Raw genomic sequence first — 57,671 nt, forward strand, 5'->3', positions numbered from 1 at the left:
GCTTCGTGCGGCCCGCCCGGCGCTTCGAGGACGGAGAGACCGGGGCCCGCTCAGCCCTGGTACGGCTTGGCGGCCAGGATCTTCACCGAGGCCTTCTTGCCGTTCGGCATCTCGTACTCCGCGTTCTCGCCGACCTTCTTGCCGTTCACACCCGTGCCGAGCGGCGACTGCGGTGAGTACGTCTCGATGTCGCTGCTCGCGTACTCGCGGGAGGCCATGAGGAACGTGAGGGTGTCGTCCTCGTCGCCGTCGAACGCGATCGTCACGACCATGCCCGGCTCGACGATCCCGTTGTCGGCCGGAGCCTCGCCCACCTTGGCGTTCTGCAGGAGCTGGGTCAGCTGGCGCACCCGCAGCTCCTGCTTGCCCTGCTCCTCCTTGGCCGCGTGGTACCCGCCGTTCTCCTTCAGGTCCCCCTCCTCGCGGGCAGCCTCGATCTTCTGGGCGATCTCGACGCGCGCGGCACCAGACAGGTAGTCCAGCTCGGCCTTGAGCTGGTTGTACGACGCCTGGGTGAGCCAGGTGACGTTCTCGCTGGTCTGGGTCACAGGTGCTCCTCGTAGGTACTGGGAATACAAAGCAACGCCCTACTCAGAAGGATGTGCCTTCTCGGGTGGGCGAAACCACGAGCCTAACAATTCCGTGGCGTCAGGGCAGGACGAAAGGCATCAGAATTACATCGCCGCAGGTCAGCGACGTGAACCAGGAGGGAAGCCGGGGAGGGTCAGACCCGGATCAGGCGTGGATCGAGATGGACCACGCTTGTCAGCTGTCGTCGGCCGTACAGCCGACCAGCTCCGCGCTCGTCGCGCTCGCGGTCGTACGGACGGTGACGACCCGGTCGATCCGCGTCTCGGGCCCCTCGAAGCGGACGTCCTTGCGGCCCACCTCGGCGCCGTCCTCGGAGCGCGAACGGAGCGTGCACGTGCCGGCCGCTTCCTTGTCCTTGCGGACCTCGAGATGGACCTCGACGGCGGTGGCCGATACCCGCTTGAATTTGATGAGCTCGCCCGAGACACTCTGGCCTGCCACATAGTCGTAACCGAACCAGCCGACGAGCGCGAGCAGGCCGACGCCGAGCACCGAGCCGACGATCTTGAGCTTGCGGTCCGCACGCTCGTCCGACGAGCGGCCGTAGCGGCCCTCGGGCAGGACCGGTGGGTGTACCGCCGTCATGATCATTCCTCTCCGGAATTTTCCGTCCCTCGATTCCGTCACTATAGAAGCCGCCCGATGCGACAAATCACTGAGGACCGAGTCTTGACTGACCAGCTGCGTTTGATGGCCGTGCACGCCCACCCCGACGACGAGTCGAGCAAGGGCGCGGCCACCATGGCCAAGTACGTATCCGAGGGGGTGGACGTGCTGGTCGTGACCTGCACAGGAGGCGAGCGCGGCTCCATCCTCAACCCCAAGCTCCAGGGGGACACCTATATCGAGGAGCACATCCACGAGGTGCGCAAGAAGGAGATGGACGAGGCTCGGGAGATCCTCGGCATCCGGCAGGCGTGGCTCGGTTACGTGGACTCCGGGCTGCCCGAGGGCGACCCGCTGCCGCCGCTCCCCGAGGGCTGCTTCGCCCTTGAGGACATCGACGAGGCGGCCGGCCGGCTCGTGCGGATGATCCGCGAGCAGCGCCCGCAGGTGATCACGACGTACGACGAGAACGGCGGCTATCCGCACCCCGACCACATCATGACCCACAAGATCTCGATGGTGGCCTTCGAGTCGGCGGCCGACGCCGTGAAGTACCCCGAGGCCGAGTTCGGGCCGGTGTGGCAGCCGCAGAAGCTCTACTTCAACCAGGGCTTCAACCGTCCCCGTACGGTCGCGCTGCACGAGGCCCTGCTGGCGCGCGGTCTGGAGTCCCCGTACGCGGAGTGGCTGGAGCGCTGGAAGGAGTTCGGGCGCGAGGAGCGGACGCTGACCACGCATGTGCCGTGCGCCGACTTCTACGAGATCCGTGACAAGGCGCTCGTGGCGCACGCCACGCAGATCGACCCCGACGGCGGCTGGTTCCGCGTTCCGATGGACATTCAGCGGGAGGTCTGGCCGACGGAGGAGTACGAGCTGGTGAAGTCGCTCGTCGATACCTCCCTCCCCGAGGACGACCTCTTCGCGGGCATCCGCGACAATGCCTGATATGTATGCGACCCAGGCAGTGACGCAGCTCGTCCCGCTCGCGAAGGAGCTGGACGAGAACAAGGTGACGCCCGGCGTGCTCGGCTTCATCGTCTTCGCCGTGATGGCGGGCGCCGTGTGGCTCTTGATGAAGTCGATGAACCGCCACATGGGCAAGGTCGACTTCGAGGAGAAGCCGGCGGACGAGGCGCAGACGCCGGCGGCGTCGGTGGGCGACCGGCAGACGACGTAACCGGCGCGACGTAAGGCGTACGCGCTTCCGCGGCGACACCCGCCTTCGTGCTCCCGCCGGCCGCCCTTCGGGGCGTGTGGTCAGCGGGAGTTTTCGGCTTCCCTGACGAGGGTGGTCCCGGGGGCGGCCACCGGTCGCGCCGGGCGGGCGCGGCGCAGGAGATCCGGCACCAGTGTGAGGATGCCGAGCGCCGCCAGGACCGCGCCGAGCCACAGCGGGCCGCGCAGCCCGTACGCGTCGATGACCGGGCCCCCGGCGGACGTGGCGATGACGATGCCCAGCGTGATGAAGGACGAGTGGACGGTGTTCACCAGCGGCCTGGCATTGCCGGCGCGCTGCACCCGCGTGATCATCGCCGGGTTCATGGTGACGCCGACGAGGCCGATGCCGAGCATGAACAGCACGGCGGCCACGGGCAGTTGGGCCAGCAGCGCGAAGCCGCCGAGGAACGCCAGGTTCAGGGCGAGCCCGGTGAGCAGGACGGTGACCGTGTGCCGGTCGGCGAGCCGCCCCACGACCGTGTTGCCGATGACGGTGGCGGCGCCGTACGCGACGAGCAGCAGCGGTACGGTCCCGGTGCCGAAGCCCGTGATCTCGGTGAGGATCGGGTTGAGATAGCTGAACGCCGCGAAGGTGGCACCGATGATCAGGGTGCTGGTGGCGAAGGCCAGCCACAGCCTGCCGCTGCGGAAGGCGCCCAGTTCCTGACGGAGCCCGGCGGTCTCGGCGCGCTCCAGGCGCGGTATCCCGACGAGTGAGGCGAGCGCGGCGAGCACGGTCAGGACGGTGATGGCCCAGAACGCCGCGCGCCAGCCCAGACGTTCGCCGATGAAGGTGGACAGCGGCAGGCCGAGGAGTGTGCCGAGCATCAGGCCGTTCATGGCGACGGCGATGGCACGGCCGCGGATCTCCGGGCGGGCGAGCTGGACGCAGAGTGAGACGGCGACGCCGAAGAAGGCCTGCGAGGCGATGCCCGTCCCGATGCGGGCGGCCAGCATGACGGCGTACGAGGTGGCGGTGGCGGCCAGTACGTTGCCGGCCAGGAAGATGCCGAACAGCACGAGCAGCGCGGCTTTCTGACGCATCCTCAGCACGGCGACGGTGAGGAAGGGGCCGCCGATCGCCATGCCCGCGGCGAAGGCGGTGATGAGGTAGCCGATCTGCGGGATGGTCGCGTCGAGGCCGTCGGCCATCTGGGGCATCAGTCCGGCGACGACGAATTCGCTGGTGACCATGGCGAAGATGCCCAGGGCCAGGAGGTACACGGTACGAGGCATGAGCCGTCCGTTTCTTGTTTTGGATCGTACGGTACAAAACTTGGGCATGGCTCGGCCCGACGGCCAGGCGGCCGGGCCGGAGCAGTGGGTGGTGGGTCAGTACGTGAGCGCGTCCATCGCGGTGCCGGCGATCGACTCCAGCGTCGGTCGGTCGGCGCCGCCCTGTGCCGACACCCGCATCCCGCCGATCACGGCCACCAGGAAACGGGCGAGCGAGCCCGCGTCCCGCGTGGAGGTGATGTCGCCGGCGCGCTGTCCGTCCTCGATCGTGGCCCGCAGCGAGGCCAGCCGGCGCCCGGTGTCCCGCTCCAGCATCCGGTCCGACTCCTCGTCGCGCCCGGCGAGTTCGACGGTCGTGTTGACGGTGAGGCAGCCCAGGCTGCGGCCGTCCCCGCGGTTCTCGAACTCGGCGTCGACGATCGATGCGAACAACGCGCGCAGACGCTCCGCGGCCGGCCGCTCCGGGTTTTCCAGGATGGCGAGCTGATTCGACGTCGTGGTCTCGATGTAGCGGGCCAGGGCCCGCCGGAACAGGTCCTGTTTGCTGCTGAAGGTGTTGTAGATGCTGCTGCGGCCCAGGCCGGTGACATCGCAGAGGTCCTGGGTCGAGGTGGCCTCGTAGCCGTTCGCCCAGAAGGCGCGCATCGCCGCGTCCAGGGCCCGTTCCTCGTCGAAAGTCCTCGGTCGGGCCATGGTCATGGACCGTAGCATGTTGTGTAACGTACGGTCCATAACCATGGCCATGCCCCCGGCCCGGCCGCGAGGTTCAGGCCCCGACCGCCTCCACCGGTACGCCCATCACCTCGCGCGCGTGCCGGCTCGGCACCATCCCGAGACGCCACGCCTGCCAGCCGTCCTCCAGCGTGACGCCGCGCTCCAGCATCACCGCGAACGTCTCCGCGCACTCCTCCACCTTGCCGTCGCGCGACGGGTGCCGCGCGGCCATCAGCTCGGCCAGCTCCTGCTCCGCCACCACGGACCCGACCTCGACGCCGCCCGCCGAGCCGTACGGCAGCAGCGTGCAGCGCAGGAAGCGGGCCCAGTCGGCGCCGCGCTCGTCGCCGTACGAGGTGAACAGCGCCGTCGCCTCGTCGCACAGGGCCAGCGCCTGGGCCGCCTTGCTGTTGCCCGCGTCGATGATCGCCAGCTCCAGGCAGGTCCAGGCCTCGCCGTGCGCGACGCCGATCCGGCGGAAGTCCGCGCGGGCGTCGACGAGCAACTGCCGCGCGAAGCCCGAGTTGCGGAGATTGCCGGTCTGGGCGGCCCGCTGGTCGCGGGTGACCCGGCCCGAGTGGTGCCGGGCGCAGGCCAGTCCGTACACGTCGCGCATCCGGGAGAACATCGAGCGCGCCCGCTCCAGTTCGCGTACGGCCTGAGCGGCGTCCCCGCACTCCTCCAGCGCCTGGCCCAGGTAGTACAGGGTCCACGCCTCGCCGCGCGCGTCCTCGTTGTCCCGGTGCCGGGCCAGGGCCTGGCGGAACTGGTCGGCCGCCGACTCCGGTTCACCGTCCACCAGCCGGGCGCGGGCCAGCTGGGTCAGCGCCCAGGCCTCCCCACGGCCGTCCCGGGTGCGGCCGTACAGATCCATCGCCTGGCCCAACTCCCGCTCGGCGCGCGGGACATCGCCCAGCCGCAGACAGACCTGGCCGAGCTGGAAGTGCGTCCACGCCTCGCCGTGCAGCGACTCGCCCTCACGGTGCAGGACGAGCGCCGTCGACAGCAGCGCGACCGCCTCGGTGAGATTCGCCCGGTCGCGCTCGACGGCCGCCAGCGCGTGCAGCGTCCAGGCGCGGTCGGCGCCGAGTTCGGCCGGGGCCTGGAGATCGAGCGCCTCGCGCAGCTTCGCCGAGGCCTCGGTGAGATTGCCCTGGTGGTGCAGCGTGATGCCCAGTGAGCAGAGCGCGCGGCCGACGCCCGCGTCGTGGTGCGCCTCGCGGTAGAGGTCGACCACGGACGTCAGGGTCGTCTTGGCCTTGTCCAGCTCGCCGAGCTGCCGGGCCGCGATACCCGTACGCCACTGCACCGAGCGGGCCAGCAGCCCCTGGTCGACCGCCTGCGTCAACTCGCTGATCTCACCGAGCCGGTAGAGGTCCCCGCGCAGCAGGCAGTAGTCGCAGAGCGCGCCCAGCAGGCTCAGCACGGCCGCCTGGTCGACACCCTCCGCGTGCCGCAGTGCGGCGGTGATGAAGCTCGACTCGTCGTCCAGCCAGCGCAGCGCGGCGTCCAGCGAGGAGAAACCGTGCCCGCCGAACTGGTCGGCCCGCGTGGACGTCTTGCCGTCGACCAGCCGGATCACGGAGTCGGCCAGCTCCGAGTAGTTCTGGATCAGCCGCTCCTGCGCGGCCGTACGGTCGGCGGCCTCCTCCTCGTCCAGCAGCCGGGCGAGCGCGAAGTTCCGTACGACGTCGTGGAGCCGGTAGCGGCTCGCGCGTACGTGGTCGATCAGGCCCGCGCGCGACAGCACGGTCAGCAGCCGCCCCGCCTCCTGCTCGTCCGTGGCCAGCAGCGAGGCGGCGGCAGCGGCGCCGAGCGAGGCGCGCCCGGCCAGCGCGAGACGCCGCAGCAGCCTGCGCGCCTGGTCGCTCTGGTCGGTGTAGCGCAGCCACATCGCGCGCTCGGCCGGGTCGACCGGGCCGTACGCCTCCAGGTCCGTGGCCAGTTGCAGCGACGTACGTGAACCGAGCGACGAGCCCGCGATCCGCAGCGCCAGCGGCAGACCGCCGCACAACTCGCCTATCCTGTCGATGGTCTGGGCGTCGTACGGCCCGCCCACCGGCTCCTCGCCGGCGGCCCGCAGCAGCTCCTCGCAGCCGGCGCCGTCCAGCGCCTCCACCGGCAGCTGGTGCACCCACGCCGGGGTGTCGGGCGCCAGCTCGACAGGCTGACGCGTCGTCACCAGCACCAGGCTGTCGGAGCGTTCGGGGATCAGGGTGCGGATCTGCTCCGCGTCGGAGGCGTCGTCGAGCACGATCGTGACCGGCAGACCGGTCAGATGCTGGTGGTACAGCTCGCTCAGCCGCCGTACCTGCTGCTCGGCCGACGACCGCTCACGGAACAGCAGTTGCTCGCGGGGCGCACCGAGCCGGTTCAGCAGATGCAGCAGCGCGTCCCTGGTCGACAGCGGCGCCTCGCCCGCGTCGCCGCCCCGCAGGTCCACGACGCACGCCCCGCGGAACTGGTCCCTGAGCTGGTGCGCCGCCCGCACGGCCAGCGTCGTCCGGCCGGAGCCCGGCGCGCCGTACAGCACGACGACCGTCGGTTTGGTCTCCGTCGACGCGCGGGCCGCGTGCACCCAGCGCGCGATCTGCCCGATCGCCTCGCGGCGGCCCGCGAACGGGCCCTCGGACGACGGGAGATGACCGAAGGACTGCTCAAGGACGCTGCGCCTGCGCGCGGCGGCGCTGCGGTCGGATCCGCGCAACTGCGGTACGACGGTGGGTTTCTTGGTCGTACGCCGGGTCGCCTGCGTCAGGACGCGCTGCTGGTCCAGATACGGGCGGATGCCGCGTACCTCCAGCGCCGTCAGCCACTGAAGCCGCAACTGCTCGACGTCACGCGCCTGCCCCGCCGCCCCGGCACGGCCGGCCGGGCGCCCCGCCGATGCCACCTTGGCGACGCCCGTCGCCGTACCGACGACCGCGACGATCACGCCCGTGCCGACGGCCGTGCCGGTACCGGTGCCGAGTCCGACATCGGCGGCGACGGCGGAGGCGGCGGCAACGCCCGCCACCAGCAGGGGCGTTCGCAGCGCGCCCCCGCCCAACCGCTCGGCCAGGGTCCGCCGTTCGGCGTCGGCCTGGTCGAGCGCCGCCTCGTACAGCGCGTACTCGTCCTTGGCGGACTCCGCGACGGCCTCCAACGCGCCCCGCCCGCGCGCCAGAAGGACATTCCCGTCGATCCGCCCGCCCGAACGCCGCACCTCTTCCTCGACGGCGCGTACCAACAACCTCTCGGCCTCGCCCCGATGGCTGTCCCGCATATGCATCCCCCTCCGAGAGCATCCGGTGCTTCGGCGTGCCCCGCGCCAGTGTGCTGCGTGGGGCGCGCGAGCGCGAGGCGGCCTGCCGGGCCCGCGGCGGCCGATGTCGCCGCTCCGCGCCGGGTGCCTACGCGCGAAACTGATGCGTACGTGTGCCCGTACGTCTTGCCCGCGTGGGGCCTCCGTTACGCCCGCGGCGGAAAGAGCCAGGTCGGGGGTCCGCCGCGTGGCCCGGGGGAGGGGCCGCGGCTTACGCTCGGGACGGCGGGTGCCGGTGCCGTTCCACAGCTACGGAGGAATCATGGGTGAAGGCGTTCTGCGTGCCGTTCCCGGTCCGGGCCCCGGCCGGGACAGCAAGGCCGACGAGCCGCTGATGCGGGATCTCGTGGGGGCCGCGCTGCGGCGGGCGCGGCTGCGGCAGGGGCGGACGCTGCGGGACGTCGCCGACCGGGCGCAGGTCTCGCTGCCGTATCTGTCGGAGATCGAGCGCGGGCGCAAGGAGCCGTCGTCCGAGGTGCTGGCGGCCGTCTGCCGGGCGCTCGGGCTGCAACTCGTGGACCTGGTGGGCGCGTTGCACGTCGACCTCACGTCGAAGACGACGGTGACGGTCTCCGTCACGGCCAGGGCCGCGGCCACGGCGAACTGGGGTCAGCCGCGCCGCGACGCCGGGCGCCGGGGCGGACAGGCCACGCTGACGCTGCTCGCCGCCTGAGACTGCGCGTATGCGTATGCGTATGCGCGTACGCCTACGGTGCGGGGCCCGCACCCCCGTGCCGGGCCCCGCACCGTACGCCGACTTGTCGACCCGCTGGCTCAGCGCCCGCGTTCCGCCAGTTCGCGGGTCGTGATCACGCCGTCCACCAGGCCGTACTCCTTCGCCTGCGCCGCCGTGAAGTACTTGTCCCGGTCGGTGTCCTCCCGCAGCCGCTCCACGCTCTGACCCGTGTGCTGCGCCAGAATGTCCTCGATCTCGGCCCGCGTCCGCAGCACCTCCGCCGCCTGGATCTCCAGGTCCGCCGCCTCGCCCTGCCCCTGGGTGGACGGCTGGTGCAGCAGCACCCGTGAGTGCTGGAGCGCCGTCCGCTTGCCGGGCGCACCCGCCGCGAGGAGTACGGCGGCGGCCGAGCCCGCCTGGCCGAGACAGACGGTCGCGACGTCCGCCCGCACGAACTGCATCGTGTCGTAGATCGCGGTCAGCCCGGTGGCCGCGCCGCCGGGGGAGTTGATGTAGAGGTGGATGTCCATCTCGCTGCTCTCGTGGTCGAGATGGAGCATCTGCGCCATGATCACGTTCGCGACGCCGTCGTCGATCGACGTGCCGAGGAAGATGATCCGCTCGGAGAGCAGCCGGCTGAAGACGTCGTAGGAGCGTTCGCCGTTGGGAGTCCGCTCGACGACCACGGGGACGGTGTACTGCCCGCTCATGCCGCCGCCCCCTTGTCGGTGGCGCCGAAACCGAACCCGAACCCGAAGCCGCCGGCCGCGTCGCCGCCCAGCTCGCCCGCGCTCCGTACGACGCGGTCCACGAACCCGTACTCCTTCGCCTGCTCCGCCGTGAACCACCGGTCCCGCCGCTGGTCGGCCGCGACCGTCTCCAGGCTCTGCCCGCAGTGCTCCGCGATCAGCTTCTGCATGGTCAGCTTGGTGTACGCGAGATTCTCGGCCTGTACGGCGATGTCGGCCGCCGTCCCGCCGATCCCGCCGGACGGCTGGTGCATCATGATCCGCGCGTTCGGCAGGGCGTAGCGCTTGCCGGCCGTCCCCGCGCAGAGCAGGAACTGGCCCATGCTGGCCGCGAAGCCCATCGCCAGCGTGGCGACGTCGTTCGGGATGAACCGCATGGTGTCGTAGATGGCCATCCCGGCGAGGACGGAGCCACCCGGGCTGTTCACGATCAGGACGATGTCGCTCTTGGGGTCCTCCTGCGACAGGAGCAGCAGTTGGGCGCAGATCCGGTTGGCGATCGCGTCGTCCACCTGTTCACCGAGCACCAGGATCCTGCCGTGCTGCAGGCGCCCGGCGATCTGGTCGTCGAACGGCGCCGCGCCGGCCTCCGCCGCCGCGCCCCGTGGAACGGTCGAGAGCATGTCTTCCTCCATCACCCGGCCCCCGACGGCGAGCACTCACCCACCTCGGCCGGTCCCTCCACCCTGCGGACCGGGCGCCGGCGGAAGCGAGGAATTCTGCCGTGCGGAGATCTCCTGCCGGCAGAGCGCCGCTACTCCCAGCCGTCCGGCCGCGGACCGCCGCGGTCCGCCGACGTCGACAGGACCTCGCAGCCCATGCGCCGCGCCGCGTCGAACAGCGCATCCCGTGCACGCCTCCCGTCGCCGGGCGGGTACGCGACCCGGATCTGGTGCCCGTACGCGGTCTCGTAGGTCAGCCGCCAGTCGAGATCCGTCGCGGCGAAGTGATCCTGCCGCGCCTCGTCCCCGTCCTCGTCCCCGTCCTCGTGCCCGTCCTCCTCTTTGTACGAGCCGCGGTCGGCCGTCGGCGCGAGCGCGTCGCGCAGGACGCGCAGCCGCTCGGTGTACGGCAACTCCCCCTCGGACAGCCGGACATGGACATGGACGCGTTCCCGGAACGGATCGAACCAGGGCGTGGGCTCCATCGGCCCGCCGAAGACCGGGGTGTGGATCCGGCCGGTCAGCCACCCGTGCAGGAACGCCACCGCGCCCTGCTCGTGGGCGGAGTGGTACCAGCCCCGGGGATTCCACGCGACCACCGTCCAGCTGTCCGGCTCCCCGGCCGTCAGCCAGCCCAGCCTGTCCCCGTTGTCCGTCCCGGCCCACGGCAGCAGCCCGCCGGGCTCGGGGTAGAAGGAGTACGGGCACCGCTCGGGGTACGCGTCACGGAACGGGCCCTCCTGCTCCAGCAGCCGCCGAGCCATGGGTATCAGCAGGTCGTGCGTGCCGAAGGGGTGCAGGGGCGAGATGAAGTCGGCGAACTGGCCAAGGCCGTAGCGCCCGACAAGAGCCTTGAAGTCGGCGGGCAGTTCACGCTCCAGCGCGGCCTCGACCCGTCCCCAGTCCCCGGCCGCGTCCACGGGCTCGATGGGCGGTGGTATGAGGCGGACCAGGTCGTCGATCGTTGTCATGATCGCGAGTGTAGGGAGAGCCAGGTGTACTTGCCGCTCCGTCTTACGCATCGCGCGTAGATGTGCAATCTTGTCTGCGTGACCGACGGTGCCATCCGCACGAACCTCAATTGACGCCCTGTCAGGGCGAGTTGAGACCTTCGTGCGAATGCGCCCAACCGGCCGTGCTACGCGCGTAGTTGACCTCCCCGTCCCCCACCGAAGAGGAAATTACAGTGAACAAGGCCCTCAGAAGCACCGCGATCGGCGCCGCCGCCCTCGCCCTGGCGTTCTTCTCGTCCCCCGCACTCGCCCAGGCCGCCCCCGCCCCCGCCGACACCAAGGCTCCCGTCGGCGCGCTCGCCAAGCTCAGCCACGGCACCGCCGCGGCCCAGCTCAGCAACGCCGGCATCGGCATCCGCTCCAGCGGCGGCTGTTCGGACCGCAACAACCCGACCTGTACGTCCCTCGACCAGGTCAACTCCGCGACCATCCAGGGCGCGATCACCCTCAAGGGCGCCACCGGCTGCGCGATGACCGTCACGGGCGGCACGGAGACGGGCCACGCCTCGGGCACCTACAGCCACTGGAACGGCTACAAGCTCGACTTCGCCATGTCGAGCTGCCTGACCAACTACATCACCGGCACGTTCACGTCCATCGGCGGCAGCAAGTGGCAGTCGGGCTCCGGGAACGTGTACTACAACGAGGTCAACCACTGGGACGTGACCTACCACAACTGCGGCGGCTGCTGACCACTCCCGCCCCTGACGCACGAAAACCCGCAGGGCGCTCCCTCGCACACGGGGGCGAGGGCGTGCCCTGCGAGGCCCGCGCGGGCGGTGCCCGCGTGGAAGCGTCACTTCTCGGGGCGCTGGACGGGCCGACCGAGCTGCCAGACCTCCCAGCCCGCAGCAACCCAGGCCTCCGGGTCGACGGCACTACGGACATCGACAAGGACCTTGCACCGAACGGCTTCTCCCGCGGACGAGGGGAACTTGGTGTCCTTGGTGAACTGCGGCCACTCGGTGGCCAGTACGACAATGTCGGCTCCCTCAAGGGCCGTCGCCGCGTCATCCGCGTACGTGTAACGCGGCCGCAGGTTCCGGGCGGCATCAGTGGACTCGGGATCGTAGATCACGGCGCGAGCACCGGCATCGTGCAGTCGTCCCGCCAGTCGGAGCGCCGGTGAGTTACGCACATCGCTCGTGCCCGCTTTGAACGATGCCCCCAGGACAGCGATGCGGGCACCGTCGACCGGGCTCCCGAGCGCGCGCTCGACGAGGGCGGTGGCCGCGTCCATTCGGGAGTGATTGACTCCCTCGACAGCCTGGAGCAGGGCGTGGGCGTGCGTGGCACCCAGATCCCCCACTCGCCAGGTGAACGCGCCGGTGTCCTTCGGCAGGCAGCCCCCGCCGTAGCCGATACCGGGCCGCATTCCGCCATGCCCGATCCGGGGGTCGATGCCGAGACCGTATGCGACCGTGCTTACGTCCGCGCCGACGATCTCACATACCTCAGCCATGGCGTTGATGTAGGAGATCTTCGTGGCGAGAAACGCGTTGGCGGCGGACTTCAGTACCTCTGCGGTCGGCGGGTCGGTGACGATCAGTGTCACGTCGTTCCGGGCCAGGATCGGTGCGTAGACCTCCTCGATGGCCTTCTGCGCCCCGGGTGAGGTGAGACCGGCGACGATGCGGTCCGGGTACAGGGTGTCCTCGACGGCGTGACCCTCGCGCAGAAACTCCGGATTCCACACCAGCTCGACACCGTCAGGGGCCTGGGCCGAGACGATCTCTTGGAGCCGGGCGACGGTACCGACCGTGACCGTGGACTTCCCCACGATCGTGCACGGTCGCTTCAGGAGAGATGTCAGCGAACTGACCGAGCGGACAACCTGATCCACGTCGTAGCCGCGCCCGTCCTCGCGAAGCGGCGTACCCACAGCGAGGAAGTGGAGGTCCGCCCACTCGGCGGCTTCCGCCAAATCGCTCGTGAAGCGGAGCCGACCGGTGGGAACGTGCTTGGCCAGCAGTTCGTCGAGCCCCTTCTCGTAGAAGGCGCCACGTCCGCTCTGCAGTACCCGGCAAGTCTCCGGGTTCAGTTCGACTCCGACAACTTCGTGCCCGAGCTCCGCCATGGCAGCGGCGTGAGGAGCGCCGAGATGGCCGCAGCCGATCACCGAAACGCGCATTGCTGTTCTGTCCTTTGATTCGTGGGGCACACCTGTCCGTGCGCGCCACGACGCTACAGCGCCCCGAACTCCGCCTCATCCAGGCGCTGTTACTCGCTCAGACGTTCAAGAGTTCGCGCAGACGCTTAAGGGCCGGAATCGCCTCCTGGCGAACCACGACATCGCCCTCCCGCGCGCCTTCGATGGGGTACTCCTTGAAGACCCCGTTCTCCAGCAGCCCTTCGGGGTCCACGAAGAAGATCTTCATGCCTCTCGCCCGTGCCCGGGCCTGCACTGCTCGCCGGTCGGCATGCAGACCCACGACCAGCAGTGCCTTCGCCTCGCTGAGCAGAGGCACCGGAGGAATCTTCTGGTCGTAGCGGCGGACGAACGCTTCCTCCAGACCTGCCCGTGCCGAGAGTGTGTCGAAGTTGTGCGTGATGACGGGCCCGACCAGGTGCCCGGCGTCGTGCAAAGCCTTCAGCGCCTCGTGTGCGGCAGTGGGCTGGGCTGAGAAGCACGCCGCGAACATCCGCGTCAGTTCCTCCGCCTTGCCGAACGCGTCGAGCAGCATCTCACGCATGAGGGTGTCCGCCCGTGGGCTCAGGGTGAACGCGTGTGACTGCGTAAGGGAGTTGTCGTTCCTCGCGGTCACCCGGTAGACCTCATGGAGGAAATGCAGGGGTGGGATGCCGGCCTCGATCGAGGTTCCGCATCCGACCTCGACCTGGAAGGGGAGGAAGTCGAGCAGTCCCGACAGGTCGTCCGCGATGGTCGGCTCGCCGCGTTTCTCCTTGACCCGCATTCCTCCCGCCAACACGTCCCAGGGCAGGTTCCGCAGGGAGCGGTGTGCCGTGAAGCCCTCCGACGTGATGCACACGTCGAGGGAACGGAACCCCTCCGGAGTGTCCCGGTTCGCGCGTTCATCCTGCGGGTGAACCTCATGCCGCGCGACGGCGACCACCAGGTCGCCCCGGTGCCACACGTCGTACTTCTTGCGCCAGCGTCCCTCGGCGAGCCACCTGTTGATGTCCTCGGTGTACGCGTCGATCTCGGCGACCGGGGCGAGGTGTGAGCAGAAGAGGTAGAGCTCGGACAGCACCAACCGCGGAACCGGGTGGGTGTAGTCCAGGTCGTACGTGTATCGGAAGTGAACGACCCGGCGGCGGCCGGTGCTGTCTTCCTTCCAGCCCGACTGCTCCGCGTTGGAAGGGTCCTGGGTGCGGCGCCAGATGCCTTCCTCGATGGAGCGGGGGCGCTCATGGCGGCTTCCGGCGAAGTGTTCCACCCAGGTGGCCACCTGTTGCTGCGAGAGTTGTTCGATCACGGGGTGGGGCAGGAACACGGTTTCTCCTCAGATCATGGCGTTGCCGAGCAGGGGATTCTGCAAGGAGCCGGCACGCGGTCGAGCGCACGCGGCGGGTCGGGTATCAGGCGTTGCGCGCGTGCTCGTCCCCGATCGGGGCGGGTGTGAGGGAAAGCTCCGCCCAGACGGTCTTGCCGGGCCCGTGCCGGTCCTTGACCCCCCAGCTGTCGGCCAGAGCCTCTACGAGTACGAGCCCCCTGCCCCCGGACTCCTCCCACCCCGGCTCCCGCCTCTCCGGCCGCTCCACAGCCGCGTCGTGCACCTCGATCCGCAGACTGTCCGCCATCCGCACATACCGGGTCTCGATCTCCCGCCCCGGCGAAACACGGGCATGCCGACCGGCGTTCGTCAGCAACTCGGAGAGAACCAGCACGGCGGACTCCTCCAGCCGGGACAGTCCCCACCGCGCGAGCGCCTTCCGCAACTCCCACCGGGCCAGGCCCACACAACGCGGATGCCGACTCCACCGAAGCGTCACCGCGTCACCCCGGTCGATATCCATCAGGCCATCTCCATCAGCAGACGGGCCAGTGCAGGGCCCTGAGCCGCCCCTTGATGAGGTTCCAGCTGCTCCGCCCGCATCACTCTGTGGTGCGTAACCATGGGGGACTTCCCTATCTGCCGTCCGTTTTGTGCGTGCCCCCAGACAAGCCGCACCGGTTAATCCGAACCAGAGCGAACGCAGCGCATTCATCAGGCATACTCGGAGCAATGGCCGCTCTGGCCTGGGAACTTCTCTCCGAACAGAGCCAAGGGGCAGGTATGGGACCGCGTCACGACCTGAAGCGGCGCCGAAAGGCGCTCGGCTACAGTCAGGAAGAGTTCGCCTTGGCCGTTGGCGTTGCCACATCAACCATTGGCCGCTGGGAGCGAGGAGAGATCGCTCCCCGCGACTACATCCGCCCGAGACTGTCCAGGCTGCTGCAAGTGACTCTGGCTGAGCTGGACACCTTCTTGACTGTGAACAGACTCGTCTACGCCGCAGGGCCGGCCCGGCGAGGCTCTCATGGGGCCGCAGTCAGTTACGCGGCATCCGACGACTACTTAGGTACCGGTGATCTCGACGCGATGATTCGGCGTGATTTTCTGCGAGTGTTGACCATCATCGGGACGTTCTTGACGCTTCCTGTTGGGAACGACGCTGTCGCCGCAGACCACCCCGGAGAAGCACCCGCCACTGACAACCTCGCCACCTATGGCGCGATGAACTCGCGTCTGTGGCAGCTTTTCTCGCTCTCGAATTCCAAGCAGGCCGCCCTGCCGCTCGTTCGAGATCAGCTGAACAGCGTGGCAGAAAGCCTAAATCAGGTACGAAGCGGCCGAGAGCGTCAACAGCTCTGCTCGGCTGCCGGTGACCTCTTCCAGTTGGCGGGAGAAGTCTTCTTCGATGCCAACAAGTACATGGACGCAGCCCAGTGTTACACCCTTGCGGGCAGTGCCAGCCGCGAGGCAAGAAGCCCGGATCTCTGGGCATGCGCGCTTACCAGGCACGCCTTTGTGAGCATCTACGAGCGTCGGTTCCAGGACGCGGTCCCACTGCTCACAGCGGCGGCACGGCTCGCCGAACACGGTGACAGCCAACTGTCCACTCGCTACTGGGTAGCGGCCGTACAGGCCGAAGCGTTCGCGGGACTTGGCGAGTTGAACGCGTGCCAGCACGCTCTGGATCGGGCCGAGGAGGTCCACGCCCTCACTGGCACTGTGCACAACGGGGGTTGGCTACGCTTCGACGGCTCGCGACTCGCTGAAGAGAGGGGGACGTGCTACGTGGTGCTCGGCCGACCGGACTTGGCGGAACGAGCCCTGACCAATGCCCTCGGTCAGTCATTGTCCCCCCGCCGTCAGAGCGGTGTACTTACCGACCTCGCAGCCCTCGGCGTCCAGAAGCGAGACGTTGACCAGCTTCTGAGCTATGCGTCCAGGGCGCTGAACCTCGCCTCACAGACAAAGTCGGGCTACATGGTGCGCAAGCTGGACGGTCTCCAGGGACAACTGTCACCTATGCGTTCCGACAAGCGCGTCTCGGATCTGAGCGACCAGATCTCGGCACTTACGTCCGTCAACTGGCCGACTAGCTGAAATGGAAAGTACCTTGACCGAAGAACAGGGACGCATCTTTCGTGAAGCCTGGATCACGGGCGTGAAGACGCACTTCCTCGGTGAGCCCAAGCCCGGCTACATCACTCCCTGGGACGACACTCCCCAGTGGGAACGGCAGGCGGCGGCAGCCGTGTGCGCTCAGGTGCGGGAGTTCGTCAGGGTCAGCGACGGCAGCACGGCGAAGCTCACCCGCGAGCAGAAGAGCCGGTTCGTCGCCACCTGCTGGATCGCTCAGATCCACAAGCACATCGAAACGCCCAAGCCCGGCTACGTGGCCGACTGGTCGGACCTTCCCGCCTGGCAGCAGGAGACGGACGCCGACATCTTCGAAGCCATCGAGGCCACCTGACCGGCTCCGCACCCGGAAGACGTCCCGACGCGCCAATGGGCGAGGGCCGGGGTGTGCGCGCCGGGGCTTGGCTCGTGTGCGTCAGGATGGGGGGATGGCGAACCGACTGTCCCATGAGACGTCCCCCTACCTCCTCCAGCACGCCGACAATCCGGTCGACTGGTGGCCCTGGTCGGCCGAGGCGTTCGAGGAGGCGCGTAGGCGCGATGTGCCCGTGCTGCTCAGCGTCGGGTACAGCAGTTGCCACTGGTGCCATGTCATGGCCCACGAGTCCTTCGAGAACGAGGCGACCGCGGCGTACCTCAACGAGCACTTCGTCAGCGTCAAGGTCGACCGCGAGGAGCGGCCGGACGTCGATGCCGTCTATATGGAGGCCGTGCAGGCGGCGACGGGGCAGGGCGGGTGGCCGATGACCGTCTTTCTCAACGCCGACGGGGAGCCGTTCTACTTCGGTACGTACTTCCCGCCCGCGCCCCGCAACGGCATGCCGTCCTTCCGGCAGGTGCTCGAAGGCGTCAACTCCGCCTGGACCGAACGGCGTGAGGAGGTCGGCGAGGTCGCCGGGCGGATCGTGGCGGAGTTGGCGGGGCGGTCGCTCGCGCACGGGGGCGAGGGCACTCCCGGTGAGGAGGAGCTGGCCCAGGCGCTGCTCGGGCTGACGCGGGACTACGACGAGAAGTACGGCGGGTTCGGCGGCGCGCCCAAGTTCCCGGCGAGCATGGTCGTGGAGTTCCTGCTGCGCCACCACGCCCGTACGGGGTCCGAGGGCGCGCTCCAGATGGCGTCCGACACGTGCGAGGCGATGGCGCGCGGCGGGATCTACGACCAGCTCGGCGGCGGGTTCGCCCGTTACTCGGTGGACCGCGAGTGGGTGGTCCCGCACTTCGAGAAGATGCTCTACGACAACGCGTTGCTGTGCCGTACGTACGCGCGGCTGTGGCGCGCCACCGGGTCCGACCTGGCGCGCCGCGTGGCGCTGGAGACCGCCGACTTCATGGTGCGTGAACTGCGCACCGCCGAGGGCGGGTTCGCCTCGGCGCTGGACGCGGACAGCGACGACGGGTCGGGCAAGCACGTCGAGGGCGCGTACTACGCGTGGACGCCCGCGCAGCTCACCGACGTACTCGGCGAGGCCGACGCGGAGTTCGCCGCCCGGTACTACGGCGTGACCGAGGAAGGCACCTTCGAGAAGGGCGCCTCCGTCCTTCAACTCCCGCAGGGCGAGGGCGTGGTGGACGCCGCCCGGGTCGAGTCCGTGCGGCAGCGGCTGTTCGCGGCCCGGGACACCCGGCCGCGCCCGGAGCGGGACGACAAGGTCGTCGCCGCCTGGAACGGTCTCGCGATCGCCGCGCTCGCCGAGACCGGCGCGTACTTCGAACGGCCGGATCTCGTCGAACGCGCGACCGAGGCCGCGGACCTGCTGGTGCGGGTGCACATGGATGAGACGGTGCGCCTGGCCCGTACCTCCAAGGACGGCCGCGTCGGCGCCAACGCCGGTGTGCTGGAGGACTACGGCGACGTCGCCGAGGGCTTCCTCGCGCTGGCCTCGGTGACCGGCGAGGGCGTGTGGCTGGACTTCGCCGGCTTCCTCCTCGACACCGTCCTGACTCAGTTCGTCGGCGAGGGCGGGGCGCTGTACGACACGGCGCACGACGCCGAGCCGCTGATCCGCAGGCCCCAGGACCCGACCGACAACGCCACGCCGTCCGGCTGGACTTCGGCGGCCGGCGCGCTCCTGAGTTACGCCGCCCACACCGGCTCGGAGTCCCACCGCACCGCCGCCGAGGGCGCTCTCGGCGTCGTCAAGGCGCTCGGACCGCGGGCGCCGCGCTTCATCGGCTGGGGGCTCGCCGTCGCCGAGGCGCTGCTCGACGGGCCGCGCGAGGTCGCCGTGGTGGGGCCACGCGGCGACGCGGCGACCGCCGAGCTGCACCGTACGGCGCTGCTGGGCACCGCGCCCGGAGCCGTCGTCGCGGTGGGAGAAGGTCAACTCCCGGACGACGAAGCCGAGTTCCCCCTGCTCGCCGGGCGCCCGCTGGTCGACGGGCGGGCCGCCGCCTACGTCTGCCGTGCCTTCGTCTGCTCCGCCCCCACGACCGAAGTCGACGCCCTGAAGCAGCAGTTGACCGTACGTACGTAGCAACCGCCGCCCCCGCAAGCACAGTTCCGGCCGCCTGTGAAGCATGCAAAATCGGACTTAAATAGAGAGTTCATCGAATTGGGCCCTCTGTCGTCACACTTCCCCCCTATCTTCATCACGAAGGACACGCAACAAGTGCGCATGGGGGGCATGCGTACAGGGTGAAACCGGGGGGACCGGCGGCCAGGGGGGCCTTGCCGCGGTTCACCCTTGGCCGAGGGGGGCCATGTGGTCACGTCCGTATTCATCGCTGCCATTTCGCTGGCGCTGTTCTGGATGGCAGCGTTCACGTTGTGGTGGCAGATGCACGCCTGGCGTACGCCGGAGACGCTGGCGGCGACACGATTCGACCGGCCCGACGGGGGGCCGGCACGCTCGTTCTCGCTGCTCCTGCCCGCCCGTCATGAACAGGCGGTTCTTGAGCACACGATCGAGCGGCTGCTGCAGTCCAGCCACACCCGTTTCGAGATCATCGTCATCGTCGGGCACGACGACCCCGAGACCGCGGAGGTCGCCGAACGGGCCGCCGCCCGCGATCCCGCCCGGGTCCGTGTCGTCGTCGACACCCACCTCTCGAAGAACAAGCCCAAGGCGCTGAACACGGCGCTGCCCTACTGCACCGGCGAGGTGGTCGGGGTCTTCGACGCCGAGGACCAGGTCCACCCGGAACTGCTCACCCATGTCGACCACGCCTTCCGCTCCACCGGCGCGGACGTCGTGCAGGGCGGCGTCCAGCTGATCAACTTCCACTCCAGCTGGTACAGCTTGCGCAACTGCCTGGAGTACTTCTTCTGGTTCCGCAGCCGGCTGCACCTGCACGCCCAGAAGGGCTTCATCCCGCTGGGCGGCAACACCGTCTTCGTGCGGACCGACGTGCTGCGCGACGCGGGCGGCTGGGACCCGGACTGCCTCGCCGAGGACTGCGACCTGGGCGTACGGCTCTCCAGCATCGGCAAGAAGGTCGTCGTCGCGTACGACTCCGACATGGTCACCCGCGAGGAGACGCCCGGCTCACTGGTGTCGCTGCTGAAGCAGCGCACCCGCTGGAACCAGGGCTTCCTCCAGGTATACCGGAAGAACGACTGGCGCCAACTGGCCACGCGAGGCCAGCGGTTGCTCGCCCGCTACACGCTGATGACACCCTTCTTCCAGGCCATCACCGGCGTCGTCATCCCACTCAACGTGGCCATCGCGCTCTTCCTCGACGTGCCCGTCGGGATCGCCTTCATCACCTTCCTGCCGGCCGTCACCGCGCTGGTCACCTTCGTGTTCGAGCTGGTCGGACTGCACGACTTCGGCAGGCAGTACGGACTCAAGGTCCGCTTCACGCACTACCTCAAGCTCGTCGTCGGCGGCCCCTTCTACCAGGTGCTCCTCGCCGGCGCGGCCGTCCGTGCCGTGTGGCGCGAGCAGCGTGGGCGCCGTGACTGGGAGCTGACCAGTCATGTCGGCGCGCATCTCACCGGAGAGAGCCGCGAGGCCCACGAGGCCCGCGAGGCCCACGAGACCCGAGAGACCCGAGAGACCCGAGAGGACGTCCACGCGTGACCTCGACCCTCCCCGTGGAGGCGACGGAGACGGCCACCGGCCGGACCACCGACATCGCCCCCGCGAAGCTCAGTCCTGCCCCGGAGCCGCCAAGTCCTCCGACGTCCCCGAGTCTCCCGAGGCCGGTCGCCGGTGATGTCCAACGGCGGCTCGACAAGCGGCAGTTGCTGATACGACCCGTCGTACGCTTCCGCACCTCACGCGCCGATCTGCTCCTCTGCGCGGCCCTGCTCCTGGTGATCATGGCCGTCCAGGGCTGGAACATCCAGCACTACCCGACCCTCAGCGACGACGAGGGCACCTATCTCGCCCAGGCATGGGCCGTCCAGCAGGGCGACGGACTCGCCCACTACACCTACTGGTACGACCACCCGCCGCTCGGCTGGATCCAGATAGCCGCGCTCACCTGGCTGCCGTCGCTGATCGCGCCCGAATCGATGACCGTCGGCGCGATGCGCTTCGCGATGCTGCTGGTCAGCGCGGCCAGCGCCGTACTGCTCTACGTACTCGCCCGGCGGCTTTGGCTGCCGCGCTGGGCCGCCGGACTCGCGATGGGGCTGTTCGGGCTCTCCCCGCTCTCGGTCGTGCTGCAACGGGAGATCTTCCTCGACAACATCGCCGTGATGTGGATGCTCCTCGCCTTCTGCCTCGCGGCGTCGCCCAACCGGCATCTGTGGCACCACTTCGCCGCCGGACTCGCCGCCGCCGTCGGAGTGCTGACCAAAGAGACGATGCTCATCGTGCTGCCCGCCGTACTGGTGACGATGTGGCGCAACGGGCACCCCGACACCCGTAAGTTCGCGGTCACCGGAGCCATCACCGCCTGCGCGGTCATCGGCCTCTCGTATCCCCTCTTCGCCCTGCTGAAGGGCGAGTTGCTGCCCGGCGGCGGGCATGTGTCGCTGTGGGACGGCGTCACGTACCAGATGAGCAGGCCCGGCTCCGGCTTCATACTCGATGCCGGGTCCGGCTCGCACGGCGTGCTCCAGTCCTGGCTCTACTACGACAAGGTCCTGCTGCTCGGGGGCATGGCCGGTGCGCTCTGGCTGCTCCTGACCATCCGCTGGTCCGTCACCGCACGGGCACTCGCCGGGCCGGCGCTGGCCGTCGCGATCCTGACCGCCATGGCGCTGCGGCCCTCCGGCTACCTCCCGGCGATGTACGTCATCCAGGGGCTGCCGTTCCTGGCCCTGATGCTGGCGGGCGGCGCGGCCAGCGTCGCGCACGCGCTGCTGCGCAGAGGACGCCGGCCGGACGAACCACGGGGGCTGACCGTCGTACGGTGGACGGCGGTGGTCGCGCTGGTGGCGGCCTCCGCCGCGTACGTCGCACCCCGCTGGTACGACGGCAACCGCACCGCCCTGACCGCCGACGCCAACGCCCCTTACCGGGCGGCCACTTCATGGATGAAGACCGAGGTGCCCGACCCGGCCGGCACCCGCGTCCTCGTGGACGACGCCATGTGGCTCGACCTGGTGCACGCCGGATATCAGCCGGGGCTCGGCGCCATCTGGTTCTACAAGGTCGACCTCGACCCCGCCGTGACGAAGACGCTGCCCGGCGGCTGGCGCGACATCGACTACGTCGTGGCGTCCCCGACCGTCCGCCGCGACGCCGCTGACCTGCCGAGAGTGCGCGACGCGCTCAACCATTCCAAGGCCGTGGCCGTCTTCGGGGACGGCGAGGACCGGATCGAGATCCGGCGGATCGTGAACAGCGCGGGAGCGGCGGAAACCGCAGGAGCAACGGAAATCGCTGATGCCAAGGAAACCACGGGAGGCGAACGATGAGCATTCTTCCTGTCCCTCCCCGAGGGACCGGCGAACTCGGCGACGCGGAGCTGGAGTCGACGGCCGTGGCCGAGCCCGGCGCCGTCACCGTCATCATCCCGACCTTCAACGAGGCGGCGAACGTAAGGGAGTTGCTGCGTCAGCTGACGGAGTCCGTACCGTCCAGGCTGCCGTGCGAGGTCCTGTTCGTGGACGACTCCACGGACGGCACCCCGGAGGCGATCGCCGAGGCGGCGCAGGACTGCCCGTTCCCCGTCGCCGTCATCCACCGGGACGAACCGGTCGGCGGCCTCGGCGGCGCGGTCGTCGAAGGACTGCGTGCCGCGGGGTCCGAATGGATCGTCGTCATGGACGCCGACCTCCAGCATCCCCCGTCCCTGGTACCGGAGTTGGTCGCCGCCGGTGAGCGGTCGACCGCCGATCTCGTCGTCGCCAGCCGGTACGTCGACGGCGGCAGCAGGGCCGGACTCGCCGGCGGCTACCGCGTCGCCGTCTCCCGCTCAGCCACGTGGCTGACCAAGGGCCTGTTCCCACGTCGGCTGCGCGGTATCAGCGACCCGATGAGCGGCTTCTTCGCCATCCGGCGCAGCGCGGTCACGGCGGACGCGCTGCGCCCGCTGGGCTACAAGATCCTGCTGGAGCTGGCCGTACGGTGCCGGCCGCAGCAGGTCGCGGAGGTGCCGTTCGTCTTCCGCGACCGGTTCGCGGGCGAGTCCAAGTCGACGGCCAGGGAAGGGATGCGGTTCCTGCGGCATCTCGTCGAGCTGCGTACGGCGTCGCCGCTGGCCCGGATGGTGGCCTTCGGGCTGATCGGGCTCACCGGCTTCGTACCGAATCTGCTGGCGCTGTACGGGCTGACGGGCGCCGGGATGCACTATCTGCCGGCCGAAATCGTCGCCAACCAGTTCGGGGTGGCGTGGAACTTCGTCCTCATCGAGCTGCTGCTGTTCCGCGGCCGGCGGGCCCACCGGCACTGGGCGGACCGGGTGGGGCGCTTCGTGGTGCTCGCCAACGCCGATCTGCTGCTGCGGATACCGCTGATCGCGCTGTTCGTGGGGGAGTTCGGGATGGGGGTCATGCCCGCGACGGTGCTGGCGATGCTCGCGACGTTCGTGCTGCGGTTCGCGGGGACCGAGACGCTGGTGTATCTGCCGAAGGGGAGATGGGGGCGGGCACAGGGCCGCGCCGCCGAATCCCCGGTCGCTGCAGCGACCCCTTCGGCACGGAGCGGGAGGACGAGCCGGTGACCCCGTTCCGCAGACCACCGGCCCGGCGCAGCCGTCGTACCAGCCCTCGTACCAGTCGCCGTACCGCGCTGCTCGCCGTCACGGCGCTCACCGCCGGGCTGCTGCTCAGCGTCGGCGTCCAGCAACCCGCCACCGCCGGCCCCAACCTCGTCAAGAACCCCGGCTTCGAGACCCCCGGCGCCGGGGGCGGCGCCGCGATGCCGGACTGCTGGTCGCAGTCCGGCTGGGGCGACAACGACTTCACCTTCACCACCGTCGCCGACACGCACAGCGGCACCAAGGCGCTCAAGGTCGAGCTGACCCGGCGGGTCGACGGCGACCGCAAGGCGCTGGTCACCGAGTCGGCGGCGTGCGCCCCCGCCGTACAGCCGACGAAGCAGTACGACCTCTCCCTCTGGTACAAGTCGACGACCCCGGACGCGGCGATCACCCTCTTCCGGCACGACACGACGGCCGGCTGGCAGTACTGGACCGACCTCAAGTCCCTTGATCTGAGCGCCGGTTACCAGCGCGCGGAGGTCCGTACCCCCGTCGTACCGCCCGGCACCGACCGGATCAGCTGGGGCGTCTCCGTCTTCGGTACCGGCAGCGCCACCACCGACGACTACGGCATGGAGGAGGTCGCCGTCCCGCCGCCCGACCCGGAGTGCACGGGCACCGCCGCCGACTGCGCCGACGGCCGCTGGGAGGTGCTGGAGACGGAGAACCCGGTGCGTTCCATGCACTCGGTGGTCCTCAACAACGGCAAGGTGCTGCTGATCGCCGGGTCCGGCAACGACCCGGAGCAGTTCGAGGCCGGGACCTTCACCTCGGCGGTGTACGACCCCGAGGACGGGACGTACGAGACGATCCCCACGCCCGACGACATGTTCTGCTCGGGGCATGTCCAACTGTCCGACGGCCGCGTGCTGGTGATGAGCGGCAACAAGGGCTATCCGTCGGCGGACGGCACCGTCGGGTACCAGGGTTACAAGGACTCGTACATCTTCGACCCGGCCACCGAGACGTACAGCAGGACCAACGACATGAACGACGGGCACTGGTATCCGTCCGCCACGATCATGGGCAACGGCGACGTGCTGTCCTTCGGCGGGCTGCGCGAGGACTCGTCGGGCTCGGTGACCGCCGACCGGTGGTCTGCCGCCGAGGAGAAGTGGCTGCCGCTCGGACAGGTCAACCAGACCTGGTCGTACTGGGGCCTGTACCCGGCGATGGTGCTGATGCAGGACGGCCGCCTCTTCTACACGGGCAGCCACACCTTCGGCAACGGCACGCCCGGCACCGGCGCCTCGATCTACGACTACGACGCCAACACGATCACGGACGTGCCCGGCCTGCGGAACAAGGACGAGCGCGACCAGTCGGCGAGCGTGCTGCTGCCCCCCGCCCAGGACCAGAAGGTGCTGACCATCGGCGGCGGGAACATCAACTCCAACCCGGACGCGAACCGGCTCACCGACATCATCGACCTCAAGGAGCCGAACCCCCAGTACCGGGCCGGACCACCGCTGCCGCAGGGCACCGTGGACCTGGGCGCCCCCGGCGGGCCACAGCCGCAGACCGGCGGCCAGGGCAAGATGTACGGCTCCGCGGTGCTGCTGCCGGACGGCAAGGTGCTGGAGACCGGCGGCGGGCTGCACAACCGGGCCAACCCGGTCTTCTCGACCTCGGTCTTCGACCCGGTGACGGAGACGTACGACAAGGTGGCCACCGACCCGGAGGCGCGCGGCTACCACTCGTCGGCGTTCCTGCTCCCCGACGGCCGGGTGATGACGACGGGCGACAACCCGGGCAACGGCTCCTGGAACCACCAGGTGTCGCTCTACACACCGCCGTATCTCTTCAAGGGGCCGCGGCCGGAGATCACTTCGCTGATCGACCCGGAGTGGAACTACGGCGACACGCAGCGGATCACGGTCGACCGGCCCATCGCCAAGGCCGAGTTGATCCGGCCGGCGGCGGTGACGCACTCGTCGGACCCCAACCAGCGTTTCGTGGACCTGCCGTTGACGGTCGACGGGAACACCGTCGACCTGAATGTGACGGGCAATCCGAACATCGCGCCGCCGGGGTGGTACATGCTCTTCGCGGTCGACGCGAACGGGGTGCCGTCGGTGGCCGAGTGGGTGAAGCTGGGCGGCCCGGCGGCGCTGGCGGACAAGTCGGCCGACACGCACGGCGCCCATGTCCAGGACTTCGCGGGCGAGTTGGGGAAGCCGGCCAAGAAGCCCGCGAAGAAGCGGAGTTCGGCGCCGGTGAGCCCGCAGATCTCGGGCTGTGACCGGCACTACGGCTCGGCGAACGTGTGCGTGCCGACGGTCTTCCCGGAGACGGTGAAGGCGACGAAGCAGAAGACGGTGACGCGGGCGCGCTGCGACTGGCTCGCGGCCAACGGCTACGGGGCGTTGAAGGTCAACGGGAAGGACGATCCGCTGCGGCTGGACCCGGACGGGGACGGAAGGGCCTGTTAGACGCGAGGGCCTGTCAGGGGATGTCCGGGCGGGGAGGCAGGGAGTGTCCGGGCGGGGAGGCAGGGAGTGTCCGGGCGGGGAGGCAGGGAGTGTCCGGGCAGGCCCTACAGCGCGAGACCGCCCTTGAGCGTGTCGAGCGCGCGGTCGATGAGCACGGCCAGATCGTCCTTCTGGTCGTGCTCGGCCCAGTAGATCGTCACCTCGCGCAGCGCCGCGATCACCGAGGCGGTGAAGACCCGCACCTCCAGGTCGCCCTCCTCGCGCCCCGTACGGTCCGCGACCGCGCGGGACAGCAGGAGTGAGGTCTCCGCCATCGTCTCGGTCATCCTGGCCCGTACGGCGGGGATCTCCAGCATCAGCCTGCTGCGCTGGGCCATCTCCGCGGGCTGATCGGCGAGGATCGCCGCGGCGGCCTGCGTCAGCACGGACCGCAGTGACTCCAGCGGCGGTTCGCCGGCCGGGCGGGCGCGGATCGCCGCATCCATGACGGGGTCGAACTCGTCGGTGAGGACGATGTCTTCCTTCGTCGGGAAGTAGCGGAAGACCGTGGACATGGAGACCTCGGCCGCCGCCGCGATCTGCTCGACCGTGGCCGCCTCGTAGCCCTGATCGGCGATGAGCCGGTACGTCGCTTCGCGGATCGCGACGCGGGTCTTGAGCTTCTTGCGCTCGCGCAGGCCCAGTCGGGGCGGCTGCTGCGCGTTGTCGTCGGCGTCCGCGTCGGCGCGGGCGTCGTCGGCGGAGGGGGGAGTTGCGGAGGCGGCCATACCGCTTATTGTCGGGCATCCGCGGGCGCGCTCAGTTGTGCTTGTACGCCACCAGTGAGATCCCGACGTAATGCACGACGAACGCGGCGAGCGTGAGCGAGTGGAAGACCTCGTGGAAGCCGAACCACCGCGGTGACGGGTTGGGGCGCTTGAGCCCGTAGATCACACCGCCCGCGCTGTAGAGCAGCCCGCCGACGACGATCAGGACGAGGACGACGATCCCGCCCGTACGCAGGAAGTCCGGCAGGAAGAAGACGGCGGCCCAGCCCATCGCGATGTAGCAGGGGGTGTAGAGCCAGCGCGGCGCGCCGACCCAGAAGACCCGGAACGCGATACCGCCCGCAGCCGCGATCCAGACCGCCCACAGCAGCGTCCGGCCGGTCGAGTCGGGCAGCAGCAGCACCGTCAGCGGGGTGTAGGTGCCCGCGATGATCAGGAAGATATTGGCGTGATCGAGCCGGCGCAGCACGGCCTCGCCCCGCGGGCCCCAATTGCCGCGGTGGTAGACGCCGCTGACGCCGAAGAGGAGACAGGCCGTGGCGACGAAGATCGCGCAGGCGACCCGCGCCTCGGTGGACTCGGCCAGTGCGATCAGCGCGACTCCCGCGATCACGACGGCCGGGAACATCCCCATGTGCAGCCAGCCGCGCATCATCGGCTTGGCCGGGGTCGGCAGCTGGATCTCGGTCGGTCCCCCTTCGGGTTGTCGAGGGTTCGCGAGCGAGTCGGACGCGGGAGAAGTCATGCGCTCATGCTACCTACGGGACCGTAGGTTCCGGATAGGTATGGCTGCTTAAGGCGGTCCGCGCACCGGCAGGGGACAGGTGGGAGTGGCGATGCTCACGTGTGCGGCCCTCTGGACAGATGGGCGCGGGGGTCGGATGATCAAATGAGTGCGGTCGGCACCGGATGAGCGATAACGAAGCGTCCGGGTCGCAGCCCCCACGGGGCATACACCTACAAACCCTCATCAAGGAGTAACCGTGGCGCGCGACGCAGAGGTTTCCAGCGGAGACCCCCTCAATCCCGTGGCTCCCACCGCCCCGACCGGCCACCAGGAGTTGGTGACCTGGGTCGACGAGATCGCGGCTCTCACGCAGCCGGACCGGGTGATCTGGTGCGACGGCTCGGAGGCCGAGTACGAGCGCCTGTGCGGGGAGCTCGTGGCGAAGGGCACGTTCACGAAGCTCGACCCGATCAAGCGCCCCAACTCGTACTACGCGGCCTCCGACCCCACCGACGTGGCGCGTGTCGAGGACCGTACGTTCATCTGCTCCGAGAAGGAGGAGGACGCGGGCCCCACGAACAAGTGGAAGGCCCCGGCGGAGATGCGCGACATCTTCACCGGCGAGCAGGGTGTCTTCCGCGGCTCGATGCGCGGCAGGACCATGTACGTCGTCCCGTTCTGCATGGGCCCGGTCGGCTCGCCGCTCTCCGCGATCGGCGTCGAGATCACCGACTCCGCGTACGTCGCGGCCTCCATGCGCACCATGACCCGCATGGGACAGCACGTCCTCGACGAACTCGGCGACGACGGCTTCTTCGTCAAGGCCGTCCACACGCTGGGCGCGCCGCTCGCCCCCGGCGAGGCCGACGTGCCGTGGCCGTGCAACACCACCAAGTACATCTCGCACTTCCCCGAGGACCGCGAGATCTGGTCGTACGGCTCCGGATACGGCGGCAACGCGCTGCTGGGCAAGAAGTGTTACGCGCTGCGCATCGCCTCCGTCATGGCGCGCGACGAGGGCTGGCTCGCCGAGCACATGCTGATCCTCAAGCTCACCCCGCCGCGCGGCGAGGCCGAGGCCCCGACGTATCTCGCCGCCGCCTTCCCTTCGGCCTGCGGCAAGACCAACCTCGCGATGCTGGAGCCCACCATCTCCGGCTGGACCGTCGAGACGATCGGCGACGACATCGCGTGGATGCGGTTCGGCGAGGACGGCAGGCTGTACGCGATCAACCCGGAGGCGGGCTTCTTCGGCGTCGCGCCCGGCACCGGTGAGCACACCAACGCCAATGCCATGAAGACGATGTGGGGCAACTCCGTCTTCACGAACGTCGCGCTCACCGACGACGGCGACGTGTGGTGGGAGGGCATGACCGAGGAGCCGCCCGCGCACCTCACGGACTGGAAGGGCAACGACTGGACCCCGGAGTCCGGGACCCCGGCCGCCCACCCCAACGCCCGCTTCACCGTGCCGGCCGGCCAGTGCCCGATCATCGCGCCCGAATGGGAGGACCCCAAGGGCGTCCCGATCTCGGCGATCCTCTTCGGCGGGCGGCGGGCCTCCGCCGTACCGCTGGTGACGGAGTCGTTCAACTGGCAGCACGGCGTCTTCCTCGGCGCGAACGTCGCCTCCGAGAAGACCGCGGCAGCCGAGGGCAAGGTGGGCGAGCTGCGCCGCGACCCCTTCGCGATGCTGCCGTTCTGCGGCTACAACATGGGCGACTACATGGCCCACTGGGTCAAGATCGGCGCCACGGCGGCGGCTCGTGGTGAGGAGTCCAAGCTCCCGAAGATCTACTACGTCAACTGGTTCCGCAAGAACGAGGCGGGCAAGTTCGTCTGGCCCGGCTTCGGCGAGAACGGCCGCGTACTGAAGTGGATCGTGGAGCGCCTGGAGGGCAAGGGCGAGGGCGTCGACTCCCCGATCGGCATCCTCCCGGCGAAGGGCGCCCTGGACACGACCGGCCTCGACCTCTCGGACGCGGACCTCGACTTCCTGCTCACGGTCGACAAGGAGGTCTGGCGCGAGGAGGCATCCCTGGTCCCGGCCCACCTGAACACCTTCGGCACGCACACGCCGCCGGAACTGTGGGCGGAGTACGAGGCGTTGGTGGCCCGCCTGTCCTGACCCTCCGCCCCCCTGACCACCCTCCGAGAACAGCCCCCGGAGCCCATCCCTCACGGCTCCGGGGGCCTCGGTGTGCGTGCCGCGCCCTACACTGACCGGCGTGGTGAACCTGATGATCTACGCGGGTGAGGCCGACCCCCGGTCGCCGTCACTCCGCACCGGCGGCCTCCCGCTCGTACCGGACGGATTCACCTGGCCGAAGTGCCGCGAGTGCGCGGGCGCCATGCGGTTCCTCGCCCATCTGCCGCTCGAAGCAGGCGTGGTGGCGGTCTTCATGTGCCAGAACGACCCGGGCATGTGCGACGACTGGAACGCGACGGCCGGCGCGAACCGCGCGTACCTCTTCGACACGGAGCCACTCGCCCTGACCCCGGCCTCGCCGCCGCCCGACAGCGAAACGCTCCTCGGCGCGGTCACCGCGATCAGCCCCAGACAACTGGACACCCCCGACTACGGCAAGGCGATCGGCACCTTCACGGCCACCACCGGCGGCTCGGGCCAGGAGATTCTGGGCCAGCTCGGCGGCGTACCGCTCTGGATCCAGAACGACGAGACACCCCACTGCCCCGCCTGCGCCACCCCGATGAACTTCGCGGCCCAACTCGAAGAGGGCTACGACCACAAGACCTCGGCCAACTTCGGCGGCGGCGGCGCGGGTTACGTCTTCACGTGCGCGCCCTGCCACGAGGCCGCGTTCCTGTGGCAGTGCTGATGCCCCGCCGGCCGGATCCGCCCTGCTGGAACCGCCTCATGAGCCCGACCGACGACCAAATCGCCGCAGCACAGCGCCACTTCGCACTCCGCTTCCCCCAGGACTACCTCGACTTCCTGGCCACGAGGGGAGCCATGAGCGAGTTCGTTCCCCCTGCCGACGACTTCCTGATGATCTACTCACCGGCGGAACTGATCGACATCAACGAGGCCGGGGAGTTCCAGAAGCGCTTCCCCGGTGCCGTCGTCATCGGCGGCGACGGCAGCCGCGAACTGCTCGCCTACGACTTCCGCCAGGACCCTCCCCTCCTCCGCTGATCACGCTCGACGTCTCCGCGGGGGACTGGTCGTCCGCGATCCACCAGGCGGCGTCCTTCTCCGCGCTGTTGGAGCAGTTCCCCGAGACCGGCTGGAAGTGGGACGACTCCGACGACGACGCCGACGACTCCGATGCCACGCCGGACCCTGGCTGACAACCTCACACTTCCCTCATCGGGTGCAGTTCGGCGAACTCGCCGGCCAGCATGCCCATCATGACGAGATCGTGGTGCCGACCGGCGAAGAACACGTGATCGCGGAGGCGACCCTCCTCTACGAAACCGAGCCGACGGTGCAAGGCCAGCGACGCCTCGTTGTGCGCGAAGACCCGCGCGCCGCACTTGTGAAAACGCCGCTCGGCGAACATGAAGCGCAGCAGCATCACCACCGCCTCCGCCGCGTAGCCCTTGCGCCGATGTCCGGCGCCCATCGTGACGCCGTACTCGAACCAGCCCGCACGCGGATCGGCCTGACGCGAACCGATCGCACCGACTGTCTCGCCCGTGTCGACGGCTTCGATCACCAACCCGAAGCAGTCGCCGTCGGACTTGGCGGCGGCCTGTTCCCTGGCCCAGGCACGGAAGCTCTCGGCGGACCGGGGCGGGTTCAGCAGGTCTCCCAGCCGCTCCTCGTCCTCTGCGAAGCGCATGAAAGCGGTCCAGTCGTCGGGCTCGACAGCGCGTAGACGTACCCGTTCACCGGTCCAGAAGGATGTCATCCCGTACTCGATCACGCCGCAACGCACCAGGAACAGGCTCTAGGTGCCCTTCGAGATGTTGATAGGGGCTCCGAATCCGGCATAACCTCACGAAATGCGGAGCGAGGCGAGCGATGTCGACGGCTACCTGACCGAGGTCCCTCAGGGACGCACGGTCGTGCTGGCCCAGGTGCGGCAGCTGTGCCGAGAGGAGTTGGTGGGCTTCGACGAGGTCATGGCGTACGGGATGCCCGCGTACGAGCGGGACGGCGCGTGCGAGATCGCGTTCGCCAGCCAGAAGCAGTACATCGCCTTCTACCTCATGCGCGGTGACGTTCGTGAGGCGTTCGAGGAACGGCTCGCCGGGCAGGACATGGGTAAGGGCTGCCTGCGGTTCCGTAGGCCGGAGAGCATCGACTTCGGCCTGTTGCGGGATCTGCTCAGGGCCACCGCGGCCCGGCGCGGCAAGATCTGCTGACGCCGATGGGGGCCGGGGTGCCGGGGTGCCGGGTGCCGCCCGAGATGAGCCCGCGACGCGGAACGCGGTCGCCGCCGACACCTGTTCGCGGCACAGTGACCCCATGAGCGGACGAGGGCTGGACCCCGACGGGACGATCGCACGCGAAGGCGCCCTGGACCGGGTCCAGCCGGCGTTCGTCCCCGTCGTCGACTCGGCCCGCGCCCGCATCGCCGAGACGTTCGGCGGCGCCCGCCTGCACAGTGCGTACCTCTACGGGAGCGTCCCGCGCGGCACCGCCACCCCCGGGGTCTCCGACCTCGACGTTCAGCTCGCCCTCCACGACGAGCCGACCGAGGCAGACCGCACCGACGCCGATGCGATCGAGGCCGCTCTCGACCGTGCGTTCCCCCAGATCGACGGCGTCGGGATCCTGCTCACCAGCGCAACTGGTCTGCTCAGCGACCTCGAACGTCACGATGCCGGGTTCTTCATCGCCTGCCTCTGCACCCCGCTGCTCGGCGACGACCTCGCGAAGCGACTGCCCCGCTACCGTCCCACCGCCCTGCTCGCCCGCGAGACGAACGGCGACCTCGCCCGCGTACTTCCACGCTGGCGTACGAAGTTCGCCGAAGCCGCCACGGACGCCGATCGCAGAACGCTCAGCCGACTCGTGGCCCGCCGCACCGTCCGCACCGGATTCACCCTGGTCATGCCCGGCTGGGGCGGCTGGACCAGTGACCTGGAGGAGTCGGCCGAACTCTTCGGCCGCTACTACCCCGAACGCGCCACCCAGATGCGCACCGCGGCCTCCACCGGCCGCGCGCCTTCGGCCGACCGGGCGGTACTCGGGATGCTCATCGACGACCTGGGCCCGTGGCTGGCGGCGGAGTACACAACGGTGCACGGAGAGAAGGCGCCGCGTCCCTGACGTCAGCGCGTGGCCGCTGCCAGCGGCTCGGCCGGCTCGTTCTCCGGGGTTCGGAGCGCCGCCGTGTGGGCGTCCATGCGTTCCGCCGCGAGGATTGCCGCCGCCGTGTCCGCTCGGGAGGCCGCGACCACCAGTGCTCGGCCCGCCAGGGCCAGCGCGCGGCGGTGCAGGGTTGCGGGGGAGTCGGGGGCCGGGGTGGAGCTACGGGCCGGTGGGGTGCCGCGTAGGCGGGTGACCTGGTGGGCGATCAGGGTCGCCGCCTGGTCGAGGCCGAGGTCGTCGGTGACGGCCAGCAGTGCCGCGAGGTGGCCGGCGAGCTGGATGTCCAGCTCCTCCTCGCGCGTGCGGTGGGGGAAGTCGGCGTCGGCCATCGAGTGGACCGACTTGGTGCGGATCGGCTCGTACATGGGGATGGTCTCCTGGCGTCGTCAGGAGACCACCCTACATTGGAATCAGTCTAAAGTTGAGTCGTGTCGAGCTTCTGGTTCTACGGCTGCGAGTAGCCGTCCAGGAAGTTCCCGATCCGGGTCACCGCGTCCGCCAGCTCCCGGGCCGCCGGGAGTGTCACGATGCGGAAGTGGTCGGGCTCCGGCCAGTTGAAGCCCGTCCCGTGCACGACCATGATCTTCTCGCGCTGGAGCAGGTCGAGGACCATCTGCCGGTCGTCCTTGATCTTGTAGACCTTCGGATCGAGCCGCGGGAAGAGATACAGCGCGCCCTTCGGCTTCACGCACGTGACGCCCGGGATCTGCGTCAGCAGGTCGTACGCCGTGTTCCGCTGCTCCAGGATGCGTCCGCCCGGCAGGACGAGGTCGTCGATCGACTGCCGGCCGCCCAGCGCCGTCGCCACCGCGTGCTGCGACGGCATGTTGGCGCACAGCCGCATGTTGGCCAGGATCGTCAGGCCCTCGATGTAGGACGTCGCGTGCTTCTTCGGGCCGCAGACCGCCAGCCAGCCGGAGCGGAAGCCGGCGACGCGGTAGTTCTTCGACAGGCCGTTGAAGGTGAGGGTCAGCAGGTCGGGCGCGATGGCGGCGGTCGGGGTGTGGGTCGCACCGTCGTAGAGGATCCGGTCGTAGATCTCGTCCGAGCAGACGATCAGGCTGTGCCTGCGGGCGATCTCCGTGAGGCCGCGCAGCATCTCGTCGCTGTAGACAGCGCCGGTCGGGTTGTTCGGGTTGATGATCACGATCGCCTTGGTGCGGTCGGTGATCTTGCGCTCGACGTCGGCCAGGTCCGGCATCCACTCCGCCTGCTCGTCGCAGCGGTAGTGCACGGCGGTCCCGCCGGCCAGGGACACGGACGCGGTCCAGAGCGGATAGTCCGGCGCCGGTACGAGGACCTCGTCGCCGTCGTCGAGCAGTGCCTGCATCGACATCTGGATCAGCTCGGACACGCCGTTGCCGAGGTAGATGTCCTCGACGTCCAGCTCGATGTCCTTGGTCTGGTAGTGCTGCATCACCGCGCGCCGTGCGGAGAGCAGACCCTTCGCGTCGCCGTAGCCGTGCGCGTCGCCGAGGTTGCGGAGGACGTCCTCCAGGATCTCGGGCGGGCATTCGAAGCCGAAGGCCGCCGGGTTCCCGGTGTTGAGCTTGAGGATGCGGTGGCCTGCTGCCTCCAGCCGCATCGCCTCGTCGAGGACGGGACCCCGGATCTCGTAACAGACATTGGCGAGCTTGGTTGACTGGATGACCTGCATGACGGCGAGCTTACGACCGGGTTTCGCGAGGCGCCTGGTGTTTTTGACCACGTCGGTCCGGAGTGTGAGACGGGGAGGGTGGGGGCACGCCCGATGGGACGCCCGGCGGGCCGCCCGGCAGGCCCGCATTTTGTTGAGGCAGTGTTCACCTGGGAGGCACGATCAGTTCACCCGGGCAGCGGGGGTTCACACAACGCTGGGCGCTCATGAAGAAGCGCAGCACACTCCTCGCCCTGGCCACCGTCACGGTCATGGCCGCCACCACCGCACTGCTGCCGTCGGCGCAGGCCACCGGCTCGCACGGCTCGCACGGAAAGCCCGGCCACGGCGACAGCCACGGCGGCACGCTCGACCTCACCCTCCTCGGCCGCTACGAGAGCGGCAAGTACGACGAGGGCGGCGCGGAGATCACCGCGTACGACGCCCGGACCCGCCGGGTCTTCACGATCAACGCGCAGGCCGGCACCGTCGACATCCTCGACATCCGGAACCCCGCCGAGCCCCGTAAGACCGGCCAGCTGGCCACGCCCGGCGCCAACAGCGTCAGCATCCACGACGGCCTGGTCGCCGTCGCCCAGCAGGCCGAGGCCAAGACCGACCGGGGCACCGTCTCGTTCTTCCGCGCCTCCGACGGCCGCAAGCTGAAAGAGGTACGCGTCGGCGCCCTGCCCGACATGGTGACGTTCACCCCGGAGGGTGACCGCGTCGTCGTCGCGAACGAGGGCGAGCCCGACTCGTACTGCCCGCCCGGCGGCGAGGAGCCCGCCGGCACCGACCCCGTCGGCTCGATCAGCGTGATCGACCTGGACCGGGGCCGCAGCGGCGACCTGCGCCGCGCCACCGCCCGTACCGCCGGTTTCGAGAAGTGGGACCGCAAGAAGAAGGAGCTGACCCGGGACGGCGTACTGATCTACGGCCCGAACGCCTCCGTCAGCCAGGACATCGAGCCCGAGTACGTGGCGGTGTCCGAGGACGGCCGCACCGCCTGGGTCACCCTCCAGGAGAACAACGCGCTCGCGCTCGTCGACCTGCGCCGCGCCGAGGTCGAGAAGATCGTCCCGCTCGGCGAGAAGGACCACTCCAGGCCCGGCAACGGCCTGGACGCCTCCGACAAGGACGGCGTGAACATCCGTACCTGGCCGGTCAAGGGCCTCTACAAGCCCGACGGGATCCACGCCTTCACCGCGCGCGGCGGCTCCTCGCGCGGCGAGTACACCGTCAGCGCCAACGAGGGCGACGCCCGCGACTGGGACTGCTTCGCCGAGGAGGTACGGGTCAAGGACGTCGAGCTGAACCCGAAGGCGTTCCCGGACGCCGCCGCGCTCCAGAAGGACGACGCGCTCGGCCGCCTCAACATCACCAGCACCTCACCGCGTGACAGCCAGGGCCGGGTCACCGAGCTGAACTCGCTGGGCGGTCGCTCCATCTCCGTACGCGACGAGCGCGGCCGGCTCGTCTGGGACTCCGGGGACGACCTGGAGCAGCTGACGGCGAAGGCGTTCCCGGAGAACTTCAACACCGACAACGCCGAGAACGACCCCGACAGCCGCAGCGACAGCAAGGGCCCCGAGCCGGAGGGCATCACCACGGGATCGGTGCGCGGTACGACGTACGCCTTCGTCGGCCTGGAGCGGCCCGGCGGCGTCGCGGCGTACGACCTGAGCGACCCGCGCCGCCCGAAGGCCGCCGGATACGTCAACTCCCGCGATTTCGACGGCGATCCGGAGGCCGGTACGGCGGGGGACCTGGGTCCGGAGGGCGTGCTGTTCGTCCCGGCGAAGGACAGCCCGACGGGTGAGGCGCTGCTGGTGGTCGGCAACGAGGTGAGCGGTACGACGTCGATCTACCGGGTCGGCAGGGCGTAAGGGATCACCCGGCGACCGCGCGCAGCGCGCCCGGCCTGCGGCCCGCGAGCGTGTCGAGCGCCGTGGCCGTGGCGTCGTCGGCCGGCAGGTGTACGACGAGGCGGCACCCCTGCCCGTCGGGCAGCTCCAGCGTCTCGTCCGCCAGCCGAAGCTCGCCCGCACCGGGGTGCGTCAGCCGATGCACCCCGGTGTGCTCGGGCGCCCGCAGGGGCAGCTCCCAGCGCTCGGTGAACTCGGGGCCCGCCAGCAGGGTCAGCTCCTCGACCAGCGCGAGCAGATGCGGGTCGTCGGGCAGGGAGTCGTTCCTGACGCGGGCGATCTGCTCGTCCGCGGCGCGCTCCCACTGCGGATACGCGGCGCGGGCCCGGGGATCGGTGAACAGGAACCGCGGCAGGCTCGGCACGGGCGCGTCGAGCAGACCGACGGGGCCGAAGAGGCGTTCGTAACCGCCGGTGCGGGCGACGACCTCGCCCAGCCGGTTCAGCAACACGGCCGGTGCGGGCTCCAGTTGGTCGAGCAGGGCGCGCAGCGTGGGCCGCACCTCCCGGTCCGGCGGACGGGTGGCGCCGAGGCAGAGTTTGATCGAGCCGTTTGTCATCTTGAAGGCGTGCATCAGCTCGCCGCGCGCCTCGACGGACAGCCGCAGCGCGTCGGCGAGCGCGGCCAGGATCTGCGGGGACGGGTGACGGTCCCGGCCCTGCTCCAGCCGGGCGAGGTATTCGACGCTGATCCCGGCGAGCATGGCCAGCTCGGACCTGCGCAGCCCGGGTGTACGCCGGCGGCTGCCGGCCGGGAGCCCCACATCGGCGGGGGTGACGCTCTCGCGTCGCGTCCGGAGGAACCGGCCAAGCTCGCTGTCACTCACACCAGGCAATGTACGCCCGCGCGCGAGGCGGATCGTAGCCCTCGCGGTACCAGCCTGGGCCCGGCCTTCCTCCGGGCGGCCGGCGCGCGCAGGGTGGGGCCGACCGGAACCAACCGGTCCCCTGTACGTCTTCCGAGAGGTCCCCGTGTTCATCGCCTATGCCGTCGTCGGCATCCTGCTCGCCGCCGCTCTCAGCGCCTCGGCGTTCTTCATGGCCAGCCGCAGCGAGGCGATCACCACCAACATGGCGAAGCTCGCCGTACCGGACTCCTGGCTGCCGCGGCTCGCCTCACTCAAGGCCGCGGGCGCGCTGGGGCTGCTGGTCGGTCTGTGGGTGCCGTTCCTCGGCGCGGCGGCGGCGGTCGGCGTCGTCCTGTACTTCGTCGGCGCCGTGATCTTCCACGTCAGGGCGAAGGACTACGCGTTCGCCCCGGCCGCGGTCTTCATCGTGCTGGCCGTCGCCGCGCTGATCCTGCGGATCGCGACCGCCTAAGCGCCTGGGCGCCTAGGCAGTACGTGGCGTACGGCGTACCGACCGCCCCGCCAGCACGTCCGTACGCCGCCCGTCCTCGATCACGAACCGGCCGTCGATCAGTACGTGCGGGATCCCCACCGGCAGGGTGCGCGGCGAGGCGAAGGTCGAGCCCGCCGCCACCGTCTCCGGGTCGAAGAGCACCAGGTCCGCGCGGTAACCCTCGCGGATCAGGCCCCGGTCCGCGAGGCGCAGGCGGGCCGCCGGGCGGGAGGTCAGATGGGCCACGCACTCCTCCAGTGACAGGACGCCCAACTCCCTTACGTACCGGCCGAGATACTGCGGGAACGTGCCGTACGCGCGCGGGTGCGGCTTCGCGCCCTGGAGAATGCCGTCGCTGCCGCCCGTGTGTACGGGGTGGCGCATGATCTCCCGCACGTTCTCCTCGTGCCCCACGTGCTGGAGGATCGTCGAGCCCAGCCGGTCGTCGATCAGCAGCCTGCGGGCGGTCAGCCAGCCGCTCTCGCCGCGCAGCCGCGCCGTCTCGGCGATCGTCCGGCCGACATGCGCCGTGAGCGCCGGGTCCGAGACGCCGGAGATCTCGATGGTGTCCCACTCGATGGGCACACCGTGGCAGCCGTCCGCGCCGATCTCCTCCATGTGGTGCCGGATCTTCTCCGCCGTCGCCGCGTCCCGCAGCCGCTCCAGGATCGCGTCCTGGCCGCCCGCGCTCGCCCAACTGGGCAGCATCGCCACGAGTGTTGTGCAGCCCGGGGTGTACGGATAGGTGTCGAGCGAGATGTCGGCCCCACCGTCCAGCGCCTTGTCCAACAGGGCGATCAGATCAGGTGCCTTGCCCTTGTTCACGCCGAAGTTCATGGTGGCGTGGGCGAGATGGAGCGCGCAGCCGGCCGTACGGGTGAGGTCGACCATCTCCTCGTACGCGCGCAGGGCGCCCGCGCCGTAACTGCGGTGGTGCGGGCAGTAGTAGCCGTCGTAGCGGGCCACCACCCGGCACAGCTCGGTGAGTTCGGCGTCGTCCGCGTACATGCCCGGGGTGTACGTCAGCCCCGACGACATCCCGACGGCGCCCTGCTCCAGGGACTGGGCGACCAACTGCCGCATCCGGTCCAGCTCGGCGGCGGTCGCCGGACGGTCGTCCTGGCCGACCGCGTACATCCGGACCGTGCCCTGCGGGACGAGATAGGCCGCGTTGACGGCGATGCCCCGGCCGTCGAAGCCGTGGTCGAGCCGGTCCAGATACTCACCGACCGTCCGCCAGTCGAAGTCGACGGAGGTGTCGCCGGGCGCACCGCCGTTCCAGCCGGTGATGGCCCTGCGGACCTCGGCGAGCGTGGCGTCGTCGACAGGGGCGTACGACAGCCCGTCCTGGCCGATCACCTCCAGGGTCACGCCCTGTGCGGCCTTCGCCGAGTGGTCGGGGTCGCGCAGCAGGGCGAGGTCGCTGTGCGCGTGCATGTCGATGAAGCCGGGGGCGAGGGCGAGGCCCGCGGCGTCCAGGACACGCGCGGCGGACAGCGGTGCGCCCGCGCCCGACCCGTGCCGCCGGATCTCGGCGATACGGCCGTCGGTGACGCCGACGTCCGCCCGGTAGGAGTCCTGACCCGTGCCGTCGACGACACGCACGTCCCGTATGACGAGATCCATGGCCCAGCAGCTCCCAAGCTCCTAGAAGAACGTACGGACGAAGTCGGTGACCGTGCCGTCCGCGTCGGCCAGCGGGATCAGCTGCCACTTGTCGAACGACGTGCACGGATGCGACAGACCGAAGCCCACCCAGTCGCCGACCTCGATCACCGCGTCGGGCGACGTGTGCAGCTTGCCGTGCTGGTCGGACAGGCCGGTGACCGTGATGCCGCGCGCCGGGCGGATCTCGCCGGTGCGCGCGTCACGCACCACCTGCGCCTCCGGCAGGTCGAGGTCGTACGCCGCGTCCCGCTTGCCCGCGTTGACGAACGCCTGCTCGGGCGACGGGCGCGAGATCACCTGCGCCCAGAGCCGGAAGGCCGGCTGGAGCGCGCCCTCGGCCGGGACCCGGTTGAAGGGGGTCAGCCGCTTGTAGTGGCCGTCGTCGTGGGAGACGTAAGCCCCGGAGCGCAACAGCTTCAGTACGGGGCGGGACAGCACCGGGATGTCGGCGAAGACCTCCGCGACCGCGTCGAACCACGCGCTGCCGCCCGCGCTCACCACGATCTCGTCCACGGTCCCGGAGAACCGGCCCGCCGCGTCGAACTCGGCGGCCAGCGCGGTCAGCCGGCGCAGCCAGGCGCGTACGGTCTCGTTGTCGGCGTGCGGCACCTCGCCCTCGTAACCGGCGACGCCGACCAGCCGCAGCGTGCCGGTGGCGGCCACGGCATCGGCGACCAGCGCGCACTCCGCCTCCTTACGGACGCCGGTCCGCGCGCCCTCGCCCGCGCCCAGCTCCACGACGACGTCCACGGGGCGCGAGGCGCCCGCCGCGCGCAGCGCCTCGTCCATCAGCTCGACGCCGCGCACGGAGTCGACGTAACAGATGAAGCGGAAGCCCGGGTCGCTGTCCAGCTCGGCGGAGAGCCAGCGCAGCGCGACCGCGTCCACGACCTCGTTGGCGAGGAAGATCCGCTGGATGCCGAACGCCCGGTACACGCGCACCTGGTGGGGGAGCGCGGCGGTGATCCCCCAGGCGCCGTAGTCGAGCTGGCGCGCGAAGAGCTGCGGGGACATGGACGTCTTGCCGTGCGGGGCGAAGGCGAGGCCGTGGCGCTCGGAGTACGTCTCCAGGAGCGCGAGGTTGTGGGTGAGGGACTCGGCGGAGAGGGCGAGCACCGGGGTGGTGAAACCGCCGGTGAAGAGGGAGCGGCGCTGGGCGGCCAGCTCGGCGACCGTGAGCCCGTCGGCGTCCGGGGGCAGCCCCTTGAAACGGTGGTCGAGACGCTCGTCCCTCAGGTGCTCTTCGCCGAGTCGTCCGCCGACCGTCATAGGGTCTCCTCCATCTGTCGCGCATCCTGTCGCGCATCCTGTCGTGCAGGCATCTGTCGTGCGTCCATCTCGTTGCAACATGTGCAACGCCCATTGCGTATAACGCTTGACGCTGTCTAACATCCGAGCCGTCGCCGGGTCAATGATGAGCCCCGGCGCCCTCCGGCCGACAGACGAACGAGGAGCCCCGAGTGCCCGCACCGGTAGCAGCGGACCCGACAAGCCCCGGCGGGCCGCCCGAGGCCGCCGAGGCCGCCGAGGTCGTCTGCCTCGGCGAGTCGATGGTCACCTTCCTGCCCTCGCGCCCCGGCCGCCTCGCCGACGTCCCCGCCTTCACACGCACCATCGGCGGCGCCGAGTCCAACGTCGCCTGCGCGCTCGCCGCCGCCGGGCACACGGTGAAGTGGATCAGCCGCGTCGGCGCGGACGGCTTCGGCGACCATCTCGTGGAGGCGATCGGCGCGTACGGCGTCGACACCTCCGCCGTACGCCGCGACGCGGACGGCCGCCGGACCGGCATCTACTTCCGTACCGCCACGGACCGCTCCACCACCGCCCACGAGGTCGCCTACTACCGGGCGGGCTCGGCCGCCTCCGCGATGTCCCCGGAGACGATGGACCGCGCCGACCTGTGGTCCGGCCGCGTCCTGCACCTGTCCGGCATCACGGCCGCGCTGTCGGACGACTGCCTCGCCCTGATGCGCGAGCTGGCCGGGCGCCGGGCGGGCCGCCCGCTGCTGTCGTTCGACGTCAACCACCGGCCCGCGCTCTGGCGCGACGACTCCGGTCCGGACGTGCTGCTGGAGATCGCGCGCGGCGCCGACCTGGTCTTCGTCGGCGACGACGAGGCCGCGCAGGTCTGGGACCTGCACAGCCCGGAGGCGATCCGCGAGGCGCTGCCCGAGCCGGCGGTGCTGGTGGTGAAGGCGGGGGCGGACGGCGCGACCGCGTTCGTACGGGACGCCGACAGCGGGGCGGACACCGTCACGGCCGTGCCCGCCCTCGGCGTCGAGGTCGTCGCCGCCGTCGGCGCGGGCGACGCGTTCGCCGCCGGTTTCCTGTCCGCGACCCTCCGGGGCCTGCCGACCGAGGCCCGGCTGCGCCACGGGCACCTGATGGCAGCCGCCGTACTCACCGACGCGGGCGACGTCTGCGTCCCGGCCGCCCGCGCCCACGCGGACCGGCTCGCCGCACTGGACGACCAGGCGTGGGGCTCGCTGCGACTCGGCCCCGGCTGGACGTCCGGAGCCGCGGCCGACGCGACACTTCCCGAAGCGGTACAGGACGCGGTACAGGAAGCGGTACCCACCTCATGAGCCAGACCGTCGACCGCGCGCTGAGCATCCTGCCGCTCCTCGCCCAGGGCCCGGCCGACCTCGGACAGGTCGCCGCGCGGCTCGACGTACACAAGTCCACGGCGCTGCGGCTGCTCCGCACGCTGCACGAGCACGGGCTCGTCTACCGCCAGCAGGACCAGCGCTACCGCCTCGGCGCCCGCCTCTTCGCGCTCGCGCAGGAGGCCGTCGAGAGCCTGGACGTACGTGAGATCGCCCACCCGCACCTCCTGGCGCTGGGCGAGCAGTGCGGCCACACCGTCCATCTCGCCGTCATAGAGGACAGCGAGGTCCTCTACATCGACAAGGTCGAGAGCCGCTATCCGGTGCGGATGTACTCCCGGATCGGCAAGCCGGTCGCCGTCACCGTCGCCGCCGTCGCCAAGCTGCTCATCGCCGACCTGTCCGAAGCCGAGCGCCGCGCACTCGCCGAGCGGCTCGACTTCCCCATGTACACCCCCCGTTCGATCCCGAACGCCGCCGCCTTCCTCAAGGAGCTGGCGACCGTACGCGAACAGGGGTGGGCCACCGACCTCGGTGGCCACGAGGAGTCCATCAACTGCATCGGGGCCCCGATCCGCGGTGCGGACGGCCGGGTCGTCGCCGCCATGTCGGTGTCCGCACCGAATGTCGTCGTCACCGCCGACGAACTCCTCGCCCTGCTCCCGCTGTTGCGCCGCACCGCGGACGCGATCAGCCGTGAGTACTCGGGCAACGCGCACCAACCGGCACCCGTACCTTCTGTTCTTCAGAAAGAGATCTCATGAGCGACCAGAGCGCGAAGACCGCAGTCGTCCCCGCCACGCACGCCGCGCCGCCGGCCAAGTTCTCCCACGGCGTCCGCAAGGGCAACATTCTTCAGGTCGCCGGGCAGGTCGGCTTCCTCCCGGCCGTCCCGGGCGAGGCCCCGACCGTCGCGGGACCGACGCTGCGCGAGCAGACGCTCCAGACCCTCGCCAACGTCAAGTCGGTGCTGGAGGCGGGCGGCGCGAGCTGGGACGACGTGATGATGCTGCGCGTCTACCTCACGGACGTGGCGCACTTCGCCGAGATGAACGAGATCTACAACACCTACTTCGAGGAGCAGAACCTCAAGGACGCGCCGGCCGCCCGTACGACGGTGTACGTCGGCCTGCCCGCCGGGCTGCTCATCGAGATCGACGCGCTGGCCGTACTCGGCTGAACCCACCGTTCATCGCTCCACGTCGCCGGCACGGCGCCTCTTCCCCCTTACCCCACGGGCGCCCTGCCGCGATCCCCCCTGCTCCGAAACCCGCTCGACACGCACTGATGCACGGAACCAGAGGTCCCCCCTCATGCTGCTCGCCGCCGAAGCACCCCCCACCCCCGAGGCTCCGCCCCACACCGGTGGACTGCTCCTTCTCATAGACGGGACGGCCGGTCTGCTGACCGTCGCCGTCCTCGGAATCGTTCTCCTCCTCGTCCTGATCATCAAGGTCAGGCTCCAGCCGTTCGTCGCGCTCCTCGGTGTCTCCATAGCCGTCGGCCTCGCCGCCGGACTGTCCGTGACCGAACTCTTCGGTACGGTCCAGAAGTCCGCCGCCGTCTCGATGATCGAGTCCGGCATGGGCGGCATCCTCGGCCACGTCGCGATCATCATCGGACTCGGCACGATGCTCGGCGCGATCCTCGAAGTGTCGGGCGGCGCCGAGGTGTTGAGCACCCGACTGCTCAACCTCTTCGGTGAGAAGCGCGCCCCGCTCGCCATGGGCGTCACCGGTGTCGTCTTCGGTATCCCGGTCTTCTTCGACGTCGGCATCTTCGTCCTCGCGCCGATCGTGTACGCGGCGGCCAAGCGCTCCGGCAAGTCGATCCTGCTGTACGCGATGCCACTGCTCGCGGGCCTGTCCATGACCCACGCGTTCCTGCCCCCGCACCCGGGTCCCGTCGCCGCCGCCGGTCTGTTCAACGTCGACCTCGGCTGGGTCATCCTGATGGGCGTCGTCGTCGGCGTTCCGGCCGTCCTCGCCGCCTGGGTCTACGCGGCGTGGATCGGAAAGCGCCTCTTCGTCGACGTACCGCAGGACATGGTCGAGGCCGCGGCCGAGGCCAAGAACGCCGTCGCCGCCGAGCAGGAGGCCTCGGGCGTCACCCCGCCCGAGAAGCCGGTCGCCCTCGGCACGGTGCTCGCGATCATCGGCACCCCGCTGATCCTCATCCTGCTGGCGACGTTCTCCTCCATCGCCCTGGACCCGAGCACGCTCCGGTCGGTCGTCGAGTTCTTCGGCCACCCCTTCGTGGCGCTGACGATCGCGCTGGTGCTCGCGTACTACCTGCTCGGCATCCGGCGCGGCTGGTCCCGCAAGTCCCTGGAGACCGTTTCCACGGCCTCCCTCAAGCCGGTCGGCAACATCCTGCTGGTGGTCGGCGCGGGCGGTGTCTTCGGAGCCGTACTCAAGGGCAGCGGCATCGCCGACGCGCTCGCCGACACCTTCAACGACGTCGGTCTGCCGGTCATCGTGCTGGCGTGGCTGATCTCGGTCGTGCTGCGCGTCGCCCAGGGCTCGGCGACGGTCGCGATCGTCACCACGGCGGGCATCGTCGTACCGCTGGTCGAGGGCCAGGACATGTCGCAGGCCCATCTCGCGCTGATCATCATGGCGATCTCGGCGGGCTCGATCTTCGCCTCGCACGTCAACGACGGCGGCTTCTGGATGGTGGCCAAGTACTTCGGCATCTCCGAGCGCGACACCCTGAAGTCGTGGACGGTGCTGGAGACGGTCCTGTCGGTGGCCGGATTCGTGGTCGCGGCGCTGCTCAGCCTGGTGATTTAGGTACGGTACGGCTCCATGTACCCCGAGCCGAACGCGTACGCGAATCCGTACGCGAATCCGCAGCCGCCGCAGCAGCCGCCTCCGCACGTGAACCCGGAGTTCCTCGCCGCCGACAGCCGCAGCGGCATCGTCATCGACGAGACCGGCGTGACCTTCGACTTCGAGGGGCAGAGCGCCGAGTTCCCGTGGGCCGACATCCAGAGCATCCACTCGAAACCGGGCGTCGGCGGCCACCGGCTCATGGTGGCCGTCGTCCTGCCCGGCGGGAAGTTCTACGAGTGCGGGGTGAAGGCCCGTAACCGCGGGGCGCTGGACCAATGGTTCCGCGATCTCGGTCATGTCCTCCACGTCTATCTCGGCCGCCGGGACAATCCGGCCTCCTGGACCTCCTAGCGGCCGTACCGCCCGCCCGGAGGCCGTACTGCCCACCCGACGGAAACGGAACCGAGACCGCCGACCCTCTTGCGCGATCTTCGTCGTCCCGCTTTGGTGACCCAAGTCACTTACGGGGACGAGTGTGGAGGTCGACGCATGGCAGATATCACCGAAAGCGGTACGGCGGCGAGCAAGTCCGGTCCGCGCAAGTCGAGTTGGAGGTACATCGGTCCCGGCATCGTCGTGGCCGCGACCGGTGTGGGCGCCGGCGACCTGGTCGCCACCCTCATCGCGGGCAGCAAGTTCGGTTACACGCTGCTCTGGGCGGCCGTCATCGGCTGCGTCGTCAAGATCTCGCTCGCCGAGGCGGCCGGCCGCTGGCATCTCGCCACCGGCCGCACCCTGTTCGAGGGCTGGCGCAGCCTCGGCCAGTGGACCACCGTCTACTTCGCGGTCTACGTCGTGATCTGGGGCTTCGTCTACGGCGCGACCGCCATGTCGTCGAGCGCCCTGCCGATGGTCGCGCTTTTCCCCGACGGTCCCGGCCTCAAGACCTGGGCGGTCCTCTTCGGGCTGCTCGGCCTGCTGTTCGTCTGGTTCAACAGGTATCTGGTCTTCGAGAAGTTCATGACGGTCGTCATCGGCATGAAGTTCCTGATCGTCGTGTACGTCGCGATACGCGTCGCGCCCGACCTCGGGGCGGCCTTCGCGGGGCTCGCCCCCGTACTGCCGGACGGCTCGCTGCTCTACACCCTCGGCCTGATCGGCGGGGTCGGCGGCACGATCACCATGGCCGCGTACGGCTACTGGGTCAACGCCAAGGGCTGGACCAACACCAACTGGATGAAGGTGATGCGGATCGACAACCGCGTCGCCTACCTCACCACCGGCGTCTTCGTCGTCGCCATGCTGATCATCGGCGCCGAGCTGCTGCACTCCTCGCAGATCGCGCTCACCTCCGGCGACCGGGGCCTCATCGACCTCGGTGTGATCCTGGAGGACCGCTTCGGGGTGGTGACGGCGAAGCTCTTCCTGATCGGCTTCTTCGCCACGTCCTTCGGCGCGCTGGTGGGTGTGTGGCACGGCGTGAGCCTGATGTTCGCGGACTTCGTGGAGCGCTTCCAGCGCGAGCGCAAGACCGGCGCGGCGGTCGGCGAGGGGACGGTCGAGGAGGTCGCCTCGGGTGCGCGGGAGCGGTCGGTGCCGTTCCGGGCGTATCTGCTCTGGCTGACCTTCCCGCCGATCGGGCTGCTCTTCCTGGACCAGCCGTTCGGCCTGGTCGTGGTCTACGGCGTGCTGGGTGCCTTCTTCATGCCGTTCCTGGCGCTCACGCTGCTGTGGCTGCTCAACTCCTCGCGTACGCCTGCCGAATGGCGTAACGGCATGGTGAGCAACGTGATGCTGGCGGCGGGCGGGCTGCTGTTCGTCATCCTGTGCGTGCAGCAGGTACGGGACCTGCCCTGGTAAGGGCCCCGGGAACACACGGTGGCGCCGTCGGAGTCCGACGGCGCCACCGGTCTGTGGGGGGTGGTCCTTGTGGTGATGCGCTGTTGCTACGGCAGGGCGTGTACGTGCGGGCCGACCGCGTTCGACCAGGCGTTGCCGGCCGTCGCGTCCCAGTTGGTGGACCAGGTCATGGCGCCGCGCAGACCCGGGTAGGTCTTCGACGGCTTGAACGAACCGCAGTTGGTGCCCTTGGTCAGACAGTCCAGCGCGTTGTTCACGATGCCGGGCTCGACGTAGCCGCTGCCCGCCCCGCTCGGCGAGGCGGGGACGCCGATGCCGACCTGGGAGGGGTCGAGGCCGCCTTCGAGCTGGATGCAGGCGAGGGCGGTGAGGAAGTCGACGGAGCCCTGTGAGTAGACCTGGCCGTCGCAGCCGAGCATCGAACCGCTGTTGTAGTACTGCATGTTGACGACGGTGAGGATGTCCTTCACGGCCAGCGCCGTCTTGAAGTACTCGTTGGACGTCGACTGCATGTCGATGGTCTGCGGCGCCATCGTCAGGACGAAGCCGTCCCCCGCCTGACTGGCGATCGACTTCAACGCCTGGGTCATGTAGGTGGAGTTGAGGCCGTTCTCCAGGTCGATGTCGACGCCGTCGAAGCCGTACTCGTCGATCAGCCCGGACACGGAGTCCGCGAAGGCATTCGCCGAGGCGTCGTTGTTGACCGCGACGGTGCCCTTCTCGCCGCCGATGGAGATGACGACGGACTTGCCCGCGGCCTGCTTGGCGGCGACGTCGGCCTTGAACTGGTCGTCGGTGTAACCGCCGAGACCGGCCGAGTCGAGCGTGAAGTCGACCTGACCGGGTGTGGCGGTGGCGTCCGCGAACGCGACGGCGATGATGTCGTACTCGTCCTGGACCTCGGCCAGCGTCTGGACGGTCGCGCCGTTGTTGAAGTTCTGCCAGTAGCCGGTGACCGCGTGGGTGGGGACAGCGGCGGGCGCGGCGGTGGGGGCGGGCGCGGGGGCGGAAGCCGGCGCGGCGTTGGCCGCGGGTACGGCCAGTCCGGCGGCGAGCACGCCTGCCACGGCGAGGAACTTGAGCGTGTGCACTGCATGGCCTCCGTGGGGGGAGATGTGGGGGAGGTGCTTAACGGTGGCCACCGTTTGAACGTACAAACTGGTCCAGACCATTGGCCTTGTCAAGGGCCTGGACAGGATGGGCCGTTTTCGGCCGGGTGGGTGGGTGGCGAGGCGCCCGGGTGGGGCGGCCGGTGGCGTGGTGGCCGGGCCCGCAGCAGCGCCGCCGGGGGAGCGGCGGCGCTGCTGGTCTGTGCGTGGGGGTTGGGACCCTGCCCTACGGCAGGGCGTGGACGTGCGGGCCGACCGCGTTCGACCAGGCGTTGCCGGCCGTCGCGTCCCAGTTGGTGGACCAGGTCATCGCGCCGCGCAGACCCGGGTAGGTCTTCGACGGCTTGAAGTTGCCGCAATTGGTGCCGCGCGTGAGGCAGTTGAGGGCGTTGTTGACGATGGTCGGAGAGACGTAACCGCTGCCCGCGCCACGGGTGGAGGCCGGGACACCAATACCCACCTGGGAGGGGTCGAGGCCGCCTTCGAGCTGGATGCAGGCGAGGGCGGTGAGGAAGTCGACGGAGCCTTGTGAGTAGACCTGTCCGTCGCAGCCGAGCATCGAACCGCTGTTGTAGTACTGCATGTTGACGACGGTGAGGATGTCCTTCACGGCCAGCGCCGTCTTGAAGTACTCACTGCCGGTCGACTGCATGTCGATGGTCTGCGGCGCCATGGTGATCACGAGCCCGGAGCCGGCCTTCGCCGACAGCTGCCGCAACGCCTTCGTCAGATAGGTGGAGTTGATGCCGTGTTCGAGGTCGATGTCGACCCCGTTGAAGCCGTACTCCTGCATCAGGGCGTAGGTGCTGTTGGCGAACGCCGTCGCCGAGGCGTCACTGTTGATCGTGACGTTGCCCTTCTCGCCGCCCACCGAGATGATCACGGACTTGCCGGCGGCCTTCTTCGCGGCGACGTCCGACTTGAACTCGGCGACTCCCGAGTAGCCGACGGCCGGGTCGAGGTTGAAGACGATCTGGCCGGGGGTGGTCGTGGAGTCGGCGAACGACACGGCGATGATGTCGAACTGCGCCTGCACGTCCCGGAGTTTCTGGACGGCCGCGCCGTTGTTGAAGTTCTGCCAGTACCCGGTCAGCGCGTGCTTCGGTACGCCGGGCCCGCCCGGGGCACCGCCGCCCGGTGACGTCCGGCCGCTGACGGCCGCCGACTTCGCGGACTCGCCGACGGCGTTGGTCGCCGACACCTGGAACTGGTACGAGGTGGCTGCCGCCAGCCCGGTCACGGTCGCCGAAGTCCCGGTCGCCGTCTGGACCTTCGTACCGTCCCGGTAGATGTTGTACCCGGTCGCGCCGGTCACCGCGTTCCAGCTCAGCGCCACCGAGGACGCGGTCACGGCGCCGACACCGAGCCCGGCGGGAGTCCCGGGGGCCTGCGGGTCGGGATCCGGGTCGCTGCCCCCGCCGCCGTCCGGCCCGAAGACGGACAGGTCGTCGACGACGTACGCGCTCTGCCCGTACCAGCCGTGCGTGTACACGGTCACCGCACGCGTCGAAGCGCCGGTCCTGAAGGTCGTGGTGAGCTGCTTCCAGCCGCTCTCGCCGGGCGTCCAGGTCGACACGTCGGTCGTCCCGGTGCCGCTGGCCCCGAGGTACGCGTACCCGCCCTGCACCCAAGCGCTCAGCGTGTAGGTCGAGTTGGGCTGCACGGCGACGGACTGCGAGCACTTCGCGTTGTCCTGCCCGGCGGGCGTCCCCTTCAGCGCGCCGGCCCCACTCCGTACGGGAGACCCCACGACGGCCCCGCTCCCGCCGGTACAGCTCCAGTTGGCGAGCCCGGACTCGAAGCCGGCGTTCTTGGCGACATTGATGTCGGCGGCCTGCGCGACGCCACCCATCCCGCCCACACTCAGGGCCCCGGCGGCCACGACGGCCACCACCCCACCCAGCCAACTCCGCGCGCGCCTCCCGAGAGGGTGCCGTGCTCCGGATCGGACTCCGGATCGGGCGATGAGTCCGAGTCTGCGTCCGGGTCTGCGTCTGCCGTCGGATACGCGTTCCACTTGATGCCTCCGCTGGGGGGTCTGGGGATGGAGGTGCGAGTCGGGAACGGTGGCCACCGCTTGGCCGTAAAAATGGTCCAGACCATTCGAGTTGTCAATACCTCTGGCGCGAGATTCCGGCACCGGCGGAATCTGCCCGGCCGGGTCGGTTTCCGGCCATTGACGGGGACCTGATCAATTCACGTGATCAATTCTCGTGCGGCGGTGACCAGTTGTGTGTAACTTGTGACCGTCCGCATGGGGAGTGTGGGCATTGTGAGTCCCTTGTGGACTCGGTGTGTTGCTCTGGGGAGGGCGCTGTGAGGCGAGTCCTGGCACGAATACGGCTGCTGACGGTCGGGGCGTTGGCCCTGGCGATGGCGGCGGGCGCGGTGTCGGCCGAGGCCGACGCCCCGCAACGCGAACCACTCGCGTCGACCTCGAACCCCCTTACCCAGCAACCGACTTCGCCCACTTCGCCCACCTCACCGACTCCGCCCGCGGGCCCGGTGTCCCCGGCGAGTGCGCAAGCCGCCGAACCCACCACGAAGAACGCGGTGTACGCGTACGACGCGGCCTCCCGGCTCGTCGGCGTCACGGACCCGTCGGGCGAGACGGCCCGCTACCGCTACGACGCGGCGGGCAACCGCCTCGGCGTCGACCGCTTCGCGTCGAGCACCCTGTCGGTCCTCTCCCTGGTCCCGGTCCGCGCTCAGGCGGGCGCGAAGGTCACCCTCTCCGGCACCGGTTTCTCCCCGACCCCGGCCTCCAACGTGGTGAAGTTCGGCACGACGACGGCCACGGTCACCTCGGCGACCGCGACCCGCCTGACGGTGACGGTCCCGGCCGGCGCGCCGGCCGGCAAGGTGTCGGTGACCACGGGCGGCACGACGGTCCAGTCGGCGGAGTCGTTCACGCCGGCCACACCGGGGCCGTCGATCACGAAGGTCGAACCCGCGTCGGGCGTCGTGGGTTCCCGTGTCGTACTGACGGGGGCGAACTTCGCTTCGACGGCGTCTCAGAACGTGGTGCGGTTCACCGGGGGCGTCATCGCCGAGATCGAGCCGGGGAACACCGGCACCGGCCTGACCGTCGTCGTGCCGCTCGGCGCGGCCAACGGTCCGCTGGAGATAGCCACCCCGGACGGCGAGGCGACCTCCGCCACGAGCTACCGGGTCGTCTACGGCGACGGTGGCGGGGAGATCGAGACGTCCGAGGAGACCACGGTCGGGGACGAGACTCCGCCGACGGTGTCGGTCACCACCCCGGGCAATCAGGCGCAGGTGCTCTTCAACGCGTTCGCCGGTGACGACATCAACATCGGCATCACGGGCTCCACGTTCAACTCGACGGTCAACGCCCGGTTGATGGATCCGCAGGGCAAGCGGGTGGATGCCTTCGCCTTCTCGCGCGAGCAGGCCGACGGCGAGTTCACCGATGTGCCGGTCAGCGGGCAGTACGCGGTGGTGCTGGACCCCGGATCGAGCAACATCGGCGCCGCCACCGTCGTGGTGTCCAGCCCGAAGACCGCCACGCTGGCGATCTCCGGAGCACCGGTCACGTCACAGCTCACGCGGCCGGGCCAGGATCAACTCCTCACCTTCACTGGTGTGTTGGGCACATCACTGAGCCTTGGTATCGATGCCGCCGGAATGCCCGGCGGGCTGACCGCGCGGCTGTACGGGCCGAACGGTGCCCAGGTCGAGGTGATCACCATCACCGGCGCGAGCGGCGCCATCGATCTGGACGCGCTCCCGCAGTCGGGAACGTACACATTGGCGTTGGACCCCGCGAAGGGAGGCAGCGGCACCGTCACCGTGACGGCGTCGCCGTACGTCGAAGCCGGAACCCTGGAGTTGACAGGGGCGCCCGTCGTCCTGTCGTTCACTCGTCCGGGCCAGGACGGGCGTGCCCGGTTCTCGGCCCAGGCGGGCCAGCGCATGTCGCTCGGCGCGACAGGTGCCGGCCTCGGCGCCTACGCCCGGGTCGAGATCCGCCGCCCCGACGGAACCGAGGTCGGCTCCTTCTCCGCTCCCGCCGACGGCACGGAGGACTGGGACAGCGAACCGCTCCCGGTCACCGGGATCTACACCGTGGCGGTGCGCCCCAGTAAGGATCTGGCGACCGGTTCGGTGTCGCTGTCGCTCTCCCGGCCCGTCAGCGCCGCGCAGTTGAGCATCACCGGCTCGGCCGTCCCGATGGCCATCGGCCGCACGGGCCAGGACGCGGAGACGGTCTTCCAGGGGCAGCAGGGCGACACCCTCTCCCTCGGTGCGACCGGCAGCACCTTCACCGAGTACACGGACGTCACGGTGGTCGCGCCGTCCGGTGCGAAGGTCGTCGACGGGGTCAACGTGCCCGCCGGCGCGTCGACCACCATCGGACTCCCGCCACTGCCGGAGACCGGTACCTACCGCGCGTACGCCGACCCGAACGACGGCGCGGTCGGCACGCTCTCGATGATCCTCTCCGCCGACGTGCGGACGTCCCTGACCTCCGACGGCGCCCAGCAGGCGACAACCACCGCCCGCGCGGGTCAGCGCGTACGGGCGCAGTTCACCGCACCCGACTCCGCGTCGCTCGGTATCGGCATCACCGCGAACACCATGCCGGAGATCACGGAGATCACGCTCATCGGCCCGGCCGGCGGGACGGGATCGGTCGTCGGCCGCATGGCCCGTACGGCACCCGACGCGTACTACTTGAACGGTCTGGTGCCGGGGACCACGTACACCCTGCTCTTCGAACCGGAGGAAGCGGCCAAGGGCGGCATGACGCTCTGGCTCTCGAAGCCGGTCCAGGCGGGCACGCTGACCGCCGGATCCGCCCCGCGCGTCGGCGAGATCACCCGCGCCGGCCAGCAGTTGGAGTACAAGACCGACGTGGCGGCCGGCGCGGGCGCGTCCGTCGTCTTCAACAGCACCACGTTCGCCGACACGTCGACGCTCGTCCACCGCACCCCGAACGGTGCGGAGGAGAGCCTCGGTTCGCTGACCAGGACGGCCTCCGCCGAGGCCGATCTGCGCGCTCCGCTGACCGCGGGCACCCACCGGGTGTTCGTACGCCCCAGTGAGCCGGTCACCGGCACCACCAGCGCGACGCTGATCGCGGACGCCAGCGGCGGAGCGCTGGCCACCACCGGCACGCGCAAACCCGTCACCATCGCCACGGCGGGCCAGAACGGTCGCTACACTTTCACCGGCACGCAGGGGCAGAAGCTCACCCTCGGGCTGAACACCCCGCCCGCCGCCTGGGCGTTGTCGGTGTACGGCCCCGACGGCAAGTGGCTGGTCGACGCGCGCTCGATGAGCGCGACCGCCGTCACGTACGCCCTGCCGACGCTCACCGCCACCGGCACCTATACGCTCACGGTCGACCCGAACACCCTCAAGACCGGCACGTACACCCTCGGAGTGACAGCGGCCGCGGCCGTCGCCGGAGCGGACAGCCCCGCCCGGTCGGCGGACGAACCGAAGACCGACTCCACGCCCTCCGCCGCCCGCGTCACACCGAGCGGCCCGGACGCCTGGCAGCCGGACAAGGGCAACCTCGACGGGTACGACTGGCTGACCCGGCGCGGCGACGCCCCCAAGGGCCCGGCCGCACTCCGTGCCCCGCCCAAGACCACTGCCCTGACCGGCCGCATCCTCAAGCTCGACGGCAAGCCGCTGGCGAAGGTCACGGTGTCCGTCGGCAAGAAGTCGGCGAAGACGGATGCGCGCGGCAGGTTCCTGCTGAGCGGCATCGCCGACACCGCGACGACGCTGGTGGTCGACGGCGCGAGCGCGAACAACTCCAAGCGTCAGTACGGGCGTTACGACATCAAGATCACGCCGAAGACGGGCCGGACGGTCGATCTCGGCTTCCCGGTGTGGATGACGCCGCTGGACACGAAGAACACGGTGAGGTTCGCGGCTCCGGCGAAGGCCGACGTCGTCCTGAAGACGCCGAAGATCCCGGGGCTCGAAGTCCGTATCCCGAAGGGCTCGGTGGTCCGCGACGAGAAGGGGAAGCCGGTCACGGAGCTGGGCATCACGGCGATCCCGATCGACCGGCCGCCGTTCCCGCTGCCGGAGAACGGCATCGTCCCGGTCTACTTCACCGTGCAGCCGGGTGGCACGTACGTCTTCCCCGAAGGCGCGCAGATCATCTACCCGAACTACACGCGCGAAGCCCCCGGGACCCGGGTCAAGTTCCAGGACTACGACCCGAAGAAGAAGGGCTGGTACGTCTACGGCCACGGCAAGGTGTCCGCGGACGGCCGCCAGGTCGTACCCGACGAGAAGACCCGGGTGTGGGCCTTCCACGGCGCCATGTTCAACATCGCCGATCTGATCCCGTGGGAAGACACCTGGATCGAAGACGTTATCGACTGGCTGTCCGGCGACCCGGTCGAGCTGTCGACCGGTCTGCTCACCGACTCCCGTACGGACCTGGCGGTCGCCGGTTCGACCGCGTCGGCCGACGTCACGCGCACCTACTGGCAGGGCGACAAGGAGAAGCGGGCGTTCGGCATCGGCCGCGATCTCTCGTACAACGCCTTCCTGCACTCCAAGAAGCAGTGGGACGAAGTCGATCTGTATCTGCCGGGCGGCAGCAAGACCCACTTCACCCGCACTTCACCGGGGAACGGCTGGGTCGACGCGGTGTTCGAGCCGGTCGACACGTCATCCGACTTCCAGGGCTCGAAGATCACCTGGAAGGGATACAACAGCGGCTGGGACCTGACGTTCCGCGACGGCACGGTGTGGGTGTTCCCGCAGTACGCGGCGCTGAAGGAGATCCGCGACCGGCACGGCAACAGCGTCAAGCTGACCCGCCGGGACGGCAAGAACGGCGAGATCACCCGTATCAGCGCGTCCGGCGGCCGGTGGATCTCGCTGGCCTACGACACCCAGCACCGCGTCAGTACGGCGAAGGACAACACCGGCCGCACCACGTCCTACACGTATGACACCGCGGGCCGGCTGGAGACGGTGACGGATCCGGCGGGCAAGATCAGCCGGTACACGTACGACGGCACGTCGAACCGGATCAGGACGGCGACCGACGCCCGCGGCATCACGTACATGACGAACACGTTCTACGCGGACGGGCGGGTGAAGGAGCAGACCCTCACCGAGGGCGCGACGTACTCGTTCGCGTACACGCCGACAACCGGGAAGATCACGACGGCGAGCGTGACGCAGCCGGGCGGCTCGGTGCGACGGGTGGAGTTCGACGCGGCCGGATACGGCGTCAAGGACACTGAGGCGTACGGAAACGCGCTTGCCCGGGTGACCCAGTATGACCGCGGCCCCAGGCACCGCATCGACGCGGTGACCGACCCGTACGGCCGGCGTACGGAGTTGACGTACGACGCGAACGGCTATGTCACCCGCACGACGGAGCTGGCGGGTACGGCACAGGCACGCCAGTCCGGCACGGCCGTCTACAACGGCCCGTACGACCAACCCACCTCTGTCACCGACCCGCTGGGCAACACCACCGTCCTCGGGTACGACGAGGCTGGCGACCTGCGTACGGTCACGGATCCGGAGGACCGGAAGACCGACGTCACCTACACACCGGACGGGCAGATCAAGACGGTCACCGACGCGTCGAACGCGGTGACGGAGTACACGTACCGCCACGGCGAGTTGGTCTCGGCGAAGGACGCGGAGGGCCGTACCGGGGCCCAGTTCCTGGACGCGGCGGGCCGCCCGACCGTCGTCACAGACGAGGCGGGTTCGCGTACGGCCCTGACGTACGACGCGCTGAACCAGACGCGGAAGATCACCGACCCGCTGGGCCAGTCGACGGCGCTCGACTACGACGAGAACGGCAACCTCAAGACGCTGACGGACGCCCGGCAGAACAGCACGAGCTGGGCGTACGACGACGCGGACCGTACGGAGTCGGTGACGGACCCGCTGGGCGCGCAGGCGCTGTTCGGCTACGACGCGGCGGGCCGGCTGACGAAGGCGACGAGCCGCTCGGGTCAGGTCGCGACGGCCGAGTACGACTTGCTGGGCCGGTCCAAGAACACCAAGTACGGGGTGAACGCGGCGGGTGTGGCCGAGTCGACGGCCACGTACGCGTACGACGCCGTGGACCTCCCGAAGACGATCACCGACACGCAGGCGGGCGACCAGAGCTTCGGCTACGACGTGTACGACCGGCTGAAGACGGTCACCGGCCCGACGGGGACGGTGGGTTACGACTACGACGCGGCGGATCGCCGCAAGGAGATGACGGCCGCCGGGACCACGACCGTCTACGGCTACGACACCTCCAGCATTCTCACGTCGGTCACCTCGGGCCAGCAGGCGGTGACGTTCGGTCTGGACGCGGTGGGCCGGGAGAAGACGGCGAACCTGCCGGGCGGCATCACCCGTACGACGACGCTGGACAAGACGGGCGTGCTCTCGGCGATCGACTACGCCCGCGGCACCACCGCTGTCGGCGACCTCACCTACACCCGCGACACCCGGGGCCTCCAGACGGGCCTGACCGGCAGCCTGGCCTCCGTCGCGCTCCCGGCTGCCGAGACGGGCGCGGTGTTCGGCAAGGACAACCGGGTCACGTCCTTGGGAGGCCGTTCGTTCACGTACGACGCGGATGGACAGCTGAAGTCGGACGGGAAGCGTACGTACGACTGGAACGCGCGGGGCCAACTGTCGGGCGTGCAGTCGGCCACGGACGGCCCGACGGGCACGTTCACCTACGACCCCCTGGGCACCCGCAGCTCGAAGAAGCTGGGCGACACCACCCAGAAGTACCTGACCGACGGCTCGAACCCGCTGGTGGAACAGACCGGTTCGGGCACGACCTCGGCAACGGTGGCCACGTCGGGCCTGGACGAGTACCTGACGCGTACGGAGAACGGTGCGACGCAGGTCTACCTGACGGACGCGCTGGGCACGGTGGTGGGCCTGGCGAACGCGGACGGCACGGTCGCGACGAGCTACACGTACGACCCGTACGGCCAGCCGACGACGTCCGGTTCGGCGTCGACGAACCCGTACACCTTCACGGGCCGCGAGTCGGACGGCACGGGCTTGCTGTACTACCGCAACCGCTACTACGACCCCGAGTCCGGCCGCTTCATCTCCCAGGACCCGATCGGCTACGCGGGCGGCACGAACCTCTACCAGTACGCACTCAGCTCCCCGACGACATACACGGACCCGACGGGCAACAGCCCGATGCTGGCCGGCTGCGTGATCGGCGGCCTGGGCGAAGCGGGCCTGGACTGGCTGGGCCAACGCCTCTCGGGCCGGAAGGTCAACTGGGGTCAGGTCGGCACCTCGGCGGCACTGGGCTGCGCGGGCGGCATGCTCGGCAAATGGGCAAGCCTCGGCAAGTGCCGGGCCAATAGCTTCACGGCCGACACCCCCGTCCTCCTCGCGGACGGCACCCGCAAACCGATCAAGGACATTCAGATCGGCGACCAAGTCCTCGCCACCGACCCCGAAACCGGCGAATCAGGCCCCCGCCCTGTCACGGCCCTGATCAAGGGAACCGGCGACAAACAACTGGTCGACATCACCCTCGACACCGGCAAGACCAGCACCCTCACCGCAACAGATGGCCACCCCTTCTGGGTCCCCGCCCTCGGCCGCTGGATCGAAGCCGACGAACTCACCACCGGCCAATGGCTCCAGACCAGCACCGGCACCTGGACCCAAATCACAGCCGTCACCCACCACACCAAGTCAACGACGGTCTACAACCTCACCGTCGACGACATCCACACGTACTATGCGCTGGCAGGTAATACGCCGGTGCTCGTTCATAACTGCAACGTAGCCCTGGGGTGGCAGAACAAGGGCGCGCTCGACATATGGGCAAGGGGAAACGGATTCACCACCTTGTCCATCGCGCGTGCAAAGGACTTCGGGCAGATCGCGGCAAAGGCCATAGCCGACCCGAACGTAACGCTACACGTCAACATGACCGGACTGGGCAAACTCGGAGGCTTCATGGCAGCAGCCCAGCGTGGCCTTCGGGCAGGTGAGTTCGGTCCTGCCACGGACTACGAGATATCCATGATCGCGAGGGCTCTCGCCAATGGTCAACGCTCATGGAGTTCCGTCAAGTTCTACTC

Annotated in this window: 46 protein-coding genes (1 of these 46 running past the window's edge); 25 read left to right on the top strand and 21 right to left on the bottom strand. The window is 69.7% G+C overall.

The genetic code is table 11. The features are described 5' to 3' along the window. Positions 1 to 50: 50 nt before the first annotated feature. Both greA and ACFT9I_RS19600 read right to left on the bottom strand, forming a co-directional pair. Positions 51 to 548, bottom strand: coding sequence for a transcription elongation factor GreA (greA, locus tag ACFT9I_RS19595; protein ID WP_382565822.1), 498 nt, complete (start codon positions 546 to 548; stop codon positions 51 to 53). A gap of 217 nt (positions 549 to 765) precedes the next feature. Further along, positions 766 to 1,176, bottom strand: coding sequence for a DUF4307 domain-containing protein (locus tag ACFT9I_RS19600; protein WP_382565824.1), 411 nt, complete (start codon positions 1,174 to 1,176; stop codon positions 766 to 768). 84 nt (positions 1,177 to 1,260) lie between these two features. Here ACFT9I_RS19600 and mca point away from each other — a divergent pair, with 84 nt between their 5' ends. Together mca and ACFT9I_RS19610 are read left to right on the top strand one after the other, a co-directional pair. After that, positions 1,261 to 2,142, top strand: coding sequence for a mycothiol conjugate amidase Mca (mca, locus tag ACFT9I_RS19605; RefSeq protein WP_382565826.1), 882 nt, complete (start codon positions 1,261 to 1,263; stop codon positions 2,140 to 2,142). After that, a complete protein-coding gene (locus ACFT9I_RS19610; RefSeq protein WP_382565828.1) occupies positions 2,135 to 2,374 on the top strand; it encodes a hypothetical protein in 240 nt (79 codons plus the stop codon). The genes mca and ACFT9I_RS19610 overlap by 8 nt, the downstream gene beginning before the upstream one ends. Positions 2,375 to 2,454: 80 nt before the next feature. On the opposite strand, the gene ACFT9I_RS19615 is transcribed toward ACFT9I_RS19610, so the two are convergent. From ACFT9I_RS19615 to ACFT9I_RS19625, 3 genes are all read right to left on the bottom strand, one after another. Further along, a complete protein-coding gene (locus ACFT9I_RS19615; RefSeq protein ID WP_382565830.1) occupies positions 2,455 to 3,651 on the bottom strand; it encodes an MFS transporter in 1,197 nt (398 codons plus the stop codon). A 96-nt stretch (positions 3,652 to 3,747) separates the two neighbouring features. Further along, positions 3,748 to 4,344: a TetR/AcrR family transcriptional regulator gene (locus tag ACFT9I_RS19620; RefSeq protein WP_382565996.1), complete on the bottom strand. Its 597-nt coding sequence runs from the start codon at positions 4,342 to 4,344 to the stop codon at positions 3,748 to 3,750. A gap of 73 nt (positions 4,345 to 4,417) precedes the next feature. Next, entirely contained in the window at positions 4,418 to 7,630 is a 3,213-nt protein-coding gene (locus ACFT9I_RS19625; protein WP_382565831.1) for a tetratricopeptide repeat protein, read from the bottom strand. A 301-nt stretch (positions 7,631 to 7,931) separates the two neighbouring features. Between ACFT9I_RS19625 and ACFT9I_RS19630 the strand changes: the two genes are divergently transcribed. Next, positions 7,932 to 8,342, top strand: a complete 411-nt coding sequence (locus ACFT9I_RS19630; RefSeq protein WP_382565833.1) for a helix-turn-helix domain-containing protein — start codon at positions 7,932 to 7,934, stop codon at positions 8,340 to 8,342. A gap of 101 nt (positions 8,343 to 8,443) precedes the next feature. Here the strand turns inward: ACFT9I_RS19630 and ACFT9I_RS19635 are convergent, their stop codons facing one another. The 3 genes from ACFT9I_RS19635 to ACFT9I_RS19645 all read right to left on the bottom strand — a co-directional run bounded on the left by ACFT9I_RS19635 (position 8,444) and on the right by ACFT9I_RS19645 (position 10,727). Continuing rightward, positions 8,444 to 9,055, bottom strand: a complete 612-nt coding sequence (locus ACFT9I_RS19635; protein ID WP_382565835.1) for an ATP-dependent Clp protease proteolytic subunit — start codon at positions 9,053 to 9,055, stop codon at positions 8,444 to 8,446. Further along, entirely contained in the window at positions 9,052 to 9,717 is a 666-nt protein-coding gene (locus ACFT9I_RS19640) for a ClpP family protease (RefSeq protein ID WP_382565837.1), read from the bottom strand. The genes ACFT9I_RS19635 and ACFT9I_RS19640 overlap by 4 nt, the downstream gene beginning before the upstream one ends. Before the next feature lie 131 nt (positions 9,718 to 9,848). Beyond that, a complete protein-coding gene (locus tag ACFT9I_RS19645; RefSeq protein ID WP_382565839.1) occupies positions 9,849 to 10,727 on the bottom strand; it encodes an SMI1/KNR4 family protein in 879 nt (292 codons plus the stop codon). 209 nt (positions 10,728 to 10,936) lie between these two features. Between ACFT9I_RS19645 and ACFT9I_RS19650 the strand changes: the two genes are divergently transcribed. Further along, on the top strand, positions 10,937 to 11,461 hold the full coding sequence (locus tag ACFT9I_RS19650; protein WP_382565997.1) for a hypothetical protein: 525 nt from the start codon (positions 10,937 to 10,939) through the stop codon (positions 11,459 to 11,461). Positions 11,462 to 11,565: 104 nt separating this feature from the next. Here ACFT9I_RS19650 and ACFT9I_RS19655 read toward each other — a convergent pair whose 3' ends face one another. From ACFT9I_RS19655 to ACFT9I_RS19665, 3 genes are all read right to left on the bottom strand, one after another. After that, complete coding sequence (locus tag ACFT9I_RS19655) at positions 11,566 to 12,900, bottom strand: UDP-glucose dehydrogenase family protein (protein WP_382565841.1); 1,335 nt, start codon at positions 12,898 to 12,900, stop codon at positions 11,566 to 11,568. Positions 12,901 to 12,997: 97 nt separating this feature from the next. Further along, complete coding sequence (locus ACFT9I_RS19660) at positions 12,998 to 14,224, bottom strand: hypothetical protein (RefSeq protein WP_382565842.1); 1,227 nt, start codon at positions 14,222 to 14,224, stop codon at positions 12,998 to 13,000. 85 nt (positions 14,225 to 14,309) lie between these two features. Beyond that, positions 14,310 to 14,747, bottom strand: coding sequence for an ATP-binding protein (locus ACFT9I_RS19665; protein ID WP_382565844.1), 438 nt, complete (start codon positions 14,745 to 14,747; stop codon positions 14,310 to 14,312). Between the two features lie 209 nt (positions 14,748 to 14,956). Here ACFT9I_RS19665 and ACFT9I_RS19670 point away from each other — a divergent pair, with 209 nt between their 5' ends. The 7 genes from ACFT9I_RS19670 to ACFT9I_RS19700 all read left to right on the top strand — a co-directional run bounded on the left by ACFT9I_RS19670 (position 14,957) and on the right by ACFT9I_RS19700 (position 25,890). Continuing rightward, complete coding sequence (locus ACFT9I_RS19670; protein WP_382565846.1) at positions 14,957 to 16,324, top strand: helix-turn-helix transcriptional regulator; 1,368 nt, start codon at positions 14,957 to 14,959, stop codon at positions 16,322 to 16,324. 13 nt (positions 16,325 to 16,337) lie between these two features. Then, on the top strand, positions 16,338 to 16,694 hold the full coding sequence (locus ACFT9I_RS19675) for a hypothetical protein (RefSeq protein ID WP_382565847.1): 357 nt from the start codon (positions 16,338 to 16,340) through the stop codon (positions 16,692 to 16,694). 94 nt (positions 16,695 to 16,788) lie between these two features. Beyond that, the gene (locus ACFT9I_RS19680; protein WP_382565849.1) at positions 16,789 to 18,834 is read left to right on the top strand and encodes a thioredoxin domain-containing protein; all 2,046 of its coding nucleotides are present in this window, start codon (positions 16,789 to 16,791) and stop codon (positions 18,832 to 18,834) included. Between the two features lie 228 nt (positions 18,835 to 19,062). Continuing rightward, a complete protein-coding gene (locus ACFT9I_RS19685) occupies positions 19,063 to 20,382 on the top strand; it encodes a glycosyltransferase (protein ID WP_382565851.1) in 1,320 nt (439 codons plus the stop codon). Beyond that, on the top strand, positions 20,379 to 22,172 hold the full coding sequence (locus ACFT9I_RS19690) for an ArnT family glycosyltransferase (protein ID WP_382565853.1): 1,794 nt from the start codon (positions 20,379 to 20,381) through the stop codon (positions 22,170 to 22,172). Before ACFT9I_RS19685 ends, ACFT9I_RS19690 begins: the two co-directional genes overlap by 4 nt. Beyond that, the gene (locus tag ACFT9I_RS19695) at positions 22,169 to 23,419 is read left to right on the top strand and encodes a glycosyltransferase (protein ID WP_382565855.1); all 1,251 of its coding nucleotides are present in this window, start codon (positions 22,169 to 22,171) and stop codon (positions 23,417 to 23,419) included. Before ACFT9I_RS19690 ends, ACFT9I_RS19695 begins: the two co-directional genes overlap by 4 nt. Positions 23,420 to 23,487: 68 nt before the next feature. Further along, on the top strand, positions 23,488 to 25,890 hold the full coding sequence (locus ACFT9I_RS19700) for a galactose oxidase-like domain-containing protein (RefSeq protein WP_382565999.1): 2,403 nt from the start codon (positions 23,488 to 23,490) through the stop codon (positions 25,888 to 25,890). A gap of 104 nt (positions 25,891 to 25,994) precedes the next feature. Here the strand turns inward: ACFT9I_RS19700 and ACFT9I_RS19705 are convergent, their stop codons facing one another. Together ACFT9I_RS19705 and ACFT9I_RS19710 are read right to left on the bottom strand one after the other, a co-directional pair. Continuing rightward, entirely contained in the window at positions 25,995 to 26,657 is a 663-nt protein-coding gene (locus ACFT9I_RS19705) for a TetR/AcrR family transcriptional regulator (RefSeq protein WP_382565857.1), read from the bottom strand. Between the two features lie 31 nt (positions 26,658 to 26,688). Continuing rightward, on the bottom strand, positions 26,689 to 27,312 hold the full coding sequence (locus ACFT9I_RS19710; protein ID WP_382566001.1) for a hemolysin III family protein: 624 nt from the start codon (positions 27,310 to 27,312) through the stop codon (positions 26,689 to 26,691). A 373-nt stretch (positions 27,313 to 27,685) separates the two neighbouring features. Between ACFT9I_RS19710 and ACFT9I_RS19715 the strand changes: the two genes are divergently transcribed. From ACFT9I_RS19715 to ACFT9I_RS19725, 3 genes are all read left to right on the top strand, one after another. After that, a complete protein-coding gene (locus ACFT9I_RS19715) occupies positions 27,686 to 29,512 on the top strand; it encodes a phosphoenolpyruvate carboxykinase (GTP) (protein WP_382566002.1) in 1,827 nt (608 codons plus the stop codon). A 100-nt stretch (positions 29,513 to 29,612) separates the two neighbouring features. Next, positions 29,613 to 30,224, top strand: a complete 612-nt coding sequence (locus ACFT9I_RS19720; protein WP_382565859.1) for a hypothetical protein — start codon at positions 29,613 to 29,615, stop codon at positions 30,222 to 30,224. 38 nt (positions 30,225 to 30,262) lie between these two features. Beyond that, positions 30,263 to 30,541: an SMI1/KNR4 family protein gene (locus ACFT9I_RS19725; RefSeq protein ID WP_382565860.1), complete on the top strand. Its 279-nt coding sequence runs from the start codon at positions 30,263 to 30,265 to the stop codon at positions 30,539 to 30,541. Between the two features lie 160 nt (positions 30,542 to 30,701). On the opposite strand, the gene ACFT9I_RS19730 is transcribed toward ACFT9I_RS19725, so the two are convergent. Then, positions 30,702 to 31,259, bottom strand: a complete 558-nt coding sequence (locus tag ACFT9I_RS19730; protein WP_382565862.1) for a GNAT family N-acetyltransferase — start codon at positions 31,257 to 31,259, stop codon at positions 30,702 to 30,704. Positions 31,260 to 31,353: 94 nt separating this feature from the next. Here ACFT9I_RS19730 and ACFT9I_RS19735 point away from each other — a divergent pair, with 94 nt between their 5' ends. Further along, on the top strand, positions 31,354 to 31,716 hold the full coding sequence (locus tag ACFT9I_RS19735; RefSeq protein WP_382565865.1) for an iron chaperone: 363 nt from the start codon (positions 31,354 to 31,356) through the stop codon (positions 31,714 to 31,716). A 103-nt stretch (positions 31,717 to 31,819) separates the two neighbouring features. Continuing rightward, positions 31,820 to 32,626, top strand: a complete 807-nt coding sequence (locus ACFT9I_RS19740) for a nucleotidyltransferase (RefSeq protein ID WP_382565867.1) — start codon at positions 31,820 to 31,822, stop codon at positions 32,624 to 32,626. 2 nt (positions 32,627 to 32,628) lie between these two features. On the opposite strand, the gene ACFT9I_RS19745 is transcribed toward ACFT9I_RS19740, so the two are convergent. Both ACFT9I_RS19745 and ACFT9I_RS19750 read right to left on the bottom strand, forming a co-directional pair. Next, positions 32,629 to 33,033 carry a hypothetical protein gene (locus ACFT9I_RS19745; RefSeq protein ID WP_382565869.1) on the bottom strand — a complete coding sequence of 135 codons (405 nt, stop codon included), beginning with the start codon at positions 33,031 to 33,033 and terminating at the stop codon, positions 32,629 to 32,631. 80 nt (positions 33,034 to 33,113) lie between these two features. Beyond that, positions 33,114 to 34,325 carry a pyridoxal phosphate-dependent aminotransferase gene (locus ACFT9I_RS19750; RefSeq protein WP_382565870.1) on the bottom strand — a complete coding sequence of 404 codons (1,212 nt, stop codon included), beginning with the start codon at positions 34,323 to 34,325 and terminating at the stop codon, positions 33,114 to 33,116. Positions 34,326 to 34,531: 206 nt separating this feature from the next. On the opposite strand from ACFT9I_RS19750, the gene ACFT9I_RS19755 reads away from it, so the two are divergent. Continuing rightward, complete coding sequence (locus tag ACFT9I_RS19755; protein WP_382565872.1) at positions 34,532 to 36,190, top strand: choice-of-anchor I family protein; 1,659 nt, start codon at positions 34,532 to 34,534, stop codon at positions 36,188 to 36,190. A 4-nt stretch (positions 36,191 to 36,194) separates the two neighbouring features. On the opposite strand, the gene ACFT9I_RS19760 is transcribed toward ACFT9I_RS19755, so the two are convergent. Next, entirely contained in the window at positions 36,195 to 37,055 is an 861-nt protein-coding gene (locus ACFT9I_RS19760) for a helix-turn-helix domain-containing protein (RefSeq protein WP_382565874.1), read from the bottom strand. Positions 37,056 to 37,200: 145 nt separating this feature from the next. Between ACFT9I_RS19760 and ACFT9I_RS19765 the strand changes: the two genes are divergently transcribed. Then, positions 37,201 to 37,548 (top strand): DoxX family protein, encoded by a 348-nt coding sequence (locus ACFT9I_RS19765; RefSeq protein WP_382565875.1) that lies wholly within the window; start codon positions 37,201 to 37,203, stop codon positions 37,546 to 37,548. Positions 37,549 to 37,560: 12 nt separating this feature from the next. Here ACFT9I_RS19765 and ACFT9I_RS19770 read toward each other — a convergent pair whose 3' ends face one another. Further along, positions 37,561 to 39,195 carry an amidohydrolase family protein gene (locus tag ACFT9I_RS19770; RefSeq protein ID WP_382565877.1) on the bottom strand — a complete coding sequence of 545 codons (1,635 nt, stop codon included), beginning with the start codon at positions 39,193 to 39,195 and terminating at the stop codon, positions 37,561 to 37,563. A gap of 21 nt (positions 39,196 to 39,216) precedes the next feature. Beyond that, positions 39,217 to 40,506, bottom strand: coding sequence for an amino acid deaminase (locus ACFT9I_RS19775; RefSeq protein WP_382565879.1), 1,290 nt, complete (start codon positions 40,504 to 40,506; stop codon positions 39,217 to 39,219). A gap of 191 nt (positions 40,507 to 40,697) precedes the next feature. Here ACFT9I_RS19775 and ACFT9I_RS19780 point away from each other — a divergent pair, with 191 nt between their 5' ends. From ACFT9I_RS19780 to ACFT9I_RS19805, 6 genes are all read left to right on the top strand, one after another. Further along, on the top strand, positions 40,698 to 41,822 hold the full coding sequence (locus ACFT9I_RS19780) for a sugar kinase (RefSeq protein WP_382565881.1): 1,125 nt from the start codon (positions 40,698 to 40,700) through the stop codon (positions 41,820 to 41,822). Next, on the top strand, positions 41,819 to 42,607 hold the full coding sequence (locus tag ACFT9I_RS19785) for an IclR family transcriptional regulator (protein WP_382565883.1): 789 nt from the start codon (positions 41,819 to 41,821) through the stop codon (positions 42,605 to 42,607). Before ACFT9I_RS19780 ends, ACFT9I_RS19785 begins: the two co-directional genes overlap by 4 nt. After that, positions 42,604 to 43,023 (top strand): RidA family protein, encoded by a 420-nt coding sequence (locus tag ACFT9I_RS19790; protein ID WP_382565885.1) that lies wholly within the window; start codon positions 42,604 to 42,606, stop codon positions 43,021 to 43,023. The genes ACFT9I_RS19785 and ACFT9I_RS19790 overlap by 4 nt, the downstream gene beginning before the upstream one ends. Positions 43,024 to 43,156: 133 nt before the next feature. Continuing rightward, the gene (locus ACFT9I_RS19795; RefSeq protein WP_382565887.1) at positions 43,157 to 44,635 is read left to right on the top strand and encodes a GntP family permease; all 1,479 of its coding nucleotides are present in this window, start codon (positions 43,157 to 43,159) and stop codon (positions 44,633 to 44,635) included. A gap of 15 nt (positions 44,636 to 44,650) precedes the next feature. Further along, complete coding sequence (locus tag ACFT9I_RS19800) at positions 44,651 to 45,028, top strand: hypothetical protein (protein WP_382565889.1); 378 nt, start codon at positions 44,651 to 44,653, stop codon at positions 45,026 to 45,028. A 138-nt stretch (positions 45,029 to 45,166) separates the two neighbouring features. Next, complete coding sequence (locus ACFT9I_RS19805; protein ID WP_382565890.1) at positions 45,167 to 46,477, top strand: Nramp family divalent metal transporter; 1,311 nt, start codon at positions 45,167 to 45,169, stop codon at positions 46,475 to 46,477. Positions 46,478 to 46,563: 86 nt separating this feature from the next. Here the strand turns inward: ACFT9I_RS19805 and ACFT9I_RS19810 are convergent, their stop codons facing one another. Next, a complete protein-coding gene (locus ACFT9I_RS19810; protein ID WP_382565892.1) occupies positions 46,564 to 47,619 on the bottom strand; it encodes a chitinase in 1,056 nt (351 codons plus the stop codon). Positions 47,620 to 47,812: 193 nt separating this feature from the next. Next, a complete protein-coding gene (locus ACFT9I_RS19815) occupies positions 47,813 to 49,552 on the bottom strand; it encodes a chitinase (protein WP_382566004.1) in 1,740 nt (579 codons plus the stop codon). Positions 49,553 to 49,902: 350 nt separating this feature from the next. Here ACFT9I_RS19815 and ACFT9I_RS19820 point away from each other — a divergent pair, with 350 nt between their 5' ends. Further along, on the top strand, positions 49,903 to 57,671 hold the 5' portion of the coding sequence (locus ACFT9I_RS19820) for an RHS repeat-associated core domain-containing protein (RefSeq protein ID WP_382565893.1). It continues 121 nt past the right edge of the window; the window shows 7,769 of its 7,890 coding nt (coding positions 1–7,769); it begins with the start codon at positions 49,903 to 49,905; the stop codon falls past the right edge of the window.

It is taken from the genome of Streptomyces sp. NPDC057137, assembly GCF_042670825.1.
In the GTDB taxonomy this organism is placed as follows: domain Bacteria; phylum Actinomycetota; class Actinomycetes; order Streptomycetales; family Streptomycetaceae; genus Streptomyces.

Bases quoted from the DNA above. Each gene is read 5' to 3' on its own strand.
- ACFT9I_RS19645 (WP_382565839.1), bottom strand. From the start codon at position 10,727: ATGACAACGATCGACGACCTGGTCCGCCTCATACCACCGCCCATCGAG.
- ACFT9I_RS19710 (WP_382566001.1), bottom strand. From the start codon at position 27,312: ATGATGCGCGGCTGGCTGCACATGGGGATGTTCCCGGCCGTCGTGATC.
- ACFT9I_RS19725 (WP_382565860.1), top strand. From the start codon at position 30,263: ATGAGCCCGACCGACGACCAAATCGCCGCAGCACAGCGCCACTTCGCA.
- ACFT9I_RS19670 (WP_382565846.1), top strand. From the start codon at position 14,957: ATGGCCGCTCTGGCCTGGGAACTTCTCTCCGAACAGAGCCAAGGGGCA.
- ACFT9I_RS19665 (WP_382565844.1), bottom strand. From the start codon at position 14,747: ATGGATATCGACCGGGGTGACGCGGTGACGCTTCGGTGGAGTCGGCAT.
- ACFT9I_RS19730 (WP_382565862.1), bottom strand. From the start codon at position 31,259: ATGACATCCTTCTGGACCGGTGAACGGGTACGTCTACGCGCTGTCGAG.
- ACFT9I_RS19695 (WP_382565855.1), top strand. From the start codon at position 22,169: ATGAGCATTCTTCCTGTCCCTCCCCGAGGGACCGGCGAACTCGGCGAC.
- ACFT9I_RS19800 (WP_382565889.1), top strand. From the start codon at position 44,651: ATGTACCCCGAGCCGAACGCGTACGCGAATCCGTACGCGAATCCGCAG.
- ACFT9I_RS19705 (WP_382565857.1), bottom strand. From the start codon at position 26,657: ATGGCCGCCTCCGCAACTCCCCCCTCCGCCGACGACGCCCGCGCCGAC.
- ACFT9I_RS19795 (WP_382565887.1), top strand. From the start codon at position 43,157: ATGCTGCTCGCCGCCGAAGCACCCCCCACCCCCGAGGCTCCGCCCCAC.
- ACFT9I_RS19785 (WP_382565883.1), top strand. From the start codon at position 41,819: ATGAGCCAGACCGTCGACCGCGCGCTGAGCATCCTGCCGCTCCTCGCC.
- ACFT9I_RS19740 (WP_382565867.1), top strand. From the start codon at position 31,820: ATGAGCGGACGAGGGCTGGACCCCGACGGGACGATCGCACGCGAAGGC.
- ACFT9I_RS19755 (WP_382565872.1), top strand. From the start codon at position 34,532: ATGAAGAAGCGCAGCACACTCCTCGCCCTGGCCACCGTCACGGTCATG.
- ACFT9I_RS19640 (WP_382565837.1), bottom strand. From the start codon at position 9,717: ATGCTCTCGACCGTTCCACGGGGCGCGGCGGCGGAGGCCGGCGCGGCG.
- ACFT9I_RS19610 (WP_382565828.1), top strand. From the start codon at position 2,135: ATGCCTGATATGTATGCGACCCAGGCAGTGACGCAGCTCGTCCCGCTC.
- ACFT9I_RS19775 (WP_382565879.1), bottom strand. From the start codon at position 40,506: ATGACGGTCGGCGGACGACTCGGCGAAGAGCACCTGAGGGACGAGCGT.
- ACFT9I_RS19750 (WP_382565870.1), bottom strand. From the start codon at position 34,325: ATGCAGGTCATCCAGTCAACCAAGCTCGCCAATGTCTGTTACGAGATC.
- ACFT9I_RS19620 (WP_382565996.1), bottom strand. From the start codon at position 4,344: ATGGCCCGACCGAGGACTTTCGACGAGGAACGGGCCCTGGACGCGGCG.
- ACFT9I_RS19630 (WP_382565833.1), top strand. From the start codon at position 7,932: ATGGGTGAAGGCGTTCTGCGTGCCGTTCCCGGTCCGGGCCCCGGCCGG.
- ACFT9I_RS19735 (WP_382565865.1), top strand. From the start codon at position 31,354: ATGCGGAGCGAGGCGAGCGATGTCGACGGCTACCTGACCGAGGTCCCT.
- ACFT9I_RS19625 (WP_382565831.1), bottom strand. From the start codon at position 7,630: ATGCGGGACAGCCATCGGGGCGAGGCCGAGAGGTTGTTGGTACGCGCC.
- ACFT9I_RS19680 (WP_382565849.1), top strand. From the start codon at position 16,789: ATGGCGAACCGACTGTCCCATGAGACGTCCCCCTACCTCCTCCAGCAC.
- ACFT9I_RS19805 (WP_382565890.1), top strand. From the start codon at position 45,167: ATGGCAGATATCACCGAAAGCGGTACGGCGGCGAGCAAGTCCGGTCCG.
- ACFT9I_RS19655 (WP_382565841.1), bottom strand. From the start codon at position 12,900: ATGCGCGTTTCGGTGATCGGCTGCGGCCATCTCGGCGCTCCTCACGCC.
- ACFT9I_RS19635 (WP_382565835.1), bottom strand. From the start codon at position 9,055: ATGAGCGGGCAGTACACCGTCCCCGTGGTCGTCGAGCGGACTCCCAAC.
- ACFT9I_RS19615 (WP_382565830.1), bottom strand. From the start codon at position 3,651: ATGCCTCGTACCGTGTACCTCCTGGCCCTGGGCATCTTCGCCATGGTC.
- ACFT9I_RS19790 (WP_382565885.1), top strand. From the start codon at position 42,604: ATGAGCGACCAGAGCGCGAAGACCGCAGTCGTCCCCGCCACGCACGCC.
- ACFT9I_RS19600 (WP_382565824.1), bottom strand. From the start codon at position 1,176: ATGACGGCGGTACACCCACCGGTCCTGCCCGAGGGCCGCTACGGCCGC.
- ACFT9I_RS19745 (WP_382565869.1), bottom strand. From the start codon at position 33,033: ATGTACGAGCCGATCCGCACCAAGTCGGTCCACTCGATGGCCGACGCC.
- ACFT9I_RS19770 (WP_382565877.1), bottom strand. From the start codon at position 39,195: ATGGATCTCGTCATACGGGACGTGCGTGTCGTCGACGGCACGGGTCAG.